The sequence below is a fragment of the Mycobacteriales bacterium genome (genome assembly GCA_035504215.1).
Classification (GTDB): Bacteria; Actinomycetota; Actinomycetes; order JAFAQI01; family JAFAQI01; genus DATAUK01.
In genome coordinates, this window is the sequence record DATJSI010000050.1 from 1 (window position 1) to 54,435 (window position 54,435).

Genomic DNA, 54,435 nt, shown 5'->3' on the forward strand with positions numbered 1-54,435 from the left:
CCGGGTGTAGCCACCCGCCCGCTCGGCGAAGGCCGGCCCGATCTCGGCGAACAGCGTGTGCACGACCGACTTGTCGCGCACCACCGTCAGCACCTGCCGCCGGGCGTGCAGATCCCCCTTCTTGGCGAAGGTGATCAGCCGCTCGGCGAGCGGGCGGAGCCGCTTTGCCTTCGCCTCGGTCGTGGTGATCCGGCCGTGCTCGAACAGCGACGTCGCGAGGTTCGCGAGCAGCAGCCGCTCGTGGGCCGGGCCGCCGCCGAGCCGGGGTCCTTTGGTTGGGGTGGGCATCTCTTACTCCCTAGTGCGGTGCGCTGCGACTCGTTTGCGGTGCTCAGTACTGTTCGGTCTCGGCGAAGCCGGGGTCGCCGGCATCGTCGTCGTACCCGCCGATGACGGCCGAGGGGTCGAACCCGGGCGGGCTGTCCTTGAGCTGCAGGCCCATGCCGGCGAGCTTGCCCTTGACCTCGTCGATCGACTTGGAGCCGAAGTTGCGGATGTCCATGAGGTCGGCCTCGGACCGCGACACCAGCTCACCCACCGTGTGGATGCCCTCGCGCTTGAGGCAGTTGTAGGAGCGGACCGTGAGGTCGAGCTCCTCGATCGGCAGCGCCAGGTCGGCCATCAGCTGCGCGTCGGTCGGCGACGGGCCGATCTCGATGCCCTCGGCGTTCTCGTCGAGCTCGCGCGCCAGGCCGAACAGCTCGACCAGCGTGTGGCCGGCCGACGCCATCGCGACCCGCGGCGTGATCGACGCCTTGGTCTCGACGTCGACGACCAGACGGTCGAAGTCGGTCCGCTGCTCGACCCGGGTGGCCTCGACCTTGTAGGTCACCTTGAGCACCGGCGAATAGATCGAGTCGACCGGGATGACGCCGATCGGCTGTCCCGGCTGCTTGTTCTGGACGGCGGAGACGTAGCCGCGGCCGCGCTCGACGGTGAACTCGATCTCCAGCTTGCCCTTGCTGTTCAACGTCGCGATGTGCAGGTCGGGGTTGTGGATCTCGACACCCGCCGGCGGCGCGATGTCGGCGGCGGTGACCTCACCGGGACCCTGCTTGCGCAGGTACATCACGACCGGCTCGTCGTGCTCGCTGGAGACGACGAGGTTCTTGATGTTGAGGATCAGGTCGGTGACGTCTTCCTTGACGCCGGAGACGGTGGAGAACTCGTGGAGCACGTCGGCGATCCGCAGCGACGTGACAGCGGCACCCGGGATCGACGAGAGCAGGGTGCGGCGCAGCGAGTTGCCGAGCGTGTAGCCGAAGCCGGGCTCGAGGGGCTCGATCACGAACCGCGAACGGCTGGTGTCGATGGTCTCTTCGTTGAGCGTCGGACGTTGTGCGATGAGCACGATGAACCTCTTCTGTCAGGGACGCCCGCTATATGACGTCCACGAATACTGCTGGGCCTTGCTCTGGATCTTCGTTCTTGGTTCTTGTTCTTCCCTCGAAGTTAGTTTTCGAGCGCAGCGAGAAAACTCACTTCGAATAAAGCTCGACGATCAGTTGCTCTTGGACCTGGGTGTCGATGACCTGCCGGGCCGGAAGCGAGTGCACGAGGATCCGCATCCGGTTGGAGATGACCTCGAGCCACGCCGGCACGGTCCGCTCGCCGGCCTCGGCCCGGGCGATCACGAACGGGGTCAGCTCGGCCGAGCTCGGCCGAACCTCGACGATGTCGCTCTCGTTGACGAGGTACGACGGGATGTCGACCTTGTGGCCGTTGACCATGAAGTGGCCGTGCTTCACCAGCTGGCGGGCCATGTCGCGGCTGTGCGCGAAGCCGGCCCGGTAGACGACGTTGTCCAGCCGGCGCTCGAGCAGCTGCAGCAGGTTCTCACCGGTCTTGCCGGGGCGGCGGTTGGCCTCCTCGTAGTACCGGCGGAACTGCTTCTCGAGTACGCCGTAGATCCGCGCGCACTTCTGCTTCTCGCGCATCTGCAACAGGTACTCGCTGTCCTTGGTGCGGCCGCGGCCGTGCTCGCCCGGCGGGTACGGCCGGATCTCGATCGGGCACTTCGGCGACTCGCACTTGCTGCCCTTCAGGAACAGCTTGGTCTTCTCGCGGCGACAACGCTTGCAGTCCGCGCCGGTGTAGCGAGCCATCTCACACTCTCCGGCGCTTCGGGGGACGGCAGCCGTTGTGCGGCGCCGGCGTCACATCGGAAATGGTGCCTACCTCCAGGCCGGTCGCCTGCAGCGACCGGATTGCGGTCTCGCGGCCCGAGCCCGGGCCCTTCACGAACACGTCGACCTTGCGCATGCCGTGCTCCTGGGCGCGGCGGGCGGCGGCTTCGGCGGCCATCTGCGCGGCGAACGGGGTCGACTTGCGCGAGCCCTTGAAGCCGACCTGGCCGGCGCTCGCCCAGCTGACCACGTTGCCCATCGGGTCGGTGATCGAGACGATCGTGTTGTTGAACGTGCTCTTGATGTGCGCGTGCCCGTGGGCGACGTTCTTCTTCTCCTTGCGGCGGACCTTCTTGGCCGCCGCTCGCTTCTGCGCGGGGGGCATTACTTCTTGCCTACCTTCTTCTTGCCGGCCACGGTCTTGCGCGGGCCCTTGCGGGTACGGGCGTTGGTGTGCGTGCGCTGGCCGCGGACCGGAAGCCCACGGCGGTGCCGGATGCCCTGGTAGCAACCGATCTCGATCTTGCGGCGGATGTCGGACTGCACCTCGCGGCGCAGGTCACCCTCGACCCGATAGGTCGCCTCGATCCAGTCCCGCAGCTTGACCAGGTCGTCATCGGAGAGGTCGCGCACCCGGACGTCCGGGCTGACACCGGTCTGTGCCAGCGTCTCGAGGGCGCGGGTACGGCCGATGCCGTAGATGTAGGTGAGCGCGACCTCCAACCGCTTGTCGCGGGGGAGGTCGACGCCGACAAGGCGTGCCATCCGGGCGGTGCTCCTTCACTCGACGGAGGTCCTCCGCAGCACCGTCCCCGTCTGCCCGGACGGGGCCCCGGCCTCCGTGCCGGGGGTGACTCGGCCGAGGCCGAGGTGGTGCGCGCTGGCGGTGCTGCTAGCCCTGCCGCTGCTTGTGCCGCAGGTTCTCGCAGATCACCATGACCCGCCCGTGCCGGCGGATCACCTTGCACTTGTCACACATCTTCTTGACGCTGGGCTTGACCTTCACTGACGACCTCGATCTGTTACTTGTACCGGTAGACGATCCGACCGCGTGAGAGGTCGTACGGCGAAAGCTCGACCACGACCCGGTCCTCGGGAAGGATCCGAATGTAGTGCTGGCGCATCTTGCCGCTGATGTGGGCAAGGACCTTGTGGCCGTTGGCGAGCTCCACCCTGAACATGGCGTTCGGTAGTGGCTCGACGACGCGCCCCTCGATCTCGATGGCGCCTTCCTTCTTCGGCATGTCCTCCGCTGTCCCGTGTCGCGACCCGGCCACCTGCCCGAGCGAATCCGCTCGAAAGAATGGACGGGATGGTCTGGCCGTTGGAGCTACCGCCCCAAGGCCAACAAAGGAGTCTACGGGAGCGCTGCGCCCCGTTCAAACGGCAGCATCGACCGCCACGACCCCCCGCGCCGGCGCGGAGGGCGGCGGCCGTTTCAGCACACAACCCTCGGCGATATCGACCGGTTAGCGCCGATACATCCGTTTCGGCTGCAGCTGCACGCCCCGGTTGTGTGCTGAAACGGTCAGGCGCTGGCCGGCACCGCGCCGATCGCGGCCAGCCGCTCCCGCCCGCCGTCGAGCGCGGTGAGCACCCACGGGCCGTCCTCGGTGACCGTGAACGTGTGCTCGAAGTGCGCGGACGCCTTGTCGTCCTGCGTCACGACCGTCCAGCCGTCGTCGAGCACACGGGTGTGCCGTCCGCCGAGGTTGACCATCGGCTCGACCGCGAGCGCGAGGCCCGGGACGATCGACGGGCCGCGGCCCATCTTCGGCCCGACGTAGTTGTGCACCTGCGGGTCCTGGTGCATCTCGGTGCCGATGCCGTGGCCGACGTACTCCTCGACGATCCCCCAGGAGCCGCCGCTCGGATGTGGCTGGGAGCGGACGTACTCCTCGATCGCCCGGGAGATGTCGACCAGCCGGCCGCCGAGTCGGGCCGCGGCCATCCCGCGCCACAACGACTCCTCCGTGACCCGCATCAGCTCGCGCTTGTCCGCCGACACCTCACCGACCGGGACGGTGATCGCCGCGTCGCCGTGGAAGCCCTCGACGATCGCGCCGCAGTCGATCGAGATGATGTCGCCCTCGTGGATGACCATGGTCGGCGACGGGATGCCGTGCACGATCTCGGAGTTAACCGACGTACAGATCGTCGCCGGGAAGCCGTGGTAGCCGAGGAAGGACGGAGTGGCGCCGGCGCCGTAGATGACGCCGCGGGCGACCTCGTCGAGATCGGCGGTGCTGATGCCGGGGCGGACGGCGTCGCGCAGCGCGGCGAGCGCAGTGCCGACCACGAGACCGGCCTGACGCATCAGCTCGATCTCGTCACGGGTCTTGATCTGGATCATCGCCGACCCTCTCCTCCAACGCCCACTCACGACCGCGAATACGGCCTCAACGCGGCCGATGCGCGCTCGGTCACGTCGTCGACCGGGCCCATCGCATCGATACCGACCAGGATGCCCTGCTCAGCGTAGTAGCCGATCAACGGTGCGGTCTGCTCGTAGTAGACGTCAAGCCGGTGCCGGATGGTGGCCGGCTGGTCGTCGTCGCGCTGGAACAGCACTCCGCCGCAGTTGTCACAGACCCCGTCCGCCGTCGGCGGGTCGAAGTCGACGTGCCAGATGTGCCCGCAGCTGCGGCAGGTACGACGGCCGGACAGCCGGCGGACGACCTCGCCATCGTCGACGACCAGCTCGAGGACCACGTCGAGCTCGGTGTCGAGCTCGCGAAGGATCTCGTCGAGCTGGGCCGCCTGGGGCACCGTCCGCGGAAAGCCGTCGAGCAGGAAGCCACGGTCCGCGTCCTCGGACTCGAGCCGGTCGCGCACCATCGCAACCGTGATCTCGTCCGGGACGAGGTCGCCCGCATCCATGTACTCCTTCGCCTGCTTGCCGAGCTGGGTGCCGTGGCTCACGTGAGCGCGGAAGATGTCACCGGTCGAGATCTGCAGGATCGACAGGTTCGCGGAAACGAACTGGGCCTGCGTCCCCTTCCCCGCGCCAGGGGGGCCCACGAGAACGAGCCTCATCGGAGGCGCCGCACTACCGCAAGAAGCCTTCGTAGTTGCGCAGCATCAACTGGCTCTCGATCTGCTTCGAGGTGTCGAGACCCACGCCGACCAGGATCAGCACCGAAGTGCCGCCGAAGGGGAACGCCTGGTTGGCGCCTGCCGCCGAGCCCGGCAGGTAGTGCAACGCAAGGATAGGAAGGACGGCTACTGCCGTGAGGTACAGAGAACCCGGCAGGGTGATGCGCGAGAGGACGTACTCGAGGTACTCCGCGGTCGGGCGGCCGGGTCTGATGCCCGGAATGAACCCGCCGTACTTGCGCATGTTGTCGCTGACCTCGACCGGGTTGAACGTGATCGCGACATAGAAATAGGTGAAGAAGACGGTCAGCAGCGCGTAGGTGAGGACGTACACCCAGCTGGCGCTGTTCGGGTTGAAGTAGCGCGTGACGAAGTTCTCGAACCCGGAGTTCGAGGTCCATACCTGACCGAGCAGCTGGGGCAGGTAGAGCAACGACGAGGAGAAGATCACCGGGATCACACCGGCCTGGTTGACCTTCAACGGGATGTACGTCGAGGTGCCGCCGTACATTCGCCGGCCGATCATGCGTTTGGCGTACTGCACCGGTATTCGGCGCTGGCCCTGCTCCATGAAGACGATGCCGACGATGATCAGCACGCCGGCGAGCAGCACCGCGACGAACGTCGTCGGGCCGCGGCTCTGCAGGATCTGGCTGCCCTGGCTCGGGAACCGCGCCGCGATCGACGTGAAGATCAGCAGCGACATGCCGTTGCCGATGCCGCGGTCCGTGATCAGCTCGCCGAGCCACATGATGACGGCGGTGCCTGCGGTCATCGTGATCACGAGCGTCACGATCCGGAAGACCGACGTGCTGTAGAGCAGCGAGATCTGGTTGCCCTGCGCGTTCGTGCAGGGCAACAGCCGCCCGCTGCGGGCCAGGGCGACGATCCCGGTGGCCTGCAGGATGGCGAGGGACACCGTGAGGTAGCGGGTGTACTGCGTGAGCTTGGTCTGCCCGCTCTGGCCCTGCTCCTTCAGCCGCTCGAGCCGCGGGATGACCACCACCAACAGCTGGATGATGATGCTGCTCGTGATGTAGGGCATGATCCCGAGCGCGAACACGGTGAGCTGGAGCAGCGCGCCGCCGCTGAACAGGTTGACCAGCGCGAGCACCGAGTTGTTCGAGTTCGCGGCGAGACAGGTATGGACGTTCTGGTAGTCCACGCCGGGTGCCGGAATCGTCGACCCCAGCCGGAACAGCGCCAGGATGCCGAGCGTGAACAACAGCTTGTTCCGCAGATCCGGCGTACGGAAGGCCCTGCCGAAAGCGGTGAGCACGGCTCCTCCTGAGACGGACTAATCCGGCTAATCCGGGCTGGCGAGGGGTCGGTCGGGGTCCGGTGAGGCGTCAGTTCGCCCCGCCGACTGTACCCCGGCGGGTGGGCGGGTCGGGTGCGAGGCCGGGACCGGGCCGCTACAGGTCGGTTGCGGTGCCGCCCGCCGCTTCGATCTTGCGGCGAGCGGTGGCGGAGAAGGCGTGCGCCCGAACCGTGAGGGCGGTCCCGATCTCGCCGGTCCCGAGAACCTTGACCAGCTGGCCCTTGCGGACCGCGCCCCGATCGGCGAGCAGGTCGGGGTCGACCTCACCGCCGGCCGGGAACAGCGCGGCCAGCCGGTCGAGGTTGACGACCTGGTACTCGGTGCGGAACGGGTTCGTGAACCCCTTCAGCTTCGGCACCCGCATGTGGTACGGCATCTGGCCGCCCTCGAACGCCGCGGAGACCTGGGTGCGGGCCTTGCTGCCTTTAGTACCCCGACCTGCGGTTTTACCCTTCGAGCCCTCGCCGCGACCGACCCGCTGCTTGGGCTTGTGGGCACCCGCGGCGGGGCGCAGGTGATGAACCTTGAGCATCAGTCGACCTCCTCGACCGTCACGAGGTGCGCGACGGCTCGGACCATGCCGCGAATCTCCCGCCGGTCCTCCTGTACGGCGACATCCCGCATCCGCTTCAGGCCGAGCGAACGCAGGGTGGCGCGCTGGACCCGGGTGCCGCCGATCGGCGAGCGGGTCTGGGTGATCTTCAGCCGGGACATCACGCGCTCACACCGGCTCGGGCCCGCAGCATCGCCGCCGGCGCCACGTCCTCGATCGGCAGCCCGCGACGGGCGGCGATCTCCTCCGGGCGGTGCAGGTCCTTCAGCGCGGCGACCGTGGCATGCACGATGTTGATCGGGTTCGAGGATCCGAGCGACTTCGAGAGCACGTCGCGGATCCCGGCGCACTCCAGGACCGCACGCACCGGGCCGCCGGCGATGACGCCGGTACCCGGCGACGCCGGCTTCAGCAGTACGACGCCGGCCGCGGCCTCGCCCTGCACCGGATGCGGGATGGTGCCCTGGATCCGCGGGACGGCGAAGAAGTGCTTCTTCGCCTCCTCGACGCCCTTGGCGATCGCCGCCGGCACCTCCTTGGCCTTGCCGTAGCCCACGCCCACCTGACCATCGCCGTCTCCGACGATCACCAGAGCGGTGAAGCTGAACCGGCGGCCGCCCTTGACGACCTTGGCGACCCGGTTGATCGCCACTACGCGTTCGAGGTACGCCGATGCCGGAGCGCCGCCGGCACCGCGGCCCTCCCGACGTCCCTGCCGCTCACCGCTACCGCCGGCCGATGGCCCGGCACCGGTGCCGCGTCGTTGGGGTCCTGGCATTAGCTGTCCTCTCCGTACGTCATGTCTGCTCCTCCACCCGGCTCAGAAGTCGAGCCCGGCGTCGCGCGCGGCATCGGCAAGCGCCGCGACCCGGCCGTGGTAGCGGTAGCCACCGCGGTCGAACACGACCTTCCCGACTCCGGCCTGGCCGGCCCGCTCGGCGATCAGCCGGCCGACCTGCGCCGCCTTCGCCTTCTTGTCCCCGCCGGCGCCACGGATGTTCTCGTCGAGGGTCGACGCGTGCGCCAGCGTGTGGCTGGCCGAGTCGTCCACGACCTGCACATAGATGTGACGGGCCGAGCGGGTCACGACCATGCGCGGGCGCAGCTCGGTTCCGGTCACCTTCTTGCGCACCCGCAGGTGGCGACGGGTCCGGGCGGTACGCCGCAACCGCGACGTCCTTGGCGCACTCACGACTACTTCCCTGCCTTTCCGGCCTTGCGGCGGACGACCTCGCCCGCGTAGCGCACGCCCTTGCCCTTGTAGGGCTCCGGCTTGCGGATCTTGCGGATGTTCGCAGCGGTCTCGCCGACCTTCTGCTTGTCGATGCCGGACACCACGAAACGGGTCGGCGTCTCGACCGCGAAGCTGATGCCCTCCGGCGGCGAGACCATCACCGGGTGGCTGAACCCGAGCGCGAACTCCAGGTCGCTGCCCCTGGCCTGCACGCGGTAGCCGGTGCCGACGATCTCGAGGGTCTTGGAGTAGCCGTCCGTGACACCGGTCACCATGTTGGCGACCAGCGAACGCATGAGGCCGTGGCGTTCCTTGCTCTCCGTCTCATCGTTCGGCCGGGCGACCAGCAGCTCGCCATCAGCTGCCTCGACCGTGATCGGCTCGATGATGGTGAGCGCCAAGGTGCCCTTCGGGCCCTTGACCGTCACGTCACGTCCCTCGATCGTCACGTCGACGCCGGACGGCACCGGGATCGGCATCCTGCCAATGCGGCTCATCGCGACTCCCCCGTCACCAGATGTAGGCGAGGACTTCCCCGCCCACACCCTGCTTGGAGCACTGCCGGTCGGTACGCAGGCCCGCGGAGGTCGAGATGATCGCGACGCCGAGACCGCCGAGCACCTTCGGCAGGTTCGTCGCCTTTGCATAGACGCGCAGGCCGGGCTTGCTGACCCGGCGTACGCCGGCGATCGAACGCTCGCGGTTCGGGCCGTACTTCAGCGTGACCAGGAGCGTCTTGCCGGGGCCGCTCTGCTCGTCAGCCGCCGGCTCGAGCACCTGCCAGGAGGAGATGTAGCCCTCCTGCTGAAGGATCTCGGCGATCCGTGCCTTGAGCGTCGAGTGCGGCATCGCCACGGTGTCGTGGTACGCCGAGTTCGCGTTGCGCAGACGCGTCAGCATGTCTGCGATCGGGTCGGTCATTGTCATTTCTTCGCGGGAACCTTTCTCGCTTCGCTCGAAACGCTCCCGCGAGGGGGAACGACGCCCGAGCTGGTTCGAGGGATGAACATGAGGTCGACTACCTACCAGCTGCTCTTCGTGATGCCGGGAAGCTCGCCCGCGTGCGCCATCTCGCGCATGCAGATCCGGCAGAGCCCGAAGACGCGATACACCGCGCGGGAACGCCCGCAGCGGGAGCAACGGGTGTAGCCGCGGACGGCGTACTTGGGCTTGCGGGCCGCCTTCGCGATCCACGCCTTCGTCGCCATGGGTCAGGCCTCCTTGAAGGGGAAACCGAGGGCGCGCAGCAGCGCGCGGCCCTCGTCGTCGGTCGTCGCGCTGGTCACAAGCGTGATGTCCATGCCGCGAACCCGGTCGATCGAGTCCGGGTCGATCTCGTGGAACATCGACTGCTCGTTCAGCCCGAAGGTGTAGTTGCCGTTGCCGTCGAGCTTGCGGGCGTCGAGGCCGCGGAAGTCACGGATTCGGGGCAGCGCGGTCGTGAGCAGCCGGTCGACGAACTCCCACATGCGGTCGCCGCGCAGCGTGACGTGCGCGCCGATCGGCATGCCCTCGCGCAGCTTGAACTGAGCGATCGAGAGCCGGGCCCGGGCGATCGCCGGGCGCTGGCCGGTGATCGCAGTGAGGTCACGGACCGCGCCTTCAATCAGCTTCCCGTCGCGCGCGGCCTCGCCGACACCCATGTTGACCTTGACCTTCACCAAGGTCGGGACCTGCATCACGTTGTCGTAGTTGAACTGCTCGAGCAGCGCCGCGACGATCTCGTCGCGATAGCGCTGCTTGAGCCGCGGAGCCGTCCGCGGTGCGTCGGTGGTCACTGTCATCGTGTTTCGCTCCCCGGCCTCACAGGTCCTGGTCGCACTTGCGACAGACCCGCACGTTGTGGCCATCCTCGTTGCGCCGGTGCCCGATTCGCGTGGCCTTGCCACAGTGCGGGCACAGGACCTGCACGTTGCTCACGTGGATCGGCGCCTCCTGGTGGACGATGCCGCCCTCCTGCGCACCCCGGGTCGTGGTCTGGATCTTGGTGTGCTTCTTGACCCGGTTGACGCCCTCGACCAGAACCAGCTGGCGCTGGGGCGAGGTCAGCAGCACCTTGCCTCGCGCGCCGCGGTCCTTCCCGCTGCGCACCAGGACGGTGTCGCCTTTCTTTACGAACAGACCAGCCATGACCTACAAGACCTCCGGTGCCAGCGAGATGATCCGCATGAAGCGCTTGTCCCGCAGCTCGCGGCCGACCGGACCGAAGATGCGGGTCCCCCGCGGCTCGCCACCGCCGTCACGGATCAGGACGGCGGCGTTCTCGTCGAACTTGATGTAGGAGCCGTCCGGCCGGCGGCGGCTCTTCGCGGTACGGACGACAACCGCCTTGACGACGTCGCCCTTCTTGACGCCCGCCCCGGGCAGGGCGTCCTTCACCGTGCAGACGATGATGTCGCCGATGCCGGCGTAGCGCCGGCCGGAGCCGCCGAGGACCCGGATGCAGAGGATCTCCTTTGCACCCGTGTTGTCGGCGACCCGAAGCCGGGACTCCTGCTGGATCATGGTGTTACTTCGCCTTCTCGAGGATCTCGACGACCCGCCAGCGCTTGCTCGCGGACAGCGGCCGGGTCTCCATCAGCAGCACCCGGTCGCCCACGCCCGAGGTGTTGTCCTCGTCGTGCGCCTTGATCTTCTTGGTCCGCCGAATGGTCTTGCCGTAGCGCGCGTGCAGGACCCGGTCCTCGACCTCGACCGTCACGGTCTTGTTCATCTTGTCGCTCACGACGTAGCCCTCGCGAACCTTGCGAAAGCCGCGCGCCGGAGCGCTCGCCGTCGAGGTGGTGTCGGTCATCGTGTCCTCACTCCGTGTCCGTGACCGGCGCGGACGTCAGCCCGAGCTCGCGCTCGCGCATGACGGTGTAGATCCGCGCGATGTCGTGCCGGACGGTCTGCAGCCGCTTGTTGTTGTCGAGCTGCCCGGTGGCGGCCTGGAAGCGCAGGTTGAACAGCTCCTCCTTCGACTCCCGGAGCTTGCTCACCAGCTCGTCGTCCTCGAGCCCACGCAGCTCCACGGCCGGGGTCCCCGCCGCCATCAGCCCTCACCCACTTCGCGCGTCACGATCCGGCACTTCATCGGCAACTTGTGGATCGCCCGGGTCAGGGCCTCTCGTGCGGTCTGCTCGTTGGGATAGGACAGCTCGAACATGACCCGACCGGGCTTGACGTTCGCCACCCACCACTCGGGCGAGCCCTTGCCGGAACCCATCCGGGTCTCGGCCGGCTTCTTGGTGATCGGCCGGTCCGGGTAGATGTTGATCCAGACCTTGCCACCACGGCGGATGTGCCGGGTGATGGCAATACGGGCCGACTCGATCTGCCGGTTGGTGACGTACGCCGGCTCGAGGGCCTGGATGCCGTACTCGCCGAACGCGACCCGGGTGCCGCCCTTGGCGGCACCGGACCGGCCGGGGTGATGCTGCTTGCGGTGCTTGACCCGCCGCGGGATCAACATGGTCAGGCTCCTTCCGTGGCATCGGAGGTGGCCTCGGTGCCGGCCTCGGCAACCGGCTCCGCAGCCGGCTCGCCGGCAGCGACCGGCGCGGCCTCGACGGCCGGCTCAGGCGCCGCGGCGGGCGCGGGCTCAGCCACCGGGGCGGGCTCGGCAACGGCGGCGGCGCGGCCGCCGTTCACGGCGGCACTGGCCGCGGTCGACGGGCGGTCCCGCCGCGGACGGCGGTTGCGCTGGTCACGAGCCCGCAGCGCGGCGGCAGCGGCCGCCTCCTCGCGGGTCATGACGTCGTCGCCGGTATAGATCCAGACCTTCACACCGATCCGGCCGAAGGTCGTGCGCGCCTCGTAGAAACCGAAGTCGATGTTGGCGCGCAGCGTGTGCAGCGGAACCCGGCCTTCGCGGTAGAACTCGGAGCGGCTCATCTCCGCGCCACCGAGTCGGCCACCGCACTGGACCCGGATGCCCTTCGCGCCACCCTTCATCGCCGACTGCATCGCCTTGCGCATGGCACGGCGGAAGCTGACCCGGCTCGACAGCTGCTCGGCGACCCCCTGCGCCACGAGCTGGGCGTCGATCTCGGGGTTCTTGACCTCGAGGATGTTGAGGTTGACATGCTTGTTGGTGAGCTTCTCCAGGTCGCCCCGGATCCGGTCGGCCTCCGCGCCACGACGGCCGATGACGATGCCCGGCCGCGCGGTGTGGATGTCGACGTTGACCCGGTCGCGGGTGCGCTCGATCTCGACCCGGCTGATCCCGGCACGTTCCATGCCCTTGGTCAGCAGGCGCCGGATCGCGACGTCTTCTTTGACGTAGTCCCGGTACAGCTTGTCGGCGTACCAGCGGCTCTTGTGCCGGCTGGTGATGCCGAGCCGGAACCCGTTCGGGTTGACCTTCTGACCCATCAGCGGGCCTTCCTGCTCGAACCGACCGCGTGCGCGGCCGAGGACTCCGCGGGCGCGACGACGATCGTGATGTGACTGCTTCGCTTGCGAATCCGGTACGCGCGACCCTGCGCGCGCGGGCGGAACCGCTTGAGGGTGGGGCCTTCGTCGACATAAGCCTCGATGATCACGAGGTCTTCCGCGTCGAGGCGCTGGTTGCGGACGTGCGCGAGGTGCGAGGCGTTGGCGACCGCGGAGTCGAGCACCTTTCCGACCGGCTCGCTCGCGGCGTGCGTGTCGAACTTCATCATCGCCTGGGCGTCGCGCGCGGGCATGCCCCGGACCAGGTCGACCACACGGCGAACCTTGGGCGGCGTCATGCGTACGTATCGAGCGGTCGCCCGGCCGAGGATCTCGTCCTCGTCGAACTCCGAGTAGTCGCGGGTGGATGCCGCCGTGCGCGGGGCCGGGGTGCGCGCGGCCGGGGCCGTGGCCTGCTCGTCGTCACCGGTGTCGGCCTCGGCATCGGCGGCCGGCTCGGCGTCAGCTGCCGGCTCTGCATCGGCGGCCGGCTCGGTGCTCTTGCGCGCGCGGCTCGCGCGCTTGCGCGGGGCCGGCGTGGACTCCTCGGCGGGCGCCTCATCGGCGGCCGGTTCGCTCGACGCCTCAGTCGCCTCGGTCGCCTCGGTCGCCTCGACCGTGTCGGTCGACTCGGGCGTCGCGTCGTCGCCCGACGCAGTGGTCTCGTCGGACTCAGCCACGACGCGACCTCCGTTCATCCTTGACGTGGCCGCGGAACGTGCGGGTCGGGGCGAACTCCCCCAGCTTGTGTCCGACCATTGCCTCGGTCACGAACACGGGCACGTGCTTGCGCCCGTCGTGCACCGCGATCGTGTGCCCGAGCATCGACGGCACGATCATCGAACGCCGGGACCACGTCTTGATGACGTTCTTGGTGCCCTTGTCGTTCTGCGCGTCCACCTTCTTGGTGAGGTGGTCGTCGACGAACGGCCCCTTCTTCAAACTGCGCGGCATGTCTCGTTAACTCCTAGCGCCTCTTCGTGGCCTTGCGGCGGCGGACAATGAGGCGATCGCTGTCCTTGTGGGCACGGCGAGTTCGGCCCTCGGGCTGGCCCCACGGGCTGACCGGGTGCCGGCCACCGGAGCTCTTGCCCTCACCACCACCGTGCGGGTGGTCGATCGGGTTCATCGCGACGCCACGGACCGACGGGCGACGTCCCTTCCAACGCATCCGCCCGGCCTTGCCCCAGTTGATGTTCGACTGCTCGGCGTTGCCGACCTCGCCGATCGTCGCCCGGCAGCGAGCGTCGACGTTGCGGATCTCGCCGGAGGGCATGCGCAGCTGCGCCATCCCGCCGTCCTTCGCCACGAGCTGCACGCTCGAGCCGGCGGAGCGGGCGATCTTGGCGCCGCCGCCCGGGCGGAGCTCGATCGCGTGCACGACCGTGCCGACCGGGATGTTGCGCAGCGGCAGGTTGTTGCCCGGCTTGATGTCGGCCGACGGCCCGGCTTCGACGGTGTCGCCCTGGCTGAGCCGCGCGGGAGCGATGATGTAACGCTTCTCACCATCGGCGTAGTGCAGCAGCGCGATCCGCGCCGTACGGTTCGGGTCGTACTCGATGTGCGCGACCTTGGCCGGCACGCCGTCCTTGTCGTTACGCCGGAAGTCGATGACCCGGTAGGACCGCTTGTGGCCGCCGCCCTGGTGACGTGCGGTGACCCGGCCGTGGACGTTACGGCCGCCCTTGCCGTGCAGCGGACGGACGAGCGACTTCTCGGGCTCCGAGCGGGTGACCTCGACGAAGTCCGCGACGCTCGCGCCACGCCGTCCGGGGGTAATCGGCTTGTACTTGCGGATTCCCATCAGACCGGTCCTCCGAACAGATCGATGCGGTCGCCCGGCCGGAGCGACACAACCGCACGCTTGCTGCTGTTGCGTACGCCGTAACCGTTACGGGTCCGCTTGCGCTTGCCCGGACGGTTGATCGTGTTGACCGAGACCACGCCGACGTTGAAGACCTGCTCCACCGCGATGCGGATCTGGGTCTTGTTGGCGTCCGGACGCACCAGGAAGGTGTACTTTCCCTCGTCCAGCAACCCGTAGCTCTTCTCGGAGATCACCGGGCCGAGCAGGATGTCGCGAGGATCAGGAATCGTGCTCACTGCGACTCCTCCTCTTCGGTTGCGTCTTCATCGGTTGCGTCCGCCGCCGCGACGGTCTTCTTCGCCGCGGCCTTCTTGGCCGGCGCCTTCTTCGCCGCGGGCGGCGCATCGTCGTCGGCAGCCGCCTTCTTCGCGGCCGTCTTCTTGGCCGGCGACTTCTTCACGGGAGCCGGCTCGTCGACGACCGCTTCGGCCGGCTCGGCCTCGGGTGCCGGTGCCTTCTTCGCCGGGGCCTTCTTGGCCGGCTTGGCCACGGGGGTCACCGCAAGCAGGTCGACCGCCTCGCCGGTCGCCTTGCCACCGGCGACGAAGCTGGCCAGCGCGCCCTCGGTGAAGACGACGTCGTCGCTCACGAGCACGTCGTAGGTGTTGAGCTGGTCGGGCGCGATCACGTGGACCGTCTCGACGTTGCGCAGGCTCTTCCAGGTCAGCTCGTCGGTGCGGTCGAGGACGACCAGCACGTGCCGGCTCGAGGCGACGCCGGCAAGCGCAGCCGCCGCCTGCTTGGTCGACGGGGTGTCACCTTCGACCAGCGAAGACACGACGTGCAGCCGCCCGCCGCGAGCCCGGTCGGACAGCGCCGAGCGCAGCGCGGCCGCCTTCATCTTCTTCGGAGTGCGCTGGGAGTACGAGCGCGGGGTCGGACCGTGGACGACCCCACCCCCGACGAACTGCGGCGCTCGGGTCGAGCCCTGCCGGGCGCGGCCGGTGCCCTTCTGCCGGTACGGCTTGCGGCCACCGCCGCGAACCTCGCCGCGGTTCTTGCTGTCGTGGGTGCCCTGCCGGGCCGCCGCGAGCTGCGCGACGACGACCTGGTGGACGAGCGGGATGTTCACGTCGACGTCGAACAATGCCTCCGGCAGCTCGATCGTCCCGGTGACCTCGCCCTCCGAGGACTTCACTTCGACGGTGGGCATCAGCGCGCACCTCCGCGAACGACCGGCGCCTTCGCGGCGCTACGAACGAGAACGAGGGTCCCTGCCGGTCCCGGGATCGACCCCTTGATCAGGAGCATGCCCTTCTCGGCGTCCACCGAGTGCACGCGCAGGTTGAGCGTCGTCGTGCGCACGGCTCCAAGACGACCGGCCATCCGCATGCCCTTGAACACGCGACCGGGTGTGGCGCAGCCACCGATCGACCCCGGCGAGCGGTGCTTGCGCTGCACGCCGTGACCACCGCCGAGTCCGCCGAAGCCGTGCCGCTTCATGACGCCTGCGAAGCCCTTGCCCTTGCTGGTCGAGATGACGTCGACGAGCGTGCCCGGCTCGAACACCTCGGCCGTGATCTCCTGGCCGAGCTCGTAGGTCGAGGCATCGGTCGTGCGGAGCTCGGCAAGGTGACGGCGCGGCGGGACACCGGCCCGGCCGAAGTGCCCGGACAGCGGCTTGTTGACCTTGCGCGGGTCGACCGCACCGAACCCGAGCTGGATCGCGTCGTACCCGTCGGTTGCCGGCGTGCGGACCTGGGTGACCACGCACGGCCCGGCCTTCACCACCGTCACGGGTACGAGCCGGTTCGCCTCGTCCCACACCTGGGTCATCCCGAGCTTCTCGCCCAGGATTCCCTTGCGTTCGCGATTCATCGTCCAGTCCTTCGAGGTGCCATTGACTCAGGTGACGGCTGAGCCGCCGCGTGCTGGCGCACGCAAGGCGACGAGAAGGCAGCCAGTCGGCGGGTGGGAGTCGTCATCAGAGCTTGATCTCGATGTCGACGCCGGCGGGAAGATCCAGCCGCATGAGGGAATCGACGGTCTTCGGGGTCGGGTCGAGGATGTCGATCAGCCGCTTGTGGGTGCGCATCTCGAAGTGCTCGCGCGAGTCCTTGTACTTGTGCGGCGAGCGGATCACGCAATAGACGTTCTTCTCCGTCGGCAACGGCACCGGGCCCGCGACCTGAGCGCCCGTCCGGGTCACCGTCTCGACGATCTTGCGCGCCGACGAGTCGATGATCTCGTGGTCGTAGGCCTTGAGCCTGATGCGGATCTTCTGTCCCGCCATCTCGCCCGTCACATTCCTTACTCGTCAGGTGGTGCTGCTGCTCGGTGCCTTACGGGGGGTGGTGCGGCGTCGCGGCGCCCGGTCCCCCGAGCGCCGCGACGCTGGACTACTTCGCGATCTTGGTGACCCGGCCGGCGCCGACGGTGCGGCCACCCTCACGGATGGCGAACCGCAGGCCCTCCTCCATGGCGATCGGCTGGATCAGCTCGACCGACATCTCGGTGTTGTCACCCGGCATGACCATCTCGGTGCCCTCGGGCAGCGTGACGACGCCGGTGACGTCCGTGGTCCGGAAGTAGAACTGCGGCCGGTAGTTGTTGAAGAACGGGGTGTGCCGGCCACCCTCCTCCTTGCTGAGGATGTAGACCTGCGCCTCGAACTCCGTGTGCGGGGTGGTCGTACCCGGCTTGATGACGACCTGGCCGCGCTCGACCTCCTCGCGCTTGATGCCGCGCAGCAGCAGACCGACGTTCTCGCCCGCCTGACCCTCGTCGAGCAGCTTGCGGAACATCTCGACGCCGGTCACGGTGGTCGACTGCTTCTCCGGGTGGATGCCGACGATGTCGACCGCCTCGTTGACCTTCACGACGCCGCGCTCGATCCGGCCGGTCACGACGGTGCCGCGGCCGGTGATGGTGAACACGTCCTCGATCGGCATCAGGAACGGCTTGTCGATCTCGCGCACCGGCTCCGGGATCGCGGTGTCGACCGCGTCCATCAGCTCGAGCACCTTCTCGGACCACTCCGCGTCGCCCTCGAGCGCCTTGAGCGCCGACACCCGGACCACCGGGAGCTCATCGCCGGGGTACTCCTGCGAGGACAGCAGCTCGCGGACCTCGAGCTCGACCAGCTCGAGGATCTCCTCGTCATCGACCATGTCGGCCTTGTTCAGCGCGACGACGATGTACGGGACGCCGACCTGGCGGGCGAGCAGCACGTGCTCGCGCGTCTGCGGCATCGGGCCGTCGGTCGCCGCGACCACGAGGATCGCGCCGTCCATCTGCGCCGCGCCGGTGATCATGTTCTTGATGTAGTCGGCGTGACCCGGGCAGTCGACATGCGCGTAGTGGCGCTTCTCGGTCTGGTACTCGACGTGCGCGATCGAGATCGTGATGCCACGCTCGCGCTCCTCGGGGGCCTTGTCGATCTGGTCGAACGCCGACACCTCGTTGAGGTTCGGAAACTTTTCGTGCAGAACCCGGGTGATCGCAGCAGTCAGCGTCGTCTTGCCATGGTCGATGTGACCGATGGTGCCGATGTTGACGTGCGGCTTGGTCCGCTCGAACTTGGCCTTAGCCACCTTTGTCCTCCCTTTGCCCCGCGAGCGCGCGTGTTGCGCCTAGATCCCGCGGGTGCCCCTTTCTTCTTGGTTGCGGTCTGTGGTCTTACTCGCCGTGTGCCTTGGCGATGATTTCCTTCGCGACGTTGCTGGGTACCTCTGCGTACGAGTCGAACTGCATGCTGTAGCTGGCCCGGCCCTGGGTCTTCGACCGAAGGTCGCCGACGTAGCCGAACATCTCCGACAGCGGGACCACTGCACGCACGATGCGCGCGCCAGCACGCTCGTCCATGGCCTGGATCTGGCCTCGCCGCGAGTTCAGGTCGCCGATCACGTCACCCATGAAGTCCTCGGGGGTGGTGACCTCCACGGACATCATCGGCTCCATGATCACGGGGTCCGCCTTGCGGGCGGCCTCCTTGAACGCCATCGAGCCGGCGATCTTGAACGCGAGCTCGGAGGAGTCGACCTCGTGGTAGGCACCGTCGGTCAGCGTCACCTTGACGTCGACCATCGGGTACCCGGCGAGTACGCCGAACTCCATGGCGTCCTGGCAGCCGGCGTCGACCGACGGGATGTACTCCCGCGGGATGCGACCACCGGTGACCTTGTTCTCGAACTCGTAGCCGCCGCCGCCGTCTTCGCCGTCGGGATGGGTCGGCTCGAGATCGATGATGACCCGGGCGAACTGCCCCGAACCACCGGTCTGTTTCCTGTGCGTGTACTCCACGTGCTCGACCCGCTTGCGGATCGTCTCGCGGTAGGCCACCTGCGGCTTGCCGACGTTGGCCTCGACGTTGAACTCCCGCCGCATCCGGTCGACCAGCACCTCGAGGTGCAGCTCGCCCATCCCGGCGATGATCGTCTGGCCGGTCTCCTCATCGGTCCGGACCTGGAAGGTCGGGTCCTCTTCGGACAGCCGTTGGATCGCCGTACCGAGCTTCTCCTGGTCGGCCTTGGTCTTCGGCTCGATCGCCACGTGGATGACCGGAGCCGGGAAGTCCATCGACTCGAGGATCACCGGGTGGCTGCCGTCGCAGAGCGTGTCGCCGGTGGTGGTGTCCTTCAGTCCCACCACCGCGACGATCTGGCCGGCGGTGACCCCAGAGCGCTCTTCCTGCTTGTTGGCGTGCATCTGGTAGATCTTGCCGATCCGCTCCTTGCGGTCCTTGGTGCTGTTGAGCACCTGGCTGCCGGAGTCGAGCTTGCCGGAGTAGACCCGGATGTAGGTGAGCTTGCCGAAGTACTTGTCGCTCATGATCTTGAACGCGAGCGCCGAGAACGGCTCGTTGACGTCTGCGTGCCGCTCGACGACGGTGTCCGCGTCGTGGACCGCGTGGCCCTTGATCGAGGTGATGTCGAGCGGGCTCGGCAGGTAGTCGACGATCGCGTCGAGCATCGGCTGGACGCCCTTGTTCTTGAACGCCGTACCGCACAGGACCGGGTTGAGGTTGCCGGCGATGGTCGCCCGGCGGATGCCCGCCTTGAGCGTCTCGACGTCCGGCTCCTGGCCCTCGAGGTAGAGCTCCATGATTTCGTCGTCGTTCTCGGCGAGGGTCTCGATCAGCTTCTCGCGCCACTCGCGTGCGGCCTCGGCGTGATCGGTCGGGATGGACACGACGTCATAGGTCGAGCCCTTGTCGTCGGTCTGCCAGAGCAACCCGCGCATCTCGACCAGGTCGAGCACGCCCTTGAAGTCGCTCTCCACGCCCCAGGGGAGCTGGGTGACGAGCGGGGTTGCGTTCAGCCGGGTGACGATCATCTCGACGCAGCGATGGAACTCCGCGCCGACCCGGTCCATCTTGTTGACGAAGCAGATCCGAGGTACGCCGTAGCGGTCGGCCTGCCGCCAGACCGTCTCGCTCTGCGGCTCCACGCCGGCGACGGCGTCGAAGACCGCGACCGCGCCGTCGAGCACCCGCAGCGAGCGCTCGACCTCGACCGTGAAGTCCACGTGACCGGGCGTGTCGATGATGTTGATGGTGTGGTTGTTCCACTCGCAGGTCGTCGCCGCGGAGGTGATGGTGATCCCGCGCTCCTGCTCCTGCTCCATCCAGTCCATCGTGGCGTTGCCCTCGTGGACCTCGCCGATCTTGTAGTTGATCCCGGTGTAGTAGAGGATCCGCTCGGTCGTCGTGGTTTTGCCCGCGTCGATGTGCGCCATGATCCCGATGTTCCGGGTCCTGGCGAGAGCGGCTGCCACGTCGGTGGTCACTTCTGTTCGTTCCTCAGCGTCGTTGGTGAGTAGTTCTCGTCCCGCTTACCAGCGGTAGTGCGCGAAGGCCTTGTTGGACTCCGCCATCTTGTGGGTGTCCTCGCGGCGCTTGACCGCGGCACCGAGGCCGTTGCTGGCGTCGAGCAGCTCGTTGGTCAGCCGCTCGGTCATCGTCTTCTCGCGGCGCTGCCGGGAGTACATGACCAGCCAGCGCAGCGCGAGGGTCGTCGCCCGGCCGGGCTTGACCTCGACCGGCACCTGGTAGGTCGCGCCGCCGACCCGGCGGCTCTTGACCTCGAGTGCCGGCCGGACGTTGTCGAGCGCGCGCTTGAGCGTGACGACCGGGTCGGTCCCGGTCTTGTCGCGACAGCCCTCCAGCGCGTCGTAGACGATGCGCTGGGCGAGCGAGCGCTTCCCGCCGGTCAGGATCTTGTTGACCAGCGAGGTGACGATCGGCGAGCCGTAGACCGGGTCGGCGATGACCGGGTGCTTGGCAGCGGGGCCCTTACGCGGCATCGCTTACTTCTCCCTCTTCGCGCCGTACCGGCTGCGGGCCTGCTTGCGCCCGCGGACTCCCTGGGTGTCGAGCGAGCCGCGGATGATCTTGTAGCGAACGCCGGGCAGGTCCTTCACCCGGCCGCCGCGGACCAGCACGATCGAGTGCTCCTGCAGGTTGTGCCCGACGCCCGGGATGTACGCCGTGACCTCGACCCCCGAGGTCAGCCGGACCCGGGCAACCTTGCGCAGGGCAGAGTTCGGCTTCTTGGGCGTCGTCGTGTAGACGCGCGTGCAGACGCCTCGACGCTGCGGGCTGCCTTTCAGCGCCGGCGTCTTGGTCTTGCCGATCTTGTCCTCTCGGCCCTTGCGGACCAGCTGAGAGATCGTGGGCACTCGCCGTTCTCCTCGTGCGTGCGGATGGTGCGGTTCGTATGTTTTTGCGCCGATATCCCCGACCCACGCGGTCGGGTGTGTCGCACGCTCCGCGCTCCGCCCGCGCCGACCGGCGCGAGAATCTGCTCGGAGGGTCCCGACACCCGGCCCCGCACGTTCAGATGCCCGGCGCAATGAACTCCGGGCGCCGTCACCGTGCTGGTCACGAGCGTGTCGGGTTGCACGACACAGCGTCCGGATCGCTCCAGACACCGCGTGCCACACTAGCCGAGCGCGAACCGCCGGGTCAAAACCTGCCCGTTGGGGGTAGTGGGTCAGTTTGAGCGGGACGTTTCTGGCGATGCTTGACCGCTCACGCTAGCCTTGAAGCATGGCCAAGACAGCAGTAGCGGCCGGCGACCCCGGTGACTGGTTCGCGCTCATCCTGATCCTAATCTCGCTCGGCATCCTGCCTGGCAAGTGGAAGGGCACCGTATCGGGCGCGGCGACTCTGTACTGGATTTGGAAGAGGTTCGGCGAGTGACGCCGAAGCGTCCCCGTGACCTGAACCAGCTCGCGGCCAGGCTAGTCGAACTAGCCACCGATCCGGACGCCGAGGACACGCCCGACACCGGCAAGGACCCAGCTGCGGTTAAGCTCGGACGACGGGGAGGGCTCAAAGGCGGCCGGGCCCGCGCCGACAAGCTCACCGCGGAGCAGCGCAGCGAGATCGCCAGGAAGGCCTCCGCCGCTCGGTGGAAACGCGACCGCTAGCGCTGGTAGCATCCCACCGATGTAATTCAATCCGGATGGGGGTGCCCGCGTGGCCAGGACCTCATCCGATGACGCGATTGACCTGCCCCTCCGCTATCCGACCTCTCTGATCCACGTTGACGAGAGCGGGTCACGCGCGAGCAGGGAGCAGTTCTTCGTTGTGGGCGCCGTCAAGGTCCGCGAGTCTGGCCAACTGGCTCGGACCATTCGTGACGTGCGCGACCGCAACAACTTCGAGGGCGAGTTCAGGTTCAGCACGATCTCGCGAGGGAAGCTGGCCGTCTACTACGACCTGATCGACCAGCTTGAGCAGTCGGACGCCCACTTCGCGGCGTGTGTGGTCGACCGAAGCACTGGGGCAGATCCCTTCGCGTCCTCCGTGCCGCCATGGCGGATTCACGCTCGGGTAACAGCGCAGCTCCTGCGAGCGTGCATCAATCGACGCGAGGTCGTATCGGTGTTGCTCGATAGCATCTCGACCCCAAAGGGTTGCGCGCTTGACGACACAGTGCGCGGGATGGTCAACACCCAACTGGGACGCACTGCCGTCGTGACGGCTGCGTGCCTCAACTCCAGGACCAATGATGGCTTGCAGGTGGCCGACCTCGTCGCGAGCGCCATCGCATTCGACCGCCGCAAGGGGTGCCTTACGAAGGACAAACACCCCAATTCACACAAAGCTAAGGTGGCAGCGCGCCTTGCCACCGCGTTCGGCATTAGCTCGTTCGATGACGTGCACACCGAACGGGTGAACATCGCCACCTACCGCCGGCGAGCGCCTGTGCGGCTCGCCACAGTCGAAAAGATTCCGCGCCTGACTGGTTGAGATTTCTCCGATTCGGGCGATACTCTGTATGTGCGGCTTGAGCTTCGGGCTCACATCTGCACGTTCGGGCTTGAGCTTCGGGCTCACGGCCCGGAGAACTAGGGCTTGTAACGGCCTCCCACAGACAACAACGACGAAGCGTCTCGTCAGAACTGGCGGGGCGCTTCGTCGCGTCTGCGCGCCCCCACGCAACTGCGAACGCCAGGAGGTTGACTTTCCCTAAGCGGTCAAGCATAATGGTCAGTATGAACAAGCTGAGTCCGGAGAAGCGAGCGCAGGTCATCGGCTGCCTGGTCGAAGGCATGAGCATCCGAGGCACCGTCCGGACCACAGGAGTAGCCAAGAACACCATCGTCAAGCTGCTTGTCGACCTCGGCGACGTCTGCTCCTACGCGGCGAACGAACTGCTAGTCGACGTCGAAGCCAAGCGCGTCCAGTGCGACGAGATCTGGTCCTTTTGCTACTCCAAGCAGAAGAACGTCCCCGAGGACAAGATCGGTGAGTTCGGGTACGGCGACATCTGGACGTGGACCGCTATCGACGCCGACACGAAGCTCGTCATCAGCTACCTAGTCGGGGACCGTTCCAGCTACTCGGCGCATCGGCTCATGGAGGACGTGTCCTACCGGGTCACGGGCCGGATGCAGCTCACCACCGACGGGCACAACGCCTACCTGAACGCGGTCGAGGACACGTTCCACGGCGACATCGACTACGCGCAGCTCGTGAAGATCTACGACGCTCCCAGCGGCCAGGACAACGAGCGTCGCTATTCGCCGGCTGTCTGCACCGGAGCCGACAAGCGCCGGATCAACGGGCACCCGGACGAGAAGCACATCAGCACCAGCTACGTGGAGCGCCAGAACCTCACTATGCGGATGAGCATGCGCCGGTTCACCCGGCTCACGAACGCGTTCAGCAAGAAGGTGGAGAACCTCGCCGCCGCCGTGAGCCTGCACTTCGTGTATTACAACTTCGCTCGGCCGCACCAGACGCTCACGAAGGCGAACGGCGGACGCCCGACCACCCCGGCAATGGCGGCAGGAAAGGCGTCCCGAGTTTGGACACTTGCCGACATCGTGCGCCTTCTGGACTACCAACTGCCGGAGTGACCGGCGAGCCTCCACCATCCGAACGTGTGTTCGTCGTAACTTCCCAGGCATTGGAGCCCCGGCGCGGCTGCAACCGCCCGGGGCATGGACCCCATCTTGTAAGGAGATGAGGACGTATGAGTAAAAGGATCGTCGCCGTCCGCAAGAGTCGGTACGGCCACGGCCACCTCACCGAGGCCGGTATCGGCACGGTTCACGGTCGCCCCGCCTACTGGGAAGGCGTCGACACGGTGCGAGCGAACCTGGCCTCGCAGACCTACTACACGGTGAGTCCGACGTCGGGAGCGGTGGCCTACGTCCATCGGGTCACCTGCGAGTGCGGCGTGAAGACCATCCAGACCGACGGCGACCGGTGGCGCGACAACAACCTGGACAACCTGCCCACCTACTGATCAAGGTCCGGCACGATGGACAACGACTGGAGTCGTGGCATTTCCGGTCGCGGCTTCAGTTCGTCCTCAGCGCGGTCGGGGAAGGCTGCGTATCCCATCGCGACCGCGATGCAGTCCGCGATGAACGGCACCACGTGCTCAGCGGTTCCGACGGGCAGCTCGATTGCGATCCTGTCGTCCAGCGCCAGATAGATCTGTCCCCCCGGTTGCGGCGTCGCCGACAGGTAGGGGACGCGCCGCCCGCGCAGCACGACCGCGTGCGCCCGGAACGGGCCGATGAACTCCAGGTCGCTAAGCGCCGGGAGGTCAGAGTCGACGCTCATCGGCGCGATAATGACATCAATGTAATTCGATCCTTGGGTCCGACGCGCCCGTCCCGCTCAAACTGACCCACTACCCGAACCCGCGGCCGGGCCTTGACCGCGGCGTACGCCGAGCTCGAGCGGCCCGCCGGGCCAGTGGGCGGCAGGTCCCCTAGCCGAGCGCGGCCAGGCCGCCGCTTGAGCCGGTGGTGGTGTGGGCAACGACCAGCGTGACGATCACGACCAGCCACACACCACGAGCTCGACCGACCCGAGGGTGATGCCGGCCAGCGCGAGGCCCCGGCCGCGGTCGCCGTTGTGCCGGATCTGGCGGACCGCGATGATGCCGAACACCAGCCCGAGGACGCCGCCGAGGAACGGCAGGATGCTCAGGGCCACCGCACAGCTGGCGGCGCCGATCGCGAACCCGTTCATGCTCGGCCGCGCCGGATACCCGTACGGCGGGTAGCCGTAGCCGACCGGGCCGCTGGTGGCCGCCGCATAGACCGGCGGCCGCTGCCAACCGGGCGGGGCTGCGTAGGGAGGTTGCGGACCGGGCTCCGGGGTCACCCGTTCAGTGTGCGACAGGGCGGCTGGCGCGCGCCGGCCGACCCGTTCGTCAGGACGACGAACGGGCTGCCCTCGGAGGAGGACAGCCCGTCTCGTCGTGGGTCACGGCTTAGCGGTAACCGTAGTCTCCGCCACCGAATCCCGGCCGCTGCCCGTAGCTGTAGTCCTCGAGCGGCACTGCCTCGCCACTGCCGGTGCCGAAGTCGTACCCGGACTCCTCGTACGGCGTCATCGTGTAGACCGCGGCCCGCGCCTCCTCGGTCGGCTCGACCCGGACGTTGCGGTAACGGCTGATGCCGGTGCCCGCCGGGATGAGCTTGCCGATGATGACGTTCTCCTTCAGGCCGAGCAGCGAGTCCGACCGCGCGTGGATCGCTGCGTCGGTGAGGACCCGCGTGGTCTCCTGGAACGACGCCGCGGACAGCCACGACTCGGTGGCCAGCGAGGCCTTGGTGATCCCCATCAGCACCGGGCGGCCGGCCGCCGGCGCGCCGCCCTCGGCGACGACCCGGCGGTTCTGCTCCTCGAACTTCGGCCGCTCGACCAACTCGCCCGGAAGCAGCTCGGTGTCACCCGACTCGAGGATGTTCACCCGCTTGAGCATCTGGCGAATGATGATCTCGATGTGCTTGTCGTGGATCGTCACGCCCTGCGAGCGGTAGACGTCCTGCACCTCCTTGACCAGGTGCAGCTGCACCGCGCGCGGCCCGAGGATGCGCAGCACCTCGTGCGGGTCGCTCGCGCCGGCGTGCAGCTGGTCTCCGACCTCGACGTGCTGGCCGTCCTCGACCCGCCACTGGCCGCGGGCCCGCTCTGACTCGGCGTCGTACCAGCGCCAGGACAGCATCCGCTTCGACAGCGGGTACTCGACCGGCTCGCCGCCGTCGTCAGGGGTGATGACGAACTTCGCGGTCTTGTCGGTCTCGGCGATGCTGACCCGGCCGGCCACCTCGCTGATCGGTGCGCGACCCTTGGGCTGGCGCGCCTCGAACAGCTCGACCACGCGAGGCAGGCCGTGGGTGATGTCCTCACCCGCGACACCACCGGTGTGGAATGTCCGCATCGTCAGCTGCGTGCCCGGCTCGCCGATCGACTGCGCGGCGATGATGCCCACCGCCTCGCCGAGGTCGACGGTCTTGCTGGTCGCGAGCGAACGGCCGTAGCACAGCGCGCAGATCCCGGCCTTGGACTCGCAGGTGAGCACGCTGCGCACCCGCACCTCGGCCACGCCGGCGTCGACGAGCTGCCCGATGAGTACGTCGCCCAGATCGTCGCCCGCCTTGGCGAGCGCGGTCTTGTTGACGACGACGTCCTCCGCGAGCGAGCGCGCGTAGACCCGGGTCTCGACGTTCTCCCGGTCGAGCACGAGCTTGCCGTCCGGACCCTCGATCGCGATCGGCACGGTGATGCCGCGGTCGGTCCCGCAGTCGCCCTCGCGGACGATGACGTCCTGGCTGACGTCGACCAGCCGCCGGGTGAGGTAGCCGGAGTCCGCCGTACGAAGCGCGGTGTCGGCCAGGCCCTTGCGGGCGCCGTGGGTGGAGATGAAGTACTCCAGCACGGTGAGACCTTCGCGGAAGTTGGTCTTGATCGGCCGCGGGATGATCTCGCCCTTCGGGTTCGCGACCAGACCACGCATGCCGGCGATCTGCTGGACCTGGAGCATGTTCCCTCGGGCACCCGAGCCGACCATCATCTGGATCGGGTTGTCCTTCGGGAAGTTCTCCCGCATCTTCGCCGCGACCTCGCTGGTCGCCCGGGTCCAGATCTCGATCAGCTCCTGGCGGCGCTCGTCATCGGTGATGACGCCCCGCTCGTACTGCTTCTGGACCTTCTCGGCCAGCTCCTCGTAGCGGGCGAGGATCGCCTGCTTCTCCGGCGGCGTGACCACGTCCGCGATCGCGATCGTGACACCGGCCTTCGTGGCCCAGCTGAAACCGGCCTCCTTGAGCGCGTCGAGCGTCGCGGCGACCTGGACCTTCGGGTAGCGCTCGGCCAGGTCGTTGACGATCTCCCCGAGCTGCGCCTTGCGCACCTCGTAGTCGACGAACGGGTAGTCGTAGGGCAGCGTCTCGTTGAACAGGCACCGGCCGAGCGTGGTCTCGACCAGCGTCAGGTCACCGGGCTGCCAGCCCTGCGAGCCGTCGAAGCTGCGAGCGTCGGCGTCCGGCCCACGGTGTACGTCGGGAACCGCCGGGTCCGAGCCGCTCGCGGCGGGCAGGCCGTCGACCCGGATCTTGACCAGCGCCTGCAGGTCGAGCTCACCCGCGTCGTAAGCCATGATCGCCTCGGCCACCGAGCCGAACGTGCGGCCCTCGCCGGGCGCGCCGTCGAGCTGGGTCGTGAGGTAGTAGATGCCGAGCACCATGTCCTGGGTCGGCGAGGTGATCGGTCGTCCCGACGCCGGCGAGAGGATGTTGTTCGAGCTCAGCATCAGGATCCGGGCCTCGGCCTGCGCCTCCGCCGACAGCGGAAGGTGCACGGCCATCTGGTCGCCGTCGAAGTCGGCGTTGAACGCCGTACACACCAACGGGTGGATCTGGATCGCCTTGCCCTCGACCAGCTGCGGCTCGAACGCCTGGATGCCGAGGCGGTGCAGCGTCGGTGCGCGGTTGAGCAGCACCGGGTGCTCGGTGATCACCTCTTCGAGGACGTCCCACACCATCGCGTAGCGAGCGGTGCCGCCGGTCGCGCGCTCCACCATCCGCTTGGCGGACTTGATGTTCTGCGCGTGGTTGAGGTCGACCAGCCGCTTCATGACGAACGGCTTGAACAGCTCGAGCGCCATCTGCTTCGGCAGCCCGCACTGGTGCAGCCGCAGCTGCGGCCCGACCACGATGACCGAACGGCCGGAGTAGTCGACCCGCTTGCCGAGCAGGTTCTGGCGGAACCGGCCCTGCTTGCCCTTGAGCATGTCCGACAGCGACTTCAGCGGCCGGTTGCCGGGGCCCGTGACCGGGCGCCCGCGGCGGCCATTGTCGAACAGCGCGTCGACCGCCTCCTGCAGCATCCGCTTCTCGTTGTTGACGATGATCTCGGGCGCGCCGAGGTCGAGCAGTCGCTTGAGCCGGTTGTTCCGGTTGATCACCCGGCGGTAGAGGTCGTTGAGGTCGCTCGTCGCGAACCGGCCGCCGTCGAGCTGCACCATCGGGCGCAGGTCCGGCGGGATCACCGGGACGCAGTCGAGCACCATGCCCATCGGCGAGTTGCGGGTGTTGAGGAACGCGCTCACGACCTTCAGCCGCTTCAGCGCGCGGGCCTTCTTCTGCCCCTTGCCGGTGCGGATGGTCTCGCGCAGCGACTCGGCCTCGGCCTCGAGGTCGAAGGACTCGAGCAGCTTCTTCAGCGACTCGGCGCCCATGCCGGCCTCGAAGTACTCACCCATGGTGCCGGGCACGACCCGCCAGGTGCCGTCGTCGTTCTTCGCGCCCTTTGCGAACCGGTCACGCAGCTCGCGGAAGGTCCGCTCGTCGGTGATCAGCTGCTTCACCGCGAGGTTCTTGAACGCGTCGAGGACCGAGTCGAGCTCGTCGACCGCGCGTTCGGCGCGCGTGCGGATCTGCTTGACCTCGCGGTCCGCGGAGTCGCGCACCTTGCGGCGCGCGTCGCCCTTCGCGCCCTCGGCCTCGAGCTGCGCGAGGTCGGCCTCCTGCCGCTTCATCCGCGCGTCGATGTCGGCGTTCATCTTGTCGGTGATGCGCGACTTCTCGACCGAGAACTGCGCCTCGACACTCGCCAGGTCACGGTGCCGCGCGTCGGCATCGACGTCGGTGACCAGGTAGCCGGCGAAGTAGATGATCTTCTCGAGGTCCTTCGGGGCCAGGTCGAGCAGGTAGCCGAGCCGGCTCGGGACGCCCTTGAAGTACCAGATGTGGGTGACCGGCGCGGCGAGCTCGATGTGGCCCATCCGCTCCCGGCGTACCTTCGCACGGGTCACCTCGACACCGCAGCGCTCGCAGATGATCCCCTTGAAGCGCACGCGCTTGTACTTGCCGCAGTAGCACTCCCAGTCCCGGGTGGGACCGAAGATCTTCTCGCAGAACAAGCCGTCCTTTTCCGGCTTGAGCGTGCGGTAGTTGATCGTCTCCGGCTTCTTGACCTCGCCGTGCGACCACAGGCGGATGTCATCCGCGGTCGCCAAGCCGATCCGCAACTCGTCGAAGAAGTTGACGTCGAGCACCTTGTCTTCTTTCTTTTGGCTCTTCGGTTTTTAAGGGTTTGCCTGGGTTGGAGAAGTCGTCAGACTTCCTCAACCGAACTCGGCTCGCGTCGGCTGAGGTCGATGCCCAGCTCCTCAGCCGCTCTGAACACGTCCTCGTCGGTCTCGCGCAGCTCGATCTGCATGCCGTCGCTGGACAGCACCTCGACGTTGAGGCACAACGACTGCATCTCCTTGATCAGCACCTTGAACGACTCGGGGATTCCGGGCTCCGGGATGTTCTCGCCCTTGACGATGGCCTCGTAGACCTTGACCCGGCCGAGGACGTCGTCGGACTTGATGGTCAGCAGCTCCTGCAGCGCGTACGCCGCGCCGTAGGCCTCGAGCGCCCACACCTCCATCTCGCCGAAGCGCTGGCCACCGAACTGCGCCTTACCACCCAGCGGCTGCTGCGTGATCATCGAGTACGGGCCGGTCGAACGGGCGTGGATCTTGTCGTCGACCAGGTGCAGGAGCTTCAGGATGTAGATGTAGCCGACCGAGATCGGCTGGCGGATCGGCTCACCGCTGCGGCCGTCGAACAGCTGTGCCTTGCCGTCCGAGCCGACCAGGCGCTGGCCGTCCCGGTTGGGCAGGGTCGAGCTCAGCAGGCCGCTGATCTCCTCCTCGCGCGCCCCGTCGAAGACCGGCGTCGCCAGGCAGGTGTTGGGCTCGGAGGAGTCCGCGCCGATCTCTGCCATCCGCTTCTGCCAGCTCTCCTTGGTGCCCTCGACCTGCCAGCCGCTCTTCGCGACCCACCCGAGGTGGGTCTCGAGGACCTGGCCGACGTTCATCCGGCCGGGGACGCCGAGCGGGTTGAGGATGATGTCCACCGGCGTGCCGTCCTCGAGGAACGGCATGTCCTCGACCGGCAGCACCTTCGAGATCACACCCTTGTTGCCGTGCCGGCCGGCGAGCTTGTCGCCGTCGGTGATCTTTCGCTTCTGCGCGACGTAGACGCGCACCAGCTCGTTGACCCCGGGCGGCAGCTCGTCCCCGTCCTCGCGGTTGAACACGCGGACGCCGATGACCTTGCCGCTCTCGCCGTGCGGCACCTTCAGCGAGGTGTCGCGCACCTCGCGGGCCTTCTCACCGAAGATCGCGCGCAGCAGCCGCTCCTCCGGGGTCAGCTCGGTCTCGCCCTTCGGGGTGACCTTGCCGACCAGCACGTCGCCGGGGTCGACCTCGGCGCCGATCCGGATGATCCCCCGCTCGTCGAGGTCGGCGAGGACCTCCTCGCTGACGTTCGGGATGTCGCGGGTGATCTCCTCGGGGCCGAGCTTGGTGTCGCGAGCGTCGACCTCGTGCTCCTCGATGTGGATCGAGGACAGGACGTCCTCCTCGACCAGCCGCGAGGACAGGATGATCGCGTCCTCGTAGTTGTGGCCTTCCCACGACATGAACGCGACCAGCAGGTTCTTGCCGAGCGCCATCTCACCGTTCTGCGTGCACGGCCCGTCGGCGATGACCTGGCCGGCCTCGATCCGCTGGCCCTCGTCCACGATCGGCTTCTGGTTGAACGACGTGCCCTGGTTGGAGCGGTGGAACTTGGCCAGCCGGTAGACGCGGGTGGTGCCGTCGTCGTTCGCGACCGTGATGTAGTCGGCCGAGACCTCCTCGACGACGCCGGCGTGCTCCGCGACGACGACGTCGCCGGCGTCGACCGCGGCGCGGTACTCCATGCCGGTGCCGACCAGCGGCGCCTCGCTGCGCAGCAGCGGGACCGACTGGCGCTGCATGTTCGAGCCCATCAGCGCGCGGTTCGCGTCGTCGTGCTCGAGGAACGGGATCATCGCGGTCGCGACCGACACCATCTGCCGCGGCGACACGTCCATGTAGTCGACGGCGGTGGGCTCGACGTAGTCGACCTCACCCTCCTTGCGGCGGACCAGGACGCGGTTCTCGGCAAACGTGCCGTTGGCGGACAGGGGCGCGTTCGCCTGCGCGATGACGTGCCGGTCCTCCTCGTCCGCGGTGAGATAGTCGATGTGGTCGGTGACCCGGCCCTTGTCCACCCGCCGGTACGGCGTCTCGACGAAGCCGAACGGGTTGACCCGCGCGTAGGTCGACAGCGACCCGATCAGGCCGATGTTCGGACCTTCCGGGGTCTCGATCGGGCACATCCGGCCGTAGTGGCTGGGGTGCACGTCGCGGACCTCGAAGCCGGCCCGCTCCCGGGACAGACCGCCCGGGCCGAGCGCCGACATGCGCCGCTTGTGGGTGAGACCGGCGAGCGGGTTGGTCTGGTCCATGAACTGCGAGAGCTGGGAAGTCCCGAAGAACTCCTTGATCGACGCCACGACCGGCCGGATGTTGATCAGGGTCTGCGGCGTGATCGCCTCGACGTCCTGCGTCGTCATCCGCTCGCGGACGACCCGCTCCATGCGGGACAGCCCGATCCGGACCTGGTTCTGGATCAGCTCGCCGACGGTGCGCAGCCGCCGGTTGCCGAAGTGGTCGATGTCGTCGGTCTCGTAGCCCGGGTCGCCGCGGTGCAGGCGTACGACGTAGTCGATCGCCGCGACGATGTCGTCCTCGGTGAGGATCCCGGTGCCCGGCGCAACGTCGGTGCCGAGCTTCTTGTTGACCTTGTAGCGGCCGACCTTGGCCAGGTCGTAGCGCTTCTCGTTGAAGTAGAGGTTGTTGAGCAGGGTCTCCGCCGCGTCGCGCGTGGGCGGCTCGCCCGGACGCAGCTTGCGGTAGATGTCGATCAGCGCCTCGTCCGGCGTGGTCGTGTGGTCCTTCTCGAGCGTCAGCCGCATCGAGTCGAACTCGCCGAAGCGCTCGAGGATCCGCTCGTTGTCCCAACCGAGGGCACGAAGCAGCACCGTGACCGGCTGGCGCCGCTTGCGGTCGATGCGGACGCCGACCTGGTCGCGCTTGTCGACCTCGAACTCCAGCCAGGCGCCGCGGCCGGGGATGACCTTGGCGGCGTAGACCTCACGGTCGCTGGCCTTGTCGAGGGTGCGGTCGAAGTAGACGCCGGGCGAGCGGACCAGCTGCGAGACGACGACCCGCTCGGTGCCGTTGATGATGAACGTGCCCTGATCGGTCATCAGCGGGAAGTCGCCCATGAAGACCGTCTGGCTCTTGATCTCGCCGGTTTCGTTGTTCGTGAACTCGGCGATGACGAACAGCGGCGCCGAGTAGGTCATGTCCTTGTCCTTGCACTCCTCGATCGAGTGCGGCGGATCCATCAACTTCGGCTCGCGAAACTCCAGCGACATGGTGTCGGAAAAGTCGCGAATCGGGCTGATTTCGGACAGGATCTCCTCGAGCCCGGACGTCGAGTTGCCGTCGGCCCGGTCTCGCCACTCGGGCGAGCCGATCAACCATTTGAACGACGACGTCTGCAACGCCAGCAGGTTCGGCACTTCGAGCGGCTCGTTGATCCGCGCGAAGGAGATGCGGCGAGGTGCGAGGGTGGATGGAGCGGAAGCGGTGGAGCGCGAGGCGGCCAAGTGGGGTCCTTCTCTAGTTGCCCGCTGTCAGTGTTCGCGCGCGCCAATCGACCCGCGGCTCTGCATGGTCAGCAGACGCGGAGAAGTCGGGAGGCAGCGCAAATAAGCAGCATAGCCGCGAGAAGGCTCGCTGTCGAGAACGACCCGCTAGTCGGGCCCACCGTATTCAGTCACTGCTGCGCAGCAGGATGCCCTCCGGGCGGGCCGGCCGTCAAGTCTCCACGCGGAACTGTGCGTTCAGGATCGGCCGGCCACGGCAGGCCGGCCGATCCGTGCAGGTACGGCGGCTACTTGACGGTGACGGTCGCGCCGGCGCCTTCGAGGGCTTCCTTGCCCTTGTCGGCGGCGTCCTTCGCGACCTTCTCCAGGACCGTCTTCGGCGCACCGTCGACGAGGTCCTTGGCCTCCTTGAGGCCCAGGCTGGTGAGCTCGCGCACGACCTTGATGACCTGGATCTTCTTGTCGCCGGCGGCCTCGAGGATGACGTCGAACTCGTCCTTCTCCTCCTCGGCCTCGGCGGCCGCGCCGCCGCCGGCGCCACCCGCGGCCGGGGCAGCGACCGCAACCGGAGCGGCCGCGGAGACACCGAAGGTCTCCTCGAAGGCCTTCACGAGCTCGGAGATCTCGATCAGGCTCTTCTCCTTGAGCGCCTCGATGATCTCGTCGTTGGTCAGGGTGGGCATGAGAGTTCTCCTCGCTCAGTTCTCGGCCGGCGCATCGGCGGATTCGCCGGCCGGTGTCTCTTCGGTGCTGGTCGGGGTTGATGCGTCGGTGCCGGCGTCGTCGGCACCGCTGTCCGCGGGGGCCTCGTCCGCAGCCACGTCAGCCGCGGGCGCGGCCCCGGTGGCCGGTTCGTCCGTGGTGGCCGGCGCGTCGTCGGCAGCCGCACTCGCCGGCGCATCGCCGGCGGCCGCGGGCGGCGGGTCGGTCGCGGCCGCGCCGTCGCCACCACGGGCGGCGTCGGGGTCGCTCGCGAGCTTCGCTTCCAGCGCGCCGAGCAGCTGCGCCAGCTGACGGATCGGCGCGCCGAGCACGGTCACCATCTGCTGCGCCGGGGCGAGCATGCCGCCGGCGAACTTCGCCAGCAAGACCTCGCGCGACTCCAGGTCGGCGAGGGTGCGGATCTCGTCCGCGGTGAGCGGCTTGCCGTCGAGGATCCCGCCCTTGACGACCAGGTGCGGATGCTCGCGCCCGAAGCTGCGCAGCCCCTTCGCGACCTCGACCGCGTCACCGGACACGAACGCGATCGCCGAAGGGCCTTCGAGCATCGGCTCGAAGACGTCATAACCGGCTTCCCGGGCCGCGATCTTGGTCAGCGTGTTCTTCACCACGGCATACGTCGCGTTCCCGGCGAGCGCGCGGCGCAGCTCTTTGAGCTCGGCGACCGTGAGCCCGCGGTACTCGGTCAGCACCGCCGCCGACGCGTTGCGGAAAGCGTCGGTCAGCTCGGCGACCGCGGTGGCCTTGTCGGCCCGGACCATGAGCAGTCCTTTCGATGGAACGGCGCGGATGGTGCGGGGGTACAGATGCAGAAAACGCCCCGGCGCGAGGCGCGCGGGGCGTCCGGCGCGCAGCACGCGCTGCGCGGTACGACGTTCCACTCACCTGCGCTGGACGCCCGCTGAGGCGGGCCTTCGGTCACCGGTGTGGCGACGACCTGCGGTCTTCGGCGCCGACGAGGCTAGCAGCGCCTCGCGGGCTCCCTCAAACGCCGATGACCGCGCCGGCAAAACCGCGGGCCGCCGCCTACTCCTCGGCGGAGGTGTCCGCGTCGGCCTCGGTGGACTCGGCAGGCTCGGCGGGCTCGGTGGGCTCGGCGACCTCGCTGTCGGTGCTGGCCTCGGGCTCGGCGACCGCGGCGGCGGGAGCAGGAGCCGAGGGGCCGGCGTCGCCGTCCGATCCGAGGTCACGCGTGCGGGTCGGGTCGACCAGGATCCCGGGACCCATCGTCGTCGACAGCGCCACCTTGCGGATGTATCGACCCTTGGCCGCAGAGGGCTTGGCGCGGACGACCTCGTCGAGCGCGGCGGCGTAGTTCTCCACCAGCTGCGACTCGCTGAACGAGGTCTTGCCGATCACGAAGTGCAGGTTGGCCTGCCGGTCGACGCGGTACTCGATCTTGCCGCCCTTGATGTCGCTGACCGCCTTGCCCACGTCCATCGTGACGGTGCCGGTCTTCGGGTTCGGCATCAGGCCGCGGGGGCCGAGGACCCGGCCGAGCCGGCCGACCTTGCCCATCAGGTCAGGGGTCGAGACGGCTGCGTCGAAGTCGAGCATGCCGCCGGAGACCTGCTCGATCAGGTCGTCGCCACCGACGATGTCCGCACCGGCCGCGCGGGCCTCCTCGGCCTTCTCGCCGGTGGCGAAGACCGCGACGCGAGCGGTCTTCCCGGTGCCGTGCGGCAACGAGACGGTGCCGCGCACCATCTGGTCGGCCTTGCGCGGGTCGACGCCGAGCCGCATGGCCACCTCGACGGTCGCGTCGAAGCGCTTGGTGGTGGAGGTCTGCTTGGCCAGCCGAACCGCCTCGAGCGGCGTGTAGAGCCGATCGCGGTCAATGAGTGCGGCGGCGGACTTGTAGGACTTGCTGCGCTTGGTCATCGGTGTGCTTTCTCCTAGTGGTTCGAGCGGAGCCGGCCGGCCCCTCCCACGACGTACGGCGGTGCGGTGTCAGTCGGTGACGGTGACGCCCATCGAGCGGGCGGTGCCGGCGATGATCTTCTCGGCGGCGTCGAGGTCGTTGGCGTTGAGGTCGGCCTGCTTCGTGGTCGCGATCTCGCGCACCTGGGCACGCGTGATCGAGGCGACCTTGTTGGTGTGCGGCTCGCCGGAGCCCTTCTCGATCCCGGCCGCCTTGAGGATGAGCTTCGCCGCCGGCGGGGTCTTGGTGATGAAGGTGAAGCTGCGGTCTTCGTAGACGGTGATCTCGACCGGGATCACGTTGCCGCGCTGGGACTCGGTCTCCGCGTTGTACTGCTTGCAGAAGTCCATGATGTTGACGCCGTGCTGACCAAGCGCAGGACCGACCGGAGGCGCGGGGGTCGCGGCACCGGCCTGGATCTGCAGCTTGATCAAGCCGGCGATCTTCTTCTTGGGAGGCATCGGGTTCTTCCTGGATCTGGGCCGGTCAGATCTTGCTGACCTGGCTGAACGAGAGCTCGACCGGGGTCTCCCGGCCGAAGATGGAGACGAGGACCTTCAGCCGCTGGGACTCGGCGTTGATCTCGTTGATGGTGGCGGGCAGCGTCGCGAACGGGCCGTCCATCACGGTGACCGACTCGCCGACCGCGAAGTCGACGACCTTCGGCACCTCGACCCGCTTCGCCTCGGCCGGCTTCGGGGCAAGGAACTTCACGACGTCCGCGGTCGATAGCGGCGTCGGGTGCGTGGTGCCCACGAAACCGGTCACACTCGGCGTGTTCTTGACGACCGACCAGGACTCGTCGGTGAGATCCATCCGGACGAGGACGTAGCCCGGGAAGATCTTCGAGTCCACGACCTGGCGCTTGCCGCCCTTGATGATCGTCTCGGGCTGGGTCGGCACCTGGATGTCGAAGATGAAGTCCTCCATGTTCAGCGAGGCGATCCGCGACTCGAGGTTGGCCTTCACCCGGTTCTCATAACCCGCGTAGGTGTGGACGACGTACCAGTCGCCCGGCAAGGTCGCGAGCTTGGCCCGGAAGGCCTCGACCTCGTCGACCTCGTCGCCGGACTCGCCACCGACCTGCGTGCCGGACTGCGCCGCGGACTCCGCAAGCTCACCGGCCGCCGGCTCGCTGTCCGGCTCGGCCGCTTCCGCGGACTCCTGCTCGGCCGGCTCGTCGCCGGCAGCCGCGGCAGCCTGGTCGGCGACCGGCTCGGTGGCGGCCGGCGGCTCCGCGTCGCTCGGCTCTGCGTCGTCCGGTGCGGCGTCCTCCGGTTCCGTGTCGTCCGAAGCGACCGGGGTCGGCTCCGGCTCGGACTCCGTCGAGTCCGCTGCCGGATCAGCCTGGTCGGCAGCCTGTGACGGCTCTGCCGCATCCGCGTCGTCGGTGGCCGGTTCCTCGGTACGGTTCGCCGCCGCGACGGCCGCTGCCCAGGCGTCCGCGACCGGGCCGCTCGGAGGCTCCTCGGAGCCCGGGCCGTCAAGGTCCGACTCGGCGTTCGCTGTGTCGCCCGCTGTGTCGCCCGGCGTGTTGTCCGCTGCGTCCTCGGCCGGGTCGTGCTCGGTGGCGGTCGGGGCCTCTGCCGTCGGCGACTCCGGCGACGGCGCATCCGCCGACGAGGTCGGGAGGTCGGGCTCGACGACGTCACCGTCGGTCTGCTCGGGCACGTACTCGGTCACGATTGCGGGGTACTTCCTTGAGAGTGGGCGGGGAGGGACGGTCAACCGAAGAGCTGGAAGACTCCCTTGGTGAACAAGTAGTCGAGCAGGCCGACGAAGGCGATCATGAACGTGACGAACGCCACGGACACGATCGTGTAGGTGACCAGCTCGTTGCGGGTCGGCCAGATCACCTTGCGAAGCTCGCTCACCACCTGGCGGTTGTAGAGCGAGATCCTGGTGCCGAGGTTCGGGCGCTTGCCGCCGCGGCCACCGGCCTGCGCCGGCCGGACCGCCGGTCCGGTCTCGCTGGTCTGCGTCACGCTCGTCACCTCCTGTCCGTCACGTGCTGGGTCGTCCGACGTCTGCATTCATTGGATCACGACGGCAGTGCCCATTGTCCTGCTTCAGGTGCGCCGCCAGTCAGCAGGGCAGGAGGGACTCGAACCCCCAACCACCGGTTTTGGAGACCGGGACTCTGCCAATTGAGCTACTGCCCTATGAGTGCGTTGCGAACGTCGCAGTGTACGTCCCGCCGGGCGACCCGGTCGAACCAGTGGGACGGGTGCGACACGCCACAACCTGGTGGACCCACGCTCGGCCGGTAGGCGACCATAGGGGCATGGCTTCGCGCTCCAGAATCTCCAACCGCGTCGGCTCGATCGCCGAATCCGCCACGCTCGCGGTCGATGCGAAGGCCAAGGCGTTGAGGGCCGCCGGGCGCGACGTGATCGGGTTCGGCGCCGGCGAGCCCGACTTTGCGACGCCCGCTCCGATCGTGGCAGCGGCGGTCGCCGCCTGCTCCGACCCGGCGATGCACCACTACACGCCCACACCGGGCCTGCCGGCGCTTCGCCAGGCAATCGCCGAGAAGACCTACCGCGACTCCGGCTACGACGTTGCCGCCGCACAGGTGCTGGTCACCAACGGCGGCAAGCAGGCGGTCTACCAGGCATTCGCCACCCTGCTCGACCCGGGCGACGAGGTGCTCCTGCCGGCGCCGTACTGGACGACCTATCCCGAGGCGATCCGGCTGGCCGGCGGCGTGCCCGCAGTGGTCGAGACGGAGACCGCCAGCGGCTACCTCGCGACCGTCGAGCAGCTCGAGGCGGCGCGCACCGAGCGCACCAAGGCGCTGCTGTTCTGCTCACCGTCGAACCCGACGGGAGCGGTCTACCCACCTGAGCAGGTGGAGGCGATCGGCCGGTGGGCGGTCGAGCACGGGGTGTGGGTGATCACCGACGAGATCTACGAGCACCTGCGCTACGACGGCGCGCTCGCGCCCTCGATGCCGGTGGCGGCGCCGGAGCTGGCCGAGCGCTGCGTCGTCCTGAACGGGGTCGCGAAGACCTACGCGATGACCGGCTGGCGGGTCGGCTGGATGGTCGGTCCGACCGACGTGATCGGCGCGGCCGCCAACCTGCAGTCCCACGCGACCTCGAACGTCTCGAACGTCGCCCAGGCGGCCGCGCTCGCCGCAGTCGGCGGCGACCTTTCCGCCGCGGCGGCGATGCGCGAGGCGTTCGACGTACGGCGCAAGACGATGGTCCGGATGCTGAGCGAGATCCCTGGCGTCGAGTGCCCGACCCCGCTCGGCGCGTTCTACTGCTTCCCGTCGGTAAAGGCGCTGCTCGGGCGGCCGCTTCGCGGGCGGACGCCGGCGACCTCCGCGGAGCTCGCCGAGGTGCTGCTCGACGAGGCAGAGGTCGCGGTCGTCCCGGGCGAGGCGTTCGGCGCGCCGGGCTGTTTCCGGCTGTCCTACGCGCTGGGCGACGACGATCTCGTCGAAGGCGTCGGCCGGATGGCCAAGCTGCTCGGCGAGATCAGCCTGGCCTGAGCGCCCGGGCCCACCACCTAGACGACCGCGGAGTCGACCGGCGGGTCGGAACGCCGGGCCTGTGCCCGCAGCTCGCTCGCGACCATCGCCCGGCCGGCCTCGCGGCCGGCCGCGATCAGCCACGGAGTGCGCGAGAAGTCCCGCATGTCGTGACGGCCGAGGGACAACGGCGGCAACGTGACGATCCGCTGTCCGGGCGCCGGAACGGGGGCGAGCCGGCCAAGGTGGGAGCGCGAGATGGCGAAGCTCTCCAGCAGGACGTCGAGAGCCGACATCCGCTCGTCCGCCCATCCGACGTACTCCCGGGCGATGTTGAGGACCCACACGCGGGCCGCGCCGAGATCGAGGGCGCGCTGGGTGGGCACCGGGCACGACACGCCGCCGTCGACATGCAGCCGGCCGTCGAGCTCCACCGGGGGGAACAGGCCGGGCAGGCAGGCGCTGGCGCTCAACACGTCTACCGGGTCACCTCGGGTCCACCAGGTCGGCTCCCCGGCGATCAGGTCCGTGGTCACGACATGACACGGGATCGCGGTCAGCGAAAGGTCGGCGAGCGGGACGCACGCGGCGAAGACGGTGCGCATGCCCTCGGGGGTGTAGAGGTAGCTCGCGCGGCTCACCAACCGCCGCGCGACCCGGAACCGGCCGTCGGGGAAGACCTCCCGGCGCGACATGGACCGCCAGACCCCTTCGAGCGCATGGGCTCGGGCCGCGGTCGGGTCGGTCGCGATGTAGGCCGCGTTGATCGCGCCGACCGAGCAGCCCACGACGGCATCCGGGACCACGCCGCCTTCGAACAGCGCCTGGAGTGCCCCGACCTGGGCGGCGCCGAGGCTGCCGCCGCCGGAGAACACGATCACCTCGCGCGGCGGCTCGGTCGGCCGGACCACCGGCTCGATCTCCTCGCGGCGACCGCGGCGCAAGAACGCGAGCACAGACATCGCGCAGCACCGCCTTCGCCGTGGGTCGACCCGGTTCGCCCGACGATTGGTCGTAGCGCCCGGGTCCGAAGATCTACCCGGGCGCTACGACAGTACGACGATCTTGGGCCGCTTTGCGGTCGATCGGCCGAGTTGTGCGTTCAGACGCCGACCGATGCCAGCTCACCGGACGGGACGCCCGTGACGTCGCCCTCGCCGGTCTCGATCCCGGCCTGGAGGGCGGTGGCCCGCCGCGGCACACCGAGCAGGACCAGCGCCGCAACACCGACCACCGCGGCACCGACCTCGACCGCCGGCCGCAGCCCGAGCGCGAAGTCGTGCGGGGACAGGTAGCCGCCGTGCCCGGCGAAGACCGAGGCGAGCACGGCCACGCCGAACACGCCGCCGACCTCGCGCAACGCGTTGGCGGCTCCGGACGCGATGCCCTCCTCTTCGCGCCGTACGGTGCTGAGGACCAGCGCAGCGGTCGGGGCGAAGAACATCGCCATGCCGATGCCGCTCACCGACAGCGCCGGCACCAGGTGCAGGAACGGCGTGGTCGGGCTCATCAGCTGCGCCAGCCAGAACAGGCCGATCGCCTGAAGCGCCAGGCCGACGAAGACGACCGGGCGGGCGCCGATCCGGTCCGCGAGGATGCCGGCGATCGGCGCGAACACGATCGGCATCCCGGTCCAGGGCAGCATCCGCAGCCCGGCGCCCAGCGGGGTGTAGCCCTGCATGGTCTGCAGCGCCTGGGACAGCAGGAAGATCGAGCCGAACATCCCGAAGAACATCAGGACGCTGGCGGCGTTGGCGGCGGTGAAGCCGCGAGAACGGAACAGCCGCATCGGAAGCATCGGCTCGCTGGTCCGCAGCTCCCAGCGGACGAAGGCCACGAGCAGCGCCGCGCCCACCGCGAGCGAGGTCAGCACGTAGGTCGAGGTCCAGCCGAGTGCGTTCGCCCGCACCGTGCCGAGGACCAGGCCGAACAGGCCGGTGCTCGCCAGCAACACGCCGCCGAGGTCGAGGCGTGACGCCGGGCCGTGGCTTTCGGCCAGGCCGCGCCACGCGACCGGGAGCAGCAACAGGCCGATCGGCACGTTGATCCAGAAGATCGTCTGCCACGACCAGCCCTGCACCACCGCGCCGCCGACCAGCGGGCCACTGGAGATCGCGAGGCCGGCAACGGCACCCCAGGCGCCGAGTGCCGCGCCGCGGCGCTCGACCGGAACGGCGGCGGAGAGCAGCGTCAGGGTGAGCGGCGTCACGATCGCCGAACCCGATCCCTGCACGGCCCGGGCGACGATCAGCCAGCCCGCGCTCGGCGCGAGCGCCGCTGCGGCGGATCCGGCGGTGAACACGACGAGGCCGACGAGGAACATCCGCCGGCGGCCGAACCGCTCGCCGAGAGTTGCCCCGGTCAGCAGCAGTACGGCGAAGGTCAAGGTGTAGGCGTTGACGGTCCATTCCAGCGATGACAGCGAGGCGTGCAGGTGCAGCCGGATGACCGGCAGCGCCGTCGTGACGACCAGGTTGTCGAGCGAGGTCATGAACAGGGCAACGCTGGTGATCACGAACGTCCAGATCGTCCGGGTCCTCGCGGTCATAGCCGGCTTCCTCTCGTTACCAGAGTGAGTAGTCACTCACTTTCCGGGTCAAAAAAATTAGGCGGGGTCGTCCCCGGCCGGGTTGAGCCACGCCGGCGGCAGGCACGCCTTGATCCACGCCGAGCTGTGGCTGGTGGCGTCCATGGACGCGATGACGTTCATCAGCATGCCGAGGGCGAAGAACTGCTGCATCTCCTCGTCGCTGGCTCCGGAAAGGCGCACGACCTCGCGCCAGAGCCGGCCGAACTCGTAGCGGGTCGCCTCGGCGATCTCCTCGTCGTCGCACGCGACGTAGCACTGCATCTGCAGCATGAGCTCGTCCCGATCGCGCAACAGCTCGCTGTACGCCTCGCCCATGGCCTCCATCGCGGCCTCACCGGTCTGGTCGCCGACCGCCTCGACAAACGCCTCGCGTACCCGGGCGAAACCATGCGCGACGAGCGCGAGGAACAGCTCCTTCTTGGTGGGGAACAGTCGGAACAGGTACGGGTGGCTGATCCCAGCGGCTCGGGCCACCTCTTCGGTGGAGGTGCCGTGGTAGCCGCCCTTGGCAAACGGTGCGACCGCCGCCCGCAGGACGTCGGCGCGCCGCTCGGCGGCGGTCATCCGGGTCGCGGGAGGGGCCATGGGAAGTAAGTTAACTGCTCACTCACTAACTGTCAAGCGACGCAGACCCCCGTCCGCCCGTTCGCCGAACTCAGCCGTACTCAGGTGAGCTGGACGATGGCTCGTGCTTTCGTGAGCACGCTGGCGCCGAGCGCCCTCGCCTCGAGCGCGACGGAGACCTTGCGGTCGTCGAGCTTGGTCTCGACCCAGCCGGAAATCTCGATGTCGGTGCCCTTGTCGTCGTCGGGCACCGGCACCGGGGCGGTGAACCGCACGCCGTACTCGACGACCGCACCCGGGTCGCCGGCCCAGTCGGTGATCACCCGGCCGGCTTCGGCCATGGTGAACATCCCGTGCGCGATGACGTCGGGCAGCCCGACCGCCTTGGCGATGCGCTCGTTCCAGTGGATCACGTTGAAGTCGCCGGACGCGCCGGCGTACTTCACGAGGTCCGCCCGTTGGACGTTGAAGGTCTGGGCGGGCAGCTTCGTGCCGACCTCGACGTCGTCGTAGGACACCTTCGCCGCCATGGTCCGGACGCTACCTCAGCCGGTCCGCCGAGCGGCTCAGGCCTTGCCGGTGATCTCGGCCGCACACCGCTGCCCGCTGCGCAGGCCGCCTTCGATGTAGCCCTGGAAGTTCAACGACGTGTGCTCGCCCGCGAAGTGCAGGTTGCCGTGGCGGCGGCCCTGGATCCCGTTGAAGTCGGTGTACTGCCCGACCTTCAGGTAGGAGTAGGCGCCCTTGATGTGCGGGTCACCGCTGGACCACACGTAGAACGACTTCCCGTTGTACGCCGACGTCAGCCCGGGATAGATCGCGTCGAACTGGCTCAGGTAGTCGTGCACCATCTGTGCCGGTGCAGCTCCGCGGTAGTGACGCAAGTCGTAGCGCTGCCCCCAGTCGGTGCCCACCGTGCCGCCGGGAAGCGCCGCGAGGACCCCCGCCGTACCAGGTTGGTAGCCGGTTGCGTCCCATGCGCCCTGCACGACGCCGGCGCAGTAGACGTTGCCGGTCTTGCCGGCCTGGTCCCACACCCGGTGCGAGAACTGCAGGAACATCTTCGCGTTGCTGCCGAGCGGCTCGGTATGGATCGCGCGGCGCTGTGGCGCGGGCAGCGCGATCCCGGTCAGGTCCACGTCGCGCAGCAGGGTGAACGGCAACGCGAGGACGACGTGGTCGGCGGCGACGGAGTGGTGGCGACCGTCGTGGTCGAAGGTCAGCCGGTATCGGCCGTGAGCGGTTGCGGCGATCGCGACGAGTCGCTCGCGCAGATGCAACGAACCGGCAGGCAACCCGTCGACGATGCCGGTGGTCAGCTGGTCGCAGCCGCCGTGGATGTGCCACTTCTCGTCCGCGCCGTCGAGCTCCGGCGACGACTTCGGCTGGTTGCCACTCTTCGTGCTGTCGTCCTCGCCGAGCAGGTACACGAGGTTCAGCGCGGATTGCTCTTCCGGCGGACCGCCGAACTCGTCAAGGACGGCCGAGATGCAGAGCTGCCCGAAGTCGCCACCGATCCCGCCCGGGACGTAGGCGTCGATCCAGTCGGACACGGACATCCGATCCCACTGGCGTCCCCACTTCGTGCTGCGGGTGTAGGTGGTCGGCCATGGCGCCTTGTTGATCGCGGCATCGTGGAAGAGCTTCCAGCCCCACTCGTGCCACTCGTGGTTCATCATCTTCTGCGGCCACAGCTTGCCGTCGAACTGCAGGCTGACCTGGTCCTGGTGCGGCTCCGGGTAGTGGTCGGTGTTGTCGAGAGTGAGGCCGAACCGCTTGGCGAGCGCGAGCGTCGCGGTGTGTTCGGGGTTCACGAACTCGGCATGCTCCTCGACCAGCTGGCCGTCGTCGAAGTGGCCGCGCAGCGTACGGATGCGGCCGCCGTGCCGGTCGGCGTACTCGTAGATCTGGGAGCGGATGCCGTGGCGATGCCAGAGCCGGTCCGCGCAGCCGAGCCCGGCGATACCGGCACCCACGATGACGACGGTGGGTTGCTTGCGAGCGTTCCGAGCGCCGGGTCTGGCAGCGGCGAGCTCACCGCCCGCGATCGGTACGGCGAGCGCTGCCGCGGCGACACCTGCACCCTGAAGCAGGCGCCGGCGGCTGATTCCGGCCGCGACGATGTCCGCCGCTTCGTCGATCGGTGCACCCGAGCGCCGGGCAACTCGAGAGGTGAGCTGGGCGGTGCGCAGCGCGTCGCGCGCCGCGCTCGCTCTCATGGGCCGCATCCGCGGACCGTACTACCGGATCGACGGCCGGTCGCGGTCAGTCTCCCGGCGACGAACTCTCGGCCGCGGTCGCGAGTCGTTCGAGGGTTTGCGTCATCCCGGCGCGGTTGTGGGAGGCCCGGTCCGCGACGCCGGTCGCCGGCCCGCTCAACAGCTTCAGCAGCGGGTTGCGACGATCGGTCCACGACTCCGTCACCGCGCAACCGTCGGCAGTCGGCGCGAAGGTGTATCCCCACTCGGCGACGCTCATTCCGCCGACCTTGACGAGGAAGCTGAACGCCTTGCCGGGATCCGCATCGACGACGGTTGAGACCGACTTCCAGGTCTTCGTGCCGTTGCGATTAGTTCCGCGGAACGACGCGCCGCGGACCGGCCGGTTCGCACCGCGGAGCCACTCGATTGCGATGGTCTGCGGCGACCACTCGGGCATCCGGGTGACGTCGGCAACCAGCCCCCACACCAGCTCCGCGGGAGCACGGATCTCCCGGGTGACCTCGACATCCGCCACGACCCCTCCCCCAGATCGGCTCAATCGCCCGAGCCTGAAGGTAACGATCCAGGTGCGCACGCGCGTCCCAGCGTTTTGCGCCGGCAGGCTGCGCCGATCGCGGCGATCACGATCGCGATCAGCGTGACGCCGGCGGCGACGCCGGTGCCGAGCCGGACCTGGTCGCTCGCTGCGTAGATGCTGCGGCCCCACCAGCGGGTCACCGCGAACGGTCCGGGGACCAGCAGGAACCCGTCGCCGGCCACGGCCAAGACGCACAGGCCGAGCGCAACCCATGGGAGGGGCCGCCCGCCACGACGCACCCCGAAGGTGGCGAGCCACGTTACGCCGACAGCGAGGCCACAGAACACGAGGAGCACCGACGCGCCCGCGACCGGAACCAAGGGGGTGTGCAGCGTCGAGCCCACCCTGGTGTTGAGAGGGTTCCAGAAAGCTTGGGTCAGTTGGGCCTGGCGCCACAGGGCGACTGCCATGGTGAGGTTGCCCGCCGCCCAGATCGCCACGAGTGTGAGCAGCACGCGCCACGCACGCTCGAACTTGGCGGGATCCACCCGCTCCTGCCACCAGGTCCAGTCGGCCGGCGGTTGGGGCCACTCGGGTCCTGGCATCCAGTCAGGTGGTGGCGACCAGGCTCGCGGCGGCTCGGGCCACCCGGGAGGCGGCGTCCAAACGCGATACGAACCCGCCGCCACCCGCCCATCATGCCTGGTGGCCACCGGCGTCGGCGGATGAACGAGGGACCGCTGGGCAATCTCCAGGACTACTCGTGCCGTGCCGATCAAGATGTGTGCGGAGGTCCGTGGCGCTGCTCGCGGCCGGCGTCTTCGTGGCGGCGGCGATTGCCGCCGTACTCGGGTTGTGGCTCCCGGCTCGACAGCGAACCCAGGACGCCGCGTGGACGGCCGCGGGCGAGCGGGCGCTGGCCCGGGTTGCGCTGCCAGCGACGTTCTCGACCGACACCAAGGACGGTCGCAACCAGGTCTGCGGGACCGGCACCAGCGAGCGCTGCTTCCTCGGCCCCGGCGATCCGCGCGATCAGGTAGCGGCGGTCAAAGCAGGGCTGGCCCACGTCGCCACCGGCCCGATCGAAGGAACCTGCGCTGCGGTGCCGGTTGCGGGCGCGCCGCCGTCATGCCATCTGGTCGTGCCGGTCACCGGCAGTCGGCTCGCTGTGGAGATGTTTGCCCACCTGAACGACCCGGGCCAGCCGATGTCGCAATGGACCTACGACGGGGCCTACGTGGAGATCCACCTCACCGCACGCTAGGGGACTGCTGCCACTCAGCGAACGAAACTCGCTGAGGTGCGCGCCTGCAAGGCCGCACTGAGCGCCGCGTGCTGTAGCACGCAAGCGAGCGAGAACGCCGCAGGCATTGCACCCCACTCAGCGAACGAAACCCGCTGAGGCGTGCGCCTGCAAGGCCGCACTGAGCACCGCGTGCTGTAGCACGCAAGCGAGGGAGAACGCCGCAGGCGTGCGCCTGCAAGGCCGCACCGAGCGCCGCGTGCTGTAGCACGCAAGCGAGGGAGAAAGCCGCCAAGGTTGCACCCCACTCAGCGTTCGAAACTCGCTGAGGCGTGCGCCTGCAAGGCCGCACTGAGCGCCGCGTGCTGTAGCACGCAAGCGAGGGAGAACGCAGCAGGCGTGCGCCTCAGCGAGTTTCGCGGCTCAGCGAGTTTCGCGGTGTTCTGTGTGGCGGCGACAGTTAGGGCAGAACTTCTTCAGCTCGAGCCGGTCGGGGTCGTTGCGCCGGTTCTTCTTGGTGATGTAGTTCCGGTGCTTACACTCCGCGCAGGCCAGCGTGATCTTGGGTCGGACGTCGGTGGCTGCCACGGTGCTGACCTTCCTGATGGGCCGGATCTGGGGCGGGACTCCGCCTGCCGGAAAGCCAGGATAGCCCGGCTGGCGCGGGACGGGCGGTGCGTAGCGGAGGCCGGATTTGAACCGGCGACACAGCGATTATGAGCCGCTTGCTCTGCCTGGCTGAGCTACTCCGCCGCAGGTCCACGACCTGGACCGGCGTTCCATGGTGCCACAGCGGCAACGGCCATACGATCCGGGGATGACGGCGCTCGGCACCGACCAGGAGGTCGCGAACCGGGTGCTGGCGGACCTCGATCGGGACGGTTACTCGGTCGTCGAGTCGCTGCTGCGCCCGGACCGGGCCGCGGCGATCCGCGACGGCCTGCGCGGGATCCTCGACGCCACACCCACCGGGCGCAACGACTTCGAGGGTTTCCAGACCCGGCGGATCTACGCGATCTTCGCCAAGACCCGGGTCTTCGACGACCTCGCCGTACACCCGCTGCTCCTGACGGTGCTCGACGCGATGCTCGGCCCGAGCTACCAGCTGAGCGCGCCGACGGGAATCGAGATCGCACCGGGCGAGAAGGCGCAGTTCCTGCATACCGACGACGGGATCTATCCGTTGCCCCGGCCGCATCCGGAGGTCGTGCTCAACACGATGTGGGCGCTCGACGACTTCACCGTGGACAACGGCGCCACCCGCGTCGTGCCCGGCAGCCACCGCTGGACCGACCGGATGCCGGTCGACCCCGACGAGACGGTGACCATCACAATGCCGGCCGGATCGGTGCTGTTCATCCGCGGCACGCTCTGGCACGGCGGCGGCGCCAACCGCACCGACCGCACCCGGCTCGGGGTCCTGCTGGAGTACGCCGCGGGCTGGCTGCGCCAGCAGGAGAACCACGTCCTCGCCGTACCGCCGGAGATCGTCCGCACCCTGGAGCCCAGGTTGCAGGAACTGCTCGGCTACGGCATCCACCCGCCGTTCGTCGGGTACGTCGACGGCCGCCACCCTCGACGGGTCCTCGGCCAGTAGTGAGTCACCGGGCAGCCGGCGAATCGTGGAGCCCCCTTACGGAATCGAACCGTAGACCTTCTCCTTACCATGGAGACGCTCTGCCGACTGAGCTAAGGGGGCGAGCGGGCACGAGGCTACACGTGCCCCTGCCTTCCGCGGAAGGCAGTGCCAGCCGTGGCGGGTGTTGGGTTCGAACCAACGTAGGCTGTGCCGACGGTTTTACAGACCGCTCCCTTTGACCGCTCGGGCAACCCGCCTTGTCGCGCATCGAGATGCGCGCGTCGGTCAGGATAGCGGGTGCAGGAGGAGGCACCGGAATGGCGGATGCGTCGTTCGACGTCGTCAGCAAGGTCGACCACCAGGAGGTCGACAACGCGCTCAACCAGGCCGCGAAGGAGGTCGGGCAGCGCTTCGACTTCAAGGGCACCGGCGCGTCCATCGCGTGGAGCGGCCAGGACGGCGTGGTCATCACGGCTAACAGCGACGAGCGGGTCAAGGCGGTGCTCGAGGTCTTCAAGGAGCGCCTCGTGCGCCGGCAGGTCTCGCTCAAGGCGCTCGACCACGGCGACCCGCAGGCCGCGGCCGGCAACACGTCTCGGCTTGCGATCGCGATCCGGCAGGGCATCGACTCGGAGAAGGCTCGCGCGATCGTGAAGAAGATCAAGTCGGATGGGCCGAAGGCGGTCCACGTCGCCGTACAGGGCGACACGGTCCGGGTCTCCGGCAAGAAGCGCGACGACCTGCAGACCGTGATCGCGATGCTGCGCGAGTCCGACTTCGGCATCCCGCTGCAGTTCGAGAACTACCGCTAGGACGGCGCTCAGAGCCAGTTGCGGCGGCGGAACATCATCCAGAGCAGGACGACGAAGCCGACGCTGAGCCCGAGTGCAGTGTAGCCGCCGGCTTTCGTTCCGGAGTTCGGGTAGGTCAGCACGTTCATGCCGTAGTAGCCGGTGATCACGGCCGGTACGGCGATGATCGCCGCCCACGACGTGACCTGCTTCATGATGAGGTTCATCCGGTTGCCCTGGATGGTGAGGTTCGTCTCGAGGATCGTCGAGACCAGGTCGCGCAACGAGTCGGTCCAGTCCGCGGCGCGCAGCACGTGGTCGTAGACGTCCTGGTAGTACGGCAGCAGCGCGTCGTCGACCATCCCGCTCTCGCGGCGCATCAGCGCGTTGACGACCTCACGCGTCGGCAGCACGACCCGGCGCATCCGGACCAGCGACTTGCGCAGCTCGTAGGACTGCCGCTGCACCTTCGTCCCGGTGTCCGAGTCCGAGAAGAGCAGGTCCTCGAGCTCTTCGATCTGGTCGTCGAGCTGCTGCACGGTCTGGAAGTGACCGTCGACGACGACGTCGAGCAGTCCCCACATGAGAAAACCGACGCCGTACTTCGCCAGGTTCTTGTTGTCGTCCCACCGCGCGACGATCGGGTCCATCGAGTAGCCCGGCGTCTTGCGCACGGTGATCAGGTACTGCTTCGAGGCGAAGATCGCCAGCTCGTGCGCGGTCATCTCGCCGTCGGCTTGGAGGCCGACGTCGTAGAGCGAGATGAAGATGTGGTCGTCGTAGTGGTCGAGCTTGGGCCGCTGCCGTTCGGCCGTCGCGTCCTCGACCGCCAGCGGGTTGAGCGAGAACTCCTCCGCGATCAGCGCGAAGTCGTCCTTCGTCGGCGCTTCGAGGTCGAGCCAGACCACGCAGTTCCTGGTTTCGAGATGGTCCGAGATGCGCTGCGGGTCGAAGTTCTCGTCGATGCAGTTGCCTTCGCGGTAGAGGCGGGTCTTGATCACAGCTCAGACGGTACGACGTACCCGGTCCGCGGACCCGTCAGCGCGCCGCGCCTCGCCGGTCGAGGTTGCCATCCGCCTCTGCCGGCGGCACCGTCGCGACCCAGGCGCCGAGCCGGTCGCGTTCCTGAATGAGCTCCGCGATCCCCGGCTCCGCGTACGAGAACTCCGGCGACCAGTGCAGCGCGTCGAACGGGCACGCCTCGATGCAGATCCCGCAGTACATGCACAAGGCGTAGTCGATCGCGAAGCGGTCGAGCACGTGCACGGTGCGCGGCCGTCCGCCAGGTGCGGCCGGCGGCTCGGTCTCCGGATGCGAGTCGATATAGATGCACCAGTCCGGGCACTCGCGCGCGCAGAGCATGCACGAGGTGCAGTTGTCCTCGACCAGCGCGATGACCCCTCGGCTGCGGTGCGGGAGCCCGGCGCTTTCGGCGTTCACGACGCCGGCCCCCACGAGCCGGGGTCGGGCACGCCCGGAGGGCGCGCGCGGCGCCGGCGCGGTGCAGCACTGGGTTCGAGGTCGCGATCGGACTCGCCGGGCTCCTTGGCGCCCGGCCACGGCTTCGCGACCCGCGATGCCAGCATGAAGTCCTTGCGCAGCGGGTGCGCGTCGAACCCGTCCGGCAGCAGAAGCGGGATCGGGTTCGGGTGACCCTCGAAGCGCACGCCGAACATCTCGAGGGTCTCGCGCTCGTGCCAGTTGGCGCCCGGCCACAGTCCGGTGAGGGTGGGCAGGACGCCGTCGTCGTGCGGAACCCGGGTCCGCAGCAGCACCCCACGCCGCTTCGAAGGCGACCACAACCGGACCACCACCGCAACCCCGGCGTCGAGGTCGTCGTACGCCGAGAGCCAGTCGAAGTAGGTGTATGTCGCGCGTTGGTCGTCACGCAGTGCGCTGGCGGCCGCAAGCCAGTCGGCCGCCGGCACGTCGACGGTCAGGCAACCGAACTCCTCCGTGACCGACGCGGTGGCGCCGACCACAGTCAGGACGTCGGCCGCACTCACGCCGCACCCTCGATCCGCTGCTGCAACAGGTCGAGGCCGTCGAGCAACGCCTCCGGTCGGGGCGGGCAGCCCGGGACGTACACGTCGACCGGGATCAGCTGGTCGATCCCCTTGGTCACGGAGTACGAATCCCAGTACGGTCCGCCGCAGTTGGCGCAGGAGCCGAACGACACGACGTACTTGGGGTCAGGCAAGCGGTCGTAGACCGCGCGGACCGCGGGCGCCATCTTGTCCGTGACCGTGCCGGAGACGACGACCACGTCGATCGCATCGGCTCCGGCCACTCCGTCCACTCCGCCGCGCAGCCGGTCCGGGTAGCGCATCGTCGCCGACGCGAACTCCACCGCGCAGCAGGCCAGCCCCACGTCGAACACCCACAGCGAGAGCTCGCGACCGCCGGCGAGTGCAAACCGGATCGGCGCCGGCGCGTCGCCAGGAGCGCGGCCGATCGACACCGGGATCGCGGGCACAGCCCGACCCTAGTGCGGCGGCTCGGGCTGGATGGGTGGCGCGGTAGCGTCGCGGGCATGGCCAGAGCGGTGCGAATCGGCAACTGCTCCGGCTTCTACGGCGACCGCTTCAGCGCCATGCGCGAGATGCTCGAAGGCGGCGAGCTCGACGTCCTCACCGGCGACTACCTCGCCGAGCTGACGATGCTGCTGCTCTGGCGCAGCGCAGCCAAGGACCCCGACCGCGGCTACGGCACCTCCTTCGTCCGCCAGCTCGAGGACTGCCTCGAGTTGGCCTGGGAGCGTGGCGTCAGGATCGTCGCGAACGCCGGCGGCCTGAACCCGGCCGGGTGCGCCAATGCCGTACGAGAACTGGCCGGGAAGCTCGGCCTGCGGGTCAACGTCGCGCACGTCGAAGGCGACGACCTGCTCCCCCGCCGCGACGAGCTTGCGGCCGAGGGAATCAAGCTGCCAGCCGACACCGTCACGGCCAATGCCTACCTCGGCGGCTGGGGCATCGCGACCGCGCTCGACCGCGGTGCGCAGGTCGTCGTCACCGGGCGCGTTACCGACGCCGCGCTGGTGATCGGCCCGGCCGCCTGGTACCACGGCTGGGCGGTCGACGACTACGACGCGCTCGCGGGCGCGCTCGTTGCAGGCCATGTCCTCGAATGCGGGGCACAGGCGAGCGGCGGGAACTACTCGTTCTTCACCGAGGTGCCAGGCATCGAGCACGTCGGCTTCCCGTATGCCGAGGTCTTCGAGGACGGCACGTCGGTCATCACGAAGCAGGACGGCACCGGCGGCCTGGTCGACATCGGCACGGTCACCGCTCAGCTGCTGTACGAGATCGGTCCGCCGCTGTACCTCAACCCCGATGTCACGGCCGAGTTCGGCAGCGTCGAGCTCAACCAGGAGGGGCCGGACCGCGTGCGGATCACCGGGCCTGGTGGCGGTGCAGTGCGAGGACATCGCCCGCCCGAGCACACGAAGGTTGCGGTCAACACGCTCGGCGGGTTCCGCAACTCGATGACCTTCCTGCTCACCGGACTCGACATCGAGGCGAAGGCCGACCTGGTCCGCCGCCAGCTCGCGCCACGACTCGACGGCATCGGGGACGTCGACTTCTCCCTTGCGAGAACGGACCACGACAACCCGGTGACCAACGAGCAGGCGACGGCCCGGCTGACCGTGACCGTGAAGGACCACGACGGTGCGCGGATCGGTCGCGAGTTCTCGAGCGCGGCGGTCGAGCTGGCCCTCGCGAGCTACCCGGGTGCGACGATGACCACGCCGCCCGGCGACGCGACGCCGTACGGCGTCTACCAGCCGCTGCTGCTGCCGAACCACCTGGTCACTCAACGCGTCGTGACCGATGACGGCACCGCCGTCGACATCGAGCCACCGGCCGGAGCGGCAATCGAGCGCGCCCGGTTGCTGCCGCGTCGGCCGCCGGCGGATCCGCCCGAGGACTGGGGTCCGATCTGGCATGTGCCGCTCGGGTCGCTGGTGGGCGCGCGCAGCGGGGACAAGGGCGGCGACGCCAATGTCGGCCTTTGGGTGGCGACGGATGCCGCCTACCACTGGCTGCGACACGAGCTCGACGTCGACTGTTTCAAGGCGCTGCTGCCGGAGACCGCCGGGTTGGACGTCACCCGGTACGAGCTGCCCAACCTGCGGGCGTTGAACTTCGTCGTCGCCGGGTTGCTCGGTGACGGTGTCGCGGCATCGACCCGTCAGGACCCGCAGGCAAAGGGCCTCGGCGAGTGGCTGCGTTCCCGGTACATGGAGATCCCGGTCGCCCTGCTCGAGGCTTGAGGCACCGGAAATCGGTTGCACCTGCTTGCTTCACTAAAGCCATGCCCGAGCTCGCGCTGCCGACGACCGCCGTCAAGGACTCGTTTCTTGCCGCCATGGCGGAGTTCCGCGCCGAGGGCCGGGGCGGCGCCGACGACGACTCGATGATCGCGAGTGAGCTTCGCCGGTACTCGTCGAGCTGGGCGAGCGACGAGGGTTTCGCGTCGTACGTCGATGAGCTGCGCGCGCAGGCCTATGAAGAAACGCCGCGCCCCGAGGGCTACGTGCCGTCGACGACCTGGTGGTATGTCGATGGCGAGGACTACCTCGGCCGGCTCGCGCTTCGCCACCGGCTGACCCCGCACCTGCTCGAGGTCGGCGGGCACATCGGCTACGACGTTCGACCGACCGCGCGCCGCCGCGGCCACGCAACCGCGATGCTGAAATCCGCGTTGCCGCACGCCAACGCGATGGGAATCGAGTCAGCGTTGCTGACGTGCGACAGCGGCAACGTCGGGTCGCGAAAGGTGATCGAAGCCGCCGGCGGCGTGCTCGAGGACGAGCGGAGCGGCAAGCTGCGGTTCTGGGTGCCGACCGGCTGAGCCACCCAGGCACACCGGGCCCTGCAGCGTCGGACGCCGAGGGGTTTGTGCACGCGTGTGTACCGCGGGCGGTACGCAACCGTTCACGGATCCGGAAGGTTCAGGACGTGCGGGCGACGACGAAGTCGCAGAGCGACTCCAGCGCCGCCTTCGCCGTCGACGGCGGCAGCGTGTCGAGGGTCGCCCGGGCATCCTCGGCCCAGCGCGCGGTGACGGCCCGCGCCTCGGCCATCACCGCATGCGCCCGCAGCTGGCTTCGCACGGCATCGAGCGCGCCGTCGTCGGAAAGGTCGCCGTCCAGCGCCGCGACGAGAGCGGCGTCCTCCTCGCGGCCGGTCGCTCGCAGCATCAGCACCGGCAGGGTCGGCACACCCTCGCGCAGGTCGGTGCCCGGCACCTTGCCCAGCTCGTCCGAGTCGGCCTCGAGGTCGAGCAGGTCGTCGGAGAGCTGGAAGGCGACGCCGATCCGCTCGCCCCACTGGGTGAGCAGCTCGGTCTCGGCCGGTGAGGCGCCGGACAGCATCGCGCCGAACCGCGCCGACGTACCGATCAGCGAGCCGGTCTTGTCGACGAGGACCCGCAGGTAGTGCTCGACCGGGTCGGCACCGGGCCCCGGACCGACGGTCTCGCGGATCTGGCCGTGCACGAGCCGCTCGAAGGTACGGGCCTGCAGCCGCACCGCTTCCGGCCCGAGGTCGGCGAGGATGTCCGATGCGCGGGCGAACAGGAAGTCGCCGACCAGGATCGCGACCGCGTTGCCCCAGCGCGAGTTCACCGAGTCGGCACCGCGCCGAAGCGTTGCCTCGTCCATGACGTCGTCGTGGTAGAGCGTCGCGAGATGGGTCAGCTCGACGACGACCGCGGCCGGCACGACGCCGGGCGCTGCCGGGTCACCCAGCTGCGCCGCCAGCAACGTGACCAATGGGCGGAACCGCTTGCCGCCGGCGGCGACGAGGTGACTGGCTGCCTCGCTCACGAAGTCGTCGGCCGACTTCACCTCGTCGCGCAGCATCGACTCGACCGAGGTCAGTCCTTCGGCCAGCACCGCTTCCAGGCCCGGCTCGATGGTGAGGCCGAGGGTGTTCATCGGTGACATCCCGATCCCCTCTCC

Annotated in this window: 65 protein-coding genes, 4 tRNA genes and 4 pseudogenes; 11 read left to right on the forward strand and 62 right to left on the reverse strand. The window is 68.6% G+C overall.

Annotated features, from left to right (window positions below):
* The 35 genes and pseudogenes from rplQ to rpsL all read right to left on the reverse strand — a co-directional run.
* A partial coding sequence (gene rplQ / locus VME70_05855; GenBank protein HTW19723.1) for a 50S ribosomal protein L17 occupies window positions 1–288 on the reverse strand: 288 nt, incomplete at its 3' end.
* A 43-nt stretch (window positions 289–331) separates the two neighbouring features.
* Entirely contained in the window at window positions 332–1,351 is a 1,020-nt protein-coding gene (locus tag VME70_05860; protein ID HTW19724.1) for a DNA-directed RNA polymerase subunit alpha, read from the reverse strand.
* Window positions 1,352–1,478: 127 nt separating this feature from the next.
* Window positions 1,479–2,105 carry a 30S ribosomal protein S4 gene (gene rpsD, locus VME70_05865; GenBank protein ID HTW19725.1) on the reverse strand — a complete coding sequence of 209 codons (627 nt, stop codon included), beginning with the start codon at window positions 2,103–2,105 and terminating at the stop codon, window positions 1,479–1,481.
* A gap of 1 nt (window position 2,106) precedes the next feature.
* Window positions 2,107–2,511, reverse strand: coding sequence for a 30S ribosomal protein S11 (rpsK, locus tag VME70_05870; protein HTW19726.1), 405 nt, complete (start codon window positions 2,509–2,511; stop codon window positions 2,107–2,109).
* Complete coding sequence (gene rpsM, locus VME70_05875; GenBank protein ID HTW19727.1) at window positions 2,511–2,891, reverse strand: 30S ribosomal protein S13; 381 nt, start codon at window positions 2,889–2,891, stop codon at window positions 2,511–2,513. Before rpsM ends, rpsK begins: the two co-directional genes overlap by 1 nt.
* A gap of 127 nt (window positions 2,892–3,018) precedes the next feature.
* Window positions 3,019–3,132: a 50S ribosomal protein L36 gene (gene rpmJ, locus VME70_05880; GenBank protein ID HTW19728.1), complete on the reverse strand. Its 114-nt coding sequence runs from the start codon at window positions 3,130–3,132 to the stop codon at window positions 3,019–3,021.
* Between the two features lie 16 nt (window positions 3,133–3,148).
* Window positions 3,149–3,370, reverse strand: coding sequence for a translation initiation factor IF-1 (gene infA / locus VME70_05885; GenBank protein HTW19729.1), 222 nt, complete (start codon window positions 3,368–3,370; stop codon window positions 3,149–3,151).
* Window positions 3,371–3,654: 284 nt separating this feature from the next.
* Entirely contained in the window at window positions 3,655–4,479 is an 825-nt protein-coding gene (gene map, locus VME70_05890; protein HTW19730.1) for a type I methionyl aminopeptidase, read from the reverse strand.
* 26 nt (window positions 4,480–4,505) lie between these two features.
* Complete coding sequence (locus tag VME70_05895; protein ID HTW19731.1) at window positions 4,506–5,162, reverse strand: adenylate kinase; 657 nt, start codon at window positions 5,160–5,162, stop codon at window positions 4,506–4,508.
* 13 nt (window positions 5,163–5,175) lie between these two features.
* Window positions 5,176–6,501: a preprotein translocase subunit SecY gene (secY, locus tag VME70_05900; GenBank protein ID HTW19732.1), complete on the reverse strand. Its 1,326-nt coding sequence runs from the start codon at window positions 6,499–6,501 to the stop codon at window positions 5,176–5,178.
* 136 nt (window positions 6,502–6,637) lie between these two features.
* On the reverse strand, window positions 6,638–7,078 hold the full coding sequence (gene rplO, locus VME70_05905; GenBank protein ID HTW19733.1) for a 50S ribosomal protein L15: 441 nt from the start codon (window positions 7,076–7,078) through the stop codon (window positions 6,638–6,640).
* Window positions 7,075–7,257, reverse strand: a complete 183-nt coding sequence (rpmD, locus tag VME70_05910; protein HTW19734.1) for a 50S ribosomal protein L30 — start codon at window positions 7,255–7,257, stop codon at window positions 7,075–7,077. Before rpmD ends, rplO begins: the two co-directional genes overlap by 4 nt.
* Complete coding sequence (rpsE, locus tag VME70_05915) at window positions 7,257–7,874, reverse strand: 30S ribosomal protein S5 (GenBank protein HTW19735.1); 618 nt, start codon at window positions 7,872–7,874, stop codon at window positions 7,257–7,259. The genes rpmD and rpsE overlap by 1 nt, the downstream gene beginning before the upstream one ends.
* 42 nt (window positions 7,875–7,916) lie before the next feature.
* Window positions 7,917–8,288, reverse strand: a complete 372-nt coding sequence (gene rplR / locus VME70_05920) for a 50S ribosomal protein L18 (GenBank protein ID HTW19736.1) — start codon at window positions 8,286–8,288, stop codon at window positions 7,917–7,919.
* 2 nt (window positions 8,289–8,290) lie between these two features.
* Window positions 8,291–8,827 (reverse strand): 50S ribosomal protein L6, encoded by a 537-nt coding sequence (rplF, locus tag VME70_05925; protein HTW19737.1) that lies wholly within the window; start codon window positions 8,825–8,827, stop codon window positions 8,291–8,293.
* A 13-nt stretch (window positions 8,828–8,840) separates the two neighbouring features.
* Entirely contained in the window at window positions 8,841–9,257 is a 417-nt protein-coding gene (rpsH, locus tag VME70_05930; GenBank protein HTW19738.1) for a 30S ribosomal protein S8, read from the reverse strand.
* A 95-nt stretch (window positions 9,258–9,352) separates the two neighbouring features.
* Window positions 9,353–9,538: a type Z 30S ribosomal protein S14 gene (locus VME70_05935; GenBank protein HTW19739.1), complete on the reverse strand. Its 186-nt coding sequence runs from the start codon at window positions 9,536–9,538 to the stop codon at window positions 9,353–9,355.
* A 3-nt stretch (window positions 9,539–9,541) separates the two neighbouring features.
* Window positions 9,542–10,114, reverse strand: coding sequence for a 50S ribosomal protein L5 (rplE, locus tag VME70_05940; GenBank protein HTW19740.1), 573 nt, complete (start codon window positions 10,112–10,114; stop codon window positions 9,542–9,544).
* A 19-nt stretch (window positions 10,115–10,133) separates the two neighbouring features.
* On the reverse strand, window positions 10,134–10,451 hold the full coding sequence (rplX, locus tag VME70_05945) for a 50S ribosomal protein L24 (GenBank protein ID HTW19741.1): 318 nt from the start codon (window positions 10,449–10,451) through the stop codon (window positions 10,134–10,136).
* Between the two features lie 12 nt (window positions 10,452–10,463).
* Window positions 10,464–10,835 carry a 50S ribosomal protein L14 gene (rplN, locus tag VME70_05950; protein HTW19742.1) on the reverse strand — a complete coding sequence of 124 codons (372 nt, stop codon included), beginning with the start codon at window positions 10,833–10,835 and terminating at the stop codon, window positions 10,464–10,466.
* 4 nt (window positions 10,836–10,839) lie between these two features.
* Complete coding sequence (gene rpsQ, locus VME70_05955) at window positions 10,840–11,124, reverse strand: 30S ribosomal protein S17 (GenBank protein HTW19743.1); 285 nt, start codon at window positions 11,122–11,124, stop codon at window positions 10,840–10,842.
* A 7-nt stretch (window positions 11,125–11,131) separates the two neighbouring features.
* A complete protein-coding gene (gene rpmC, locus VME70_05960) occupies window positions 11,132–11,365 on the reverse strand; it encodes a 50S ribosomal protein L29 (protein ID HTW19744.1) in 234 nt (77 codons plus the stop codon).
* Window positions 11,365–11,784 carry a 50S ribosomal protein L16 gene (rplP, locus tag VME70_05965; protein HTW19745.1) on the reverse strand — a complete coding sequence of 140 codons (420 nt, stop codon included), beginning with the start codon at window positions 11,782–11,784 and terminating at the stop codon, window positions 11,365–11,367. The genes rpmC and rplP overlap by 1 nt, the downstream gene beginning before the upstream one ends.
* A 2-nt stretch (window positions 11,785–11,786) precedes the next feature.
* Complete coding sequence (rpsC, locus tag VME70_05970; GenBank protein ID HTW19746.1) at window positions 11,787–12,686, reverse strand: 30S ribosomal protein S3; 900 nt, start codon at window positions 12,684–12,686, stop codon at window positions 11,787–11,789.
* A complete protein-coding gene (gene rplV / locus VME70_05975; protein HTW19747.1) occupies window positions 12,686–13,078 on the reverse strand; it encodes a 50S ribosomal protein L22 in 393 nt (130 codons plus the stop codon). Before rplV ends, rpsC begins: the two co-directional genes overlap by 1 nt.
* A 340-nt stretch (window positions 13,079–13,418) precedes the next feature.
* Window positions 13,419–13,700, reverse strand: coding sequence for a 30S ribosomal protein S19 (rpsS, locus tag VME70_05980; GenBank protein ID HTW19748.1), 282 nt, complete (start codon window positions 13,698–13,700; stop codon window positions 13,419–13,421).
* Between the two features lie 13 nt (window positions 13,701–13,713).
* Complete coding sequence (gene rplB, locus VME70_05985; GenBank protein HTW19749.1) at window positions 13,714–14,550, reverse strand: 50S ribosomal protein L2; 837 nt, start codon at window positions 14,548–14,550, stop codon at window positions 13,714–13,716.
* Window positions 14,550–14,849, reverse strand: a complete 300-nt coding sequence (gene rplW, locus VME70_05990; protein ID HTW19750.1) for a 50S ribosomal protein L23 — start codon at window positions 14,847–14,849, stop codon at window positions 14,550–14,552. Before rplW ends, rplB begins: the two co-directional genes overlap by 1 nt.
* Window positions 14,850–15,148: 299 nt before the next feature.
* Window positions 15,149–15,766: pseudogene (rplD, locus tag VME70_05995) on the reverse strand (50S ribosomal protein L4).
* Window positions 15,766–16,431, reverse strand: a complete 666-nt coding sequence (rplC, locus tag VME70_06000) for a 50S ribosomal protein L3 (protein HTW19751.1) — start codon at window positions 16,429–16,431, stop codon at window positions 15,766–15,768. The pseudogene rplD and the gene rplC overlap by 1 nt, the downstream one beginning before the upstream one ends.
* 106 nt (window positions 16,432–16,537) lie before the next feature.
* Window positions 16,538–16,846 (reverse strand): 30S ribosomal protein S10, encoded by a 309-nt coding sequence (rpsJ, locus tag VME70_06005; protein ID HTW19752.1) that lies wholly within the window; start codon window positions 16,844–16,846, stop codon window positions 16,538–16,540.
* Between the two features lie 106 nt (window positions 16,847–16,952).
* Complete coding sequence (gene tuf, locus VME70_06010) at window positions 16,953–18,146, reverse strand: elongation factor Tu (GenBank protein ID HTW19753.1); 1,194 nt, start codon at window positions 18,144–18,146, stop codon at window positions 16,953–16,955.
* 85 nt (window positions 18,147–18,231) lie between these two features.
* A complete protein-coding gene (gene fusA / locus VME70_06015; GenBank protein HTW19754.1) occupies window positions 18,232–20,340 on the reverse strand; it encodes an elongation factor G in 2,109 nt (702 codons plus the stop codon).
* A 45-nt stretch (window positions 20,341–20,385) separates the two neighbouring features.
* Window positions 20,386–20,856 carry a 30S ribosomal protein S7 gene (gene rpsG, locus VME70_06020; protein ID HTW19755.1) on the reverse strand — a complete coding sequence of 157 codons (471 nt, stop codon included), beginning with the start codon at window positions 20,854–20,856 and terminating at the stop codon, window positions 20,386–20,388.
* A gap of 3 nt (window positions 20,857–20,859) precedes the next feature.
* A complete protein-coding gene (gene rpsL, locus VME70_06025) occupies window positions 20,860–21,231 on the reverse strand; it encodes a 30S ribosomal protein S12 (protein ID HTW19756.1) in 372 nt (123 codons plus the stop codon).
* A 370-nt stretch (window positions 21,232–21,601) separates the two neighbouring features.
* Here rpsL and VME70_06030 point away from each other — a divergent pair, with 370 nt between their 5' ends.
* The 5 genes from VME70_06030 to VME70_06050 all read left to right on the forward strand — a co-directional run bounded on the left by VME70_06030 (window position 21,602) and on the right by VME70_06050 (window position 24,314).
* Window positions 21,602–21,754 carry a hypothetical protein gene (locus tag VME70_06030; GenBank protein HTW19757.1) on the forward strand — a complete coding sequence of 51 codons (153 nt, stop codon included), beginning with the start codon at window positions 21,602–21,604 and terminating at the stop codon, window positions 21,752–21,754.
* On the forward strand, window positions 21,751–21,984 hold the full coding sequence (locus VME70_06035) for a hypothetical protein (GenBank protein ID HTW19758.1): 234 nt from the start codon (window positions 21,751–21,753) through the stop codon (window positions 21,982–21,984). The genes VME70_06030 and VME70_06035 overlap by 4 nt, the downstream gene beginning before the upstream one ends.
* A 49-nt stretch (window positions 21,985–22,033) precedes the next feature.
* Window positions 22,034–22,810, forward strand: coding sequence for a DUF3800 domain-containing protein (locus VME70_06040; protein HTW19759.1), 777 nt, complete (start codon window positions 22,034–22,036; stop codon window positions 22,808–22,810).
* A 245-nt stretch (window positions 22,811–23,055) separates the two neighbouring features.
* Window positions 23,056–23,922 (forward strand): IS1 family transposase, encoded by an 867-nt coding sequence (locus tag VME70_06045; protein HTW19760.1) that lies wholly within the window; start codon window positions 23,056–23,058, stop codon window positions 23,920–23,922.
* A gap of 116 nt (window positions 23,923–24,038) precedes the next feature.
* Entirely contained in the window at window positions 24,039–24,314 is a 276-nt protein-coding gene (locus VME70_06050; GenBank protein HTW19761.1) for a DUF3892 domain-containing protein, read from the forward strand.
* On the opposite strand, the gene VME70_06055 is transcribed toward VME70_06050, so the two are convergent.
* From VME70_06055 to VME70_06105, 11 genes and pseudogenes are all read right to left on the reverse strand, one after another.
* Window positions 24,308–24,637: a hypothetical protein gene (locus tag VME70_06055; protein HTW19762.1), complete on the reverse strand. Its 330-nt coding sequence runs from the start codon at window positions 24,635–24,637 to the stop codon at window positions 24,308–24,310. The two genes, VME70_06050 and VME70_06055, sit on opposite strands and share 7 nt — an antisense overlap.
* 216 nt (window positions 24,638–24,853) lie before the next feature.
* The gene (locus VME70_06060; GenBank protein ID HTW19763.1) at window positions 24,854–25,186 is read right to left on the reverse strand and encodes a DUF4190 domain-containing protein; all 333 of its coding nucleotides are present in this window, start codon (window positions 25,184–25,186) and stop codon (window positions 24,854–24,856) included.
* Window positions 25,187–25,295: 109 nt separating this feature from the next.
* The gene (locus VME70_06065) at window positions 25,296–29,366 is read right to left on the reverse strand and encodes a DNA-directed RNA polymerase subunit beta' (protein HTW19764.1); all 4,071 of its coding nucleotides are present in this window, start codon (window positions 29,364–29,366) and stop codon (window positions 25,296–25,298) included.
* Window positions 29,367–29,425: 59 nt separating this feature from the next.
* Window positions 29,426–32,845 carry a DNA-directed RNA polymerase subunit beta gene (gene rpoB, locus VME70_06070; GenBank protein ID HTW19765.1) on the reverse strand — a complete coding sequence of 1,140 codons (3,420 nt, stop codon included), beginning with the start codon at window positions 32,843–32,845 and terminating at the stop codon, window positions 29,426–29,428.
* A gap of 287 nt (window positions 32,846–33,132) precedes the next feature.
* Window positions 33,133–33,528 (reverse strand): 50S ribosomal protein L7/L12, encoded by a 396-nt coding sequence (rplL, locus tag VME70_06075; protein ID HTW19766.1) that lies wholly within the window; start codon window positions 33,526–33,528, stop codon window positions 33,133–33,135.
* Window positions 33,529–33,726: 198 nt separating this feature from the next.
* Window positions 33,727–34,326, reverse strand: a pseudogene (rplJ, locus tag VME70_06080) (50S ribosomal protein L10).
* A gap of 412 nt (window positions 34,327–34,738) precedes the next feature.
* Window positions 34,739–35,446, reverse strand: a pseudogene (gene rplA / locus VME70_06085) (50S ribosomal protein L1).
* A 69-nt stretch (window positions 35,447–35,515) separates the two neighbouring features.
* Complete coding sequence (rplK, locus tag VME70_06090) at window positions 35,516–35,947, reverse strand: 50S ribosomal protein L11 (protein HTW19767.1); 432 nt, start codon at window positions 35,945–35,947, stop codon at window positions 35,516–35,518.
* Window positions 35,948–35,972: 25 nt separating this feature from the next.
* Window positions 35,973–36,677 (reverse strand): annotated as a pseudogene (nusG, locus tag VME70_06095) (transcription termination/antitermination protein NusG).
* Window positions 36,678–37,210: 533 nt separating this feature from the next.
* Window positions 37,211–37,471 (reverse strand): preprotein translocase subunit SecE, encoded by a 261-nt coding sequence (secE, locus tag VME70_06100; protein ID HTW19768.1) that lies wholly within the window; start codon window positions 37,469–37,471, stop codon window positions 37,211–37,213.
* 104 nt (window positions 37,472–37,575) lie between these two features.
* Window positions 37,576–37,648 (reverse strand) — tRNA-Trp (locus VME70_06105).
* A gap of 122 nt (window positions 37,649–37,770) precedes the next feature.
* Here VME70_06105 and VME70_06110 point away from each other — a divergent pair.
* The gene (locus VME70_06110) at window positions 37,771–38,985 is read left to right on the forward strand and encodes a pyridoxal phosphate-dependent aminotransferase (protein ID HTW19769.1); all 1,215 of its coding nucleotides are present in this window, start codon (window positions 37,771–37,773) and stop codon (window positions 38,983–38,985) included.
* Window positions 38,986–39,002: 17 nt separating this feature from the next.
* Here VME70_06110 and VME70_06115 read toward each other — a convergent pair whose 3' ends face one another.
* From VME70_06115 to VME70_06145, 7 genes are all read right to left on the reverse strand, one after another.
* Entirely contained in the window at window positions 39,003–39,926 is a 924-nt protein-coding gene (locus VME70_06115) for a patatin-like phospholipase family protein (GenBank protein HTW19770.1), read from the reverse strand.
* Window positions 39,927–40,066: 140 nt separating this feature from the next.
* Entirely contained in the window at window positions 40,067–41,512 is a 1,446-nt protein-coding gene (locus tag VME70_06120) for a DHA2 family efflux MFS transporter permease subunit (protein HTW19771.1), read from the reverse strand.
* 57 nt (window positions 41,513–41,569) lie between these two features.
* A complete protein-coding gene (locus VME70_06125) occupies window positions 41,570–42,139 on the reverse strand; it encodes a TetR/AcrR family transcriptional regulator (protein ID HTW19772.1) in 570 nt (189 codons plus the stop codon).
* Window positions 42,140–42,219: 80 nt separating this feature from the next.
* Window positions 42,220–42,648, reverse strand: coding sequence for a MaoC family dehydratase (locus VME70_06130; protein ID HTW19773.1), 429 nt, complete (start codon window positions 42,646–42,648; stop codon window positions 42,220–42,222).
* A gap of 36 nt (window positions 42,649–42,684) precedes the next feature.
* A complete protein-coding gene (locus VME70_06135) occupies window positions 42,685–44,346 on the reverse strand; it encodes an FAD-dependent oxidoreductase (protein HTW19774.1) in 1,662 nt (553 codons plus the stop codon).
* A gap of 37 nt (window positions 44,347–44,383) precedes the next feature.
* Window positions 44,384–44,854 (reverse strand): SRPBCC family protein, encoded by a 471-nt coding sequence (locus VME70_06140; GenBank protein ID HTW19775.1) that lies wholly within the window; start codon window positions 44,852–44,854, stop codon window positions 44,384–44,386.
* A 20-nt stretch (window positions 44,855–44,874) separates the two neighbouring features.
* The gene (locus VME70_06145; GenBank protein ID HTW19776.1) at window positions 44,875–45,405 is read right to left on the reverse strand and encodes a hypothetical protein; all 531 of its coding nucleotides are present in this window, start codon (window positions 45,403–45,405) and stop codon (window positions 44,875–44,877) included.
* Window positions 45,406–45,653: 248 nt separating this feature from the next.
* Here VME70_06145 and VME70_06150 point away from each other — a divergent pair, with 248 nt between their 5' ends.
* Entirely contained in the window at window positions 45,654–46,121 is a 468-nt protein-coding gene (locus VME70_06150) for a hypothetical protein (protein ID HTW19777.1), read from the forward strand.
* Window positions 46,122–46,523: 402 nt separating this feature from the next.
* Here VME70_06150 and rpmG read toward each other — a convergent pair whose 3' ends face one another.
* The gene (rpmG, locus tag VME70_06155; GenBank protein ID HTW19778.1) at window positions 46,524–46,688 is read right to left on the reverse strand and encodes a 50S ribosomal protein L33; all 165 of its coding nucleotides are present in this window, start codon (window positions 46,686–46,688) and stop codon (window positions 46,524–46,526) included.
* Between the two features lie 91 nt (window positions 46,689–46,779).
* Window positions 46,780–46,853: transfer RNA gene (locus tag VME70_06160), tRNA-Met, on the reverse strand.
* A gap of 64 nt (window positions 46,854–46,917) precedes the next feature.
* Between VME70_06160 and VME70_06165 the strand changes: the two genes are divergently transcribed.
* Window positions 46,918–47,697, forward strand: coding sequence for a phytanoyl-CoA dioxygenase family protein (locus tag VME70_06165; protein HTW19779.1), 780 nt, complete (start codon window positions 46,918–46,920; stop codon window positions 47,695–47,697).
* 26 nt (window positions 47,698–47,723) lie between these two features.
* Here the strand turns inward: VME70_06165 and VME70_06170 are convergent.
* Both VME70_06170 and VME70_06175 read right to left on the reverse strand, forming a co-directional pair.
* Window positions 47,724–47,799 (reverse strand) — tRNA-Thr (locus VME70_06170).
* A 55-nt stretch (window positions 47,800–47,854) separates the two neighbouring features.
* Window positions 47,855–47,936: transfer RNA gene (locus VME70_06175), tRNA-Tyr, on the reverse strand.
* A gap of 60 nt (window positions 47,937–47,996) precedes the next feature.
* On the opposite strand from VME70_06175, the gene VME70_06180 reads away from it, so the two are divergent.
* The gene (locus tag VME70_06180; protein ID HTW19780.1) at window positions 47,997–48,491 is read left to right on the forward strand and encodes a YajQ family cyclic di-GMP-binding protein; all 495 of its coding nucleotides are present in this window, start codon (window positions 47,997–47,999) and stop codon (window positions 48,489–48,491) included.
* An 8-nt stretch (window positions 48,492–48,499) separates the two neighbouring features.
* Here VME70_06180 and VME70_06185 read toward each other — a convergent pair whose 3' ends face one another.
* Genes VME70_06185 through nuoB form a run of 4 tightly spaced genes read right to left on the reverse strand, consistent with a single transcriptional unit; the run spans window position 48,500 to window position 50,946 of the window.
* The gene (locus VME70_06185; GenBank protein HTW19781.1) at window positions 48,500–49,471 is read right to left on the reverse strand and encodes a magnesium transporter CorA family protein; all 972 of its coding nucleotides are present in this window, start codon (window positions 49,469–49,471) and stop codon (window positions 48,500–48,502) included.
* Window positions 49,472–49,508: 37 nt separating this feature from the next.
* Window positions 49,509–49,910 carry a 4Fe-4S binding protein gene (locus VME70_06190; protein ID HTW19782.1) on the reverse strand — a complete coding sequence of 134 codons (402 nt, stop codon included), beginning with the start codon at window positions 49,908–49,910 and terminating at the stop codon, window positions 49,509–49,511.
* Complete coding sequence (locus VME70_06195) at window positions 49,907–50,476, reverse strand: NADH-quinone oxidoreductase subunit C (GenBank protein ID HTW19783.1); 570 nt, start codon at window positions 50,474–50,476, stop codon at window positions 49,907–49,909. Before VME70_06195 ends, VME70_06190 begins: the two co-directional genes overlap by 4 nt.
* Window positions 50,473–50,946: an NADH-quinone oxidoreductase subunit NuoB gene (gene nuoB / locus VME70_06200; protein HTW19784.1), complete on the reverse strand. Its 474-nt coding sequence runs from the start codon at window positions 50,944–50,946 to the stop codon at window positions 50,473–50,475. The genes VME70_06195 and nuoB overlap by 4 nt, the downstream gene beginning before the upstream one ends.
* A gap of 57 nt (window positions 50,947–51,003) precedes the next feature.
* Here nuoB and VME70_06205 point away from each other — a divergent pair, with 57 nt between their 5' ends.
* Both VME70_06205 and VME70_06210 read left to right on the forward strand, forming a co-directional pair.
* Entirely contained in the window at window positions 51,004–52,743 is a 1,740-nt protein-coding gene (locus VME70_06205) for an acyclic terpene utilization AtuA family protein (protein HTW19785.1), read from the forward strand.
* Window positions 52,744–52,784: 41 nt separating this feature from the next.
* On the forward strand, window positions 52,785–53,324 hold the full coding sequence (locus VME70_06210; GenBank protein HTW19786.1) for a GNAT family N-acetyltransferase: 540 nt from the start codon (window positions 52,785–52,787) through the stop codon (window positions 53,322–53,324).
* A gap of 100 nt (window positions 53,325–53,424) precedes the next feature.
* Here VME70_06210 and VME70_06215 read toward each other — a convergent pair whose 3' ends face one another.
* Window positions 53,425–54,411, reverse strand: a complete 987-nt coding sequence (locus tag VME70_06215) for a polyprenyl synthetase family protein (GenBank protein HTW19787.1) — start codon at window positions 54,409–54,411, stop codon at window positions 53,425–53,427.
* Window positions 54,412–54,435: the final 24 nt, after the last annotated feature.

What these genes read in the sequence shown, in the direction of transcription:
- rpsD (HTW19725.1), bottom strand. Translation starts at nt 2,105, where the DNA reads ATGGCTCGCTACACCGGCGCGGACTGCAAGCGTTGTCGCCGCGAGAAG.
- rpsK (HTW19726.1), bottom strand. Translation starts at nt 2,511, where the DNA reads ATGCCCCCCGCGCAGAAGCGAGCGGCGGCCAAGAAGGTCCGCCGCAAG.
- rpsM (HTW19727.1), bottom strand. Translation starts at nt 2,891, where the DNA reads ATGGCACGCCTTGTCGGCGTCGACCTCCCCCGCGACAAGCGGTTGGAG.
- infA (HTW19729.1), bottom strand. Translation starts at nt 3,370, where the DNA reads ATGCCGAAGAAGGAAGGCGCCATCGAGATCGAGGGGCGCGTCGTCGAG.
- map (HTW19730.1), bottom strand. Translation starts at nt 4,479, where the DNA reads ATGATCCAGATCAAGACCCGTGACGAGATCGAGCTGATGCGTCAGGCC.
- VME70_05895 (HTW19731.1), bottom strand. Translation starts at nt 5,162, where the DNA reads ATGAGGCTCGTTCTCGTGGGCCCCCCTGGCGCGGGGAAGGGGACGCAG.
- rpmD (HTW19734.1), bottom strand. Translation starts at nt 7,257, where the DNA reads ATGTCCCGGCTGAAGATCACCCAGACCCGCTCGCCGATCGGCGGCACC.
- rpsE (HTW19735.1), bottom strand. Translation starts at nt 7,874, where the DNA reads ATGCCAGGACCCCAACGACGCGGCACCGGTGCCGGGCCATCGGCCGGC.
- rplF (HTW19737.1), bottom strand. Translation starts at nt 8,827, where the DNA reads ATGAGCCGCATTGGCAGGATGCCGATCCCGGTGCCGTCCGGCGTCGAC.
- rpsH (HTW19738.1), bottom strand. Translation starts at nt 9,257, where the DNA reads ATGACAATGACCGACCCGATCGCAGACATGCTGACGCGTCTGCGCAAC.
- VME70_05935 (HTW19739.1), bottom strand. Translation starts at nt 9,538, where the DNA reads ATGGCGACGAAGGCGTGGATCGCGAAGGCGGCCCGCAAGCCCAAGTAC.
- rplE (HTW19740.1), bottom strand. Translation starts at nt 10,114, where the DNA reads ATGACAGTGACCACCGACGCACCGCGGACGGCTCCGCGGCTCAAGCAG.
- rplN (HTW19742.1), bottom strand. Translation starts at nt 10,835, where the DNA reads ATGATCCAGCAGGAGTCCCGGCTTCGGGTCGCCGACAACACGGGTGCA.
- rpsQ (HTW19743.1), bottom strand. Translation starts at nt 11,124, where the DNA reads ATGACCGACACCACCTCGACGGCGAGCGCTCCGGCGCGCGGCTTTCGC.
- rpmC (HTW19744.1), bottom strand. Translation starts at nt 11,365, where the DNA reads ATGGCGGCGGGGACCCCGGCCGTGGAGCTGCGTGGGCTCGAGGACGAC.
- rplP (HTW19745.1), bottom strand. Translation starts at nt 11,784, where the DNA reads ATGTTGATCCCGCGGCGGGTCAAGCACCGCAAGCAGCATCACCCCGGC.
- rpsC (HTW19746.1), bottom strand. Translation starts at nt 12,686, where the DNA reads ATGGGTCAGAAGGTCAACCCGAACGGGTTCCGGCTCGGCATCACCAGC.
- rpsS (HTW19748.1), bottom strand. Translation starts at nt 13,700, where the DNA reads ATGCCGCGCAGTTTGAAGAAGGGGCCGTTCGTCGACGACCACCTCACC.
- rplB (HTW19749.1), bottom strand. Translation starts at nt 14,550, where the DNA reads ATGGGAATCCGCAAGTACAAGCCGATTACCCCCGGACGGCGTGGCGCG.
- rplC (HTW19751.1), bottom strand. Translation starts at nt 16,431, where the DNA reads ATGAATCGCGAACGCAAGGGAATCCTGGGCGAGAAGCTCGGGATGACC.
- rpsJ (HTW19752.1), bottom strand. Translation starts at nt 16,846, where the DNA reads ATGGCGGGACAGAAGATCCGCATCAGGCTCAAGGCCTACGACCACGAG.
- rpsG (HTW19755.1), bottom strand. Translation starts at nt 20,856, where the DNA reads ATGCCGCGTAAGGGCCCCGCTGCCAAGCACCCGGTCATCGCCGACCCG.
- VME70_06030 (HTW19757.1), top strand. Translation starts at nt 21,602, where the DNA reads ATGGCCAAGACAGCAGTAGCGGCCGGCGACCCCGGTGACTGGTTCGCG.
- VME70_06045 (HTW19760.1), top strand. Translation starts at nt 23,056, where the DNA reads ATGAACAAGCTGAGTCCGGAGAAGCGAGCGCAGGTCATCGGCTGCCTG.
- VME70_06050 (HTW19761.1), top strand. Translation starts at nt 24,039, where the DNA reads ATGAGTAAAAGGATCGTCGCCGTCCGCAAGAGTCGGTACGGCCACGGC.
- VME70_06055 (HTW19762.1), bottom strand. Translation starts at nt 24,637, where the DNA reads ATGAGCGTCGACTCTGACCTCCCGGCGCTTAGCGACCTGGAGTTCATC.
- rplL (HTW19766.1), bottom strand. Translation starts at nt 33,528, where the DNA reads ATGCCCACCCTGACCAACGACGAGATCATCGAGGCGCTCAAGGAGAAG.
- rplK (HTW19767.1), bottom strand. Translation starts at nt 35,947, where the DNA reads ATGCCTCCCAAGAAGAAGATCGCCGGCTTGATCAAGCTGCAGATCCAG.
- VME70_06110 (HTW19769.1), top strand. Translation starts at nt 37,771, where the DNA reads ATGGCTTCGCGCTCCAGAATCTCCAACCGCGTCGGCTCGATCGCCGAA.
- VME70_06115 (HTW19770.1), bottom strand. Translation starts at nt 39,926, where the DNA reads ATGTCTGTGCTCGCGTTCTTGCGCCGCGGTCGCCGCGAGGAGATCGAG.
- VME70_06120 (HTW19771.1), bottom strand. Translation starts at nt 41,512, where the DNA reads ATGACCGCGAGGACCCGGACGATCTGGACGTTCGTGATCACCAGCGTT.
- VME70_06125 (HTW19772.1), bottom strand. Translation starts at nt 42,139, where the DNA reads ATGGCCCCTCCCGCGACCCGGATGACCGCCGCCGAGCGGCGCGCCGAC.
- VME70_06130 (HTW19773.1), bottom strand. Translation starts at nt 42,648, where the DNA reads ATGGCGGCGAAGGTGTCCTACGACGACGTCGAGGTCGGCACGAAGCTG.
- VME70_06135 (HTW19774.1), bottom strand. Translation starts at nt 44,346, where the DNA reads ATGCGGCCCATGAGAGCGAGCGCGGCGCGCGACGCGCTGCGCACCGCC.
- VME70_06165 (HTW19779.1), top strand. Translation starts at nt 46,918, where the DNA reads ATGACGGCGCTCGGCACCGACCAGGAGGTCGCGAACCGGGTGCTGGCG.
- VME70_06180 (HTW19780.1), top strand. Translation starts at nt 47,997, where the DNA reads ATGGCGGATGCGTCGTTCGACGTCGTCAGCAAGGTCGACCACCAGGAG.
- VME70_06205 (HTW19785.1), top strand. Translation starts at nt 51,004, where the DNA reads ATGGCCAGAGCGGTGCGAATCGGCAACTGCTCCGGCTTCTACGGCGAC.
- VME70_06210 (HTW19786.1), top strand. Translation starts at nt 52,785, where the DNA reads ATGCCCGAGCTCGCGCTGCCGACGACCGCCGTCAAGGACTCGTTTCTT.
- VME70_06215 (HTW19787.1), bottom strand. Translation starts at nt 54,411, where the DNA reads ATGAACACCCTCGGCCTCACCATCGAGCCGGGCCTGGAAGCGGTGCTG.